This window comes from Desulfovibrio diazotrophicus (genome assembly GCF_902498985.2).
In the GTDB taxonomy this organism is placed as follows: Bacteria; Desulfobacterota; Desulfovibrionia; order Desulfovibrionales; family Desulfovibrionaceae; genus Desulfovibrio; species Desulfovibrio legallii.
On the sequence record NZ_OX346397.1, the window covers coordinates 57,672 to 115,342 of the forward strand.

Here is a 57,671-nt window from a genome sequence, read left to right on the forward strand (position 1 = left end):
CGCTGCGCTGACGCGACCGACGGAACTTGCCCGCGTCCGGCTCTGGCCGCGCTGCTGCGGGAGTGCGCCCTGCTGTTGCCGGGGCTGGAAGATCTGGACGCGGCCCTGACGCCCACGGCGCGGGCGGCGGCTTTGGCGGCCACCCCGGCCGTGTATCTGCGCGCGGCCGCGCAACCCGATTTTGCCGCGTCTGCGGCCTGGAGCGCTCTGTTCCGCGCCAATATCTGCGAGCACCACCCCTTGCCCCGCTGGGGGGAGGCCGATGTGCCGTCCCTGTTTGCGGAAGCGCGCGTACGCGCCGCTCTTGAGGCCATGGCCGCCCAGGCCGGGGAGCTGCGCCGTCAACACGCCCTGCTGGCGGCCAATTCCGGTCCGGCCTGGCAGCGGCCCCCGGCCCAGGAAACGTTTTTGCGCGCTCAGGACGCCCTGATGGAGGCCGGTCTGGTGGAAGGGCGGGAAATGCGCCACGAGGCTTCGCTGGCGCCCATTGCCCTGCTGCGCGGCTGGCGGGTGGATGTGGCCGTGCGCAACGGGGCCGTGCGGCATACCCTGCGGGGCGCGGCCACAGCTTACGGGCGCGGGCTTTCGCTGGCGGCGGCCAGGGCCTCCTGCGCCATGGAGATTGTGGAGCGGGCCAGCGCCTATGTGAGCGTGGAGGAGGGCGGCGCGGCGGCCGACGACTGCGGCGGACCGGTGGTGGGGCGCATTGCCCAGCGCAAAAACGCTTTGCCCCTGGTGCGGGCGCGGCTTTCGGAATTGCGCGCCCAGGGGCGGGAGGCTCTGGACCCCAACAGCCTGCCTTTGGAAGCGCCGTACACGGATTTTCCCCTGCACTGGCTGTCCGCGCATGACAGCGGCGGCGCGACGGTGCTGGTGCCGGCCCAGGCCGTGTTTTTGTTCTGCAATCTGGACGAACCGGCCTTGTTTGTGGCCGGCGGGTCCACGGGGCTGGCTTCGGGCAACACCCCGGAGGAGGCCAAGGTGGCCGCGCTGACGGAAATTGCCGAACGCGACGCCGAGGCCGTGACCCCCTACAGCCGCACGCGCTGCTTTTGCCTGCGCAGCCGCGACCCCCGACTGCAGGCCCTGTTGGACGATTATGCAGCCTGCGGCGTCCGGGTGCAGTTCCAGGATCTGACCACGGAACTGGGGCTGCCCGTGTACCAAAGTTTTGTGCTGGGGCCGGACGGGGCTGTGGTGCGCGCCACCGGAGCCCATTTGTGCGGTCCGCGCGCGGCCCTGGCTGCGTTGACGGAAACGCCCTGGCCCTATTCGCCGGTGCGCAGCGCGCCGCCGCGGCCTTCGGGGCCGGGCTTGGCTGGTCTGCCTGTGCGCGATCTGGAAGATCTGCCGGACCTGAGCCTGCCCTCGCCGGCGGCGGAGCTGCGGCTTTTGGAAAGCGTGCTGGAGGCCCAGGGGCGGCGGCCTCTGTACGTGGATCTGACCCGCGCGGACCTGGATTTGCCCGTGGTGCGGGCTCTGGTGCCGGGGCTGGCGCTGACTTCGGAGTGGGAGCGCTTTTCGCGCCCAGGTCTGCGCTTGTTTGCCCGCTACCTGGCTACGGCGGGCTGAGTTTTTTACGTCAGCCGTCACGCAGCGGCCCGCAGACGTCTCCGGGGGCGGAGGCGCGGGCCTGGGGGCACGGTACCCCCACGCTGCGACGACGGAGATTTTGTGGCGGCAACGGGGCGGAACAATTGCGGTCCCCCTGTATCTGGCGTAGAGTGTCGCCAGCGGTTGGCCTTACTTTGAGGCCGCCAAGAACCTCAATGACTGGAGGGAGAAGGATGAAATTGGGTAAACTGCTTGTGGCGCTGGCCGGGCTGGCGCTTTCCCTTGGCGTTGCAGGCCAGACCCTGGCCGCCGAGGCTGGTCCTGTCAAAATCGGCGTATACCTCCCCCTGACCGGGCAGAACGCTTTTGGCGGTCAGCTGGAACTGGAAGGCGTGCGCCTGGCGCACAAGGAAATGCCCACCGTGCTGGGCCGCCCCGTGGATTTGGTGGTGGTGGACAACAAGTCCGACAAGGTTGAAGCCGCCAATGCCGTGAAGCGCCTGGTGGAACGCGACAAAGTGGTGGCCCTTATCGGCACCTACGGTTCCTCCCTGGCTATGGCCGGCGCTGAAGTGGCCGAAAAGGCCAAGGTTCCCGGCGTGGGTACTTCCTGCACCAACCCTCTGGTAACCCAGGGCAAAAAATACTACTTCCGCGCTTGCTTCATTGACCCTTACCAGGGCGCGGCCGCGGCCACCTATGCCTATGAAAATCTGGGCCTCAAAAAGGCCGCTGTGCTCATGGACATGACCAACGACTATGCCGTGGGCCTTTCCAGCTTCTTTACCCGTTCCTTCAAAAAGCTGGGCGGCGAAGTGGTGGCCAACCTCAAATACAGTTCCGGTGACCAGGACTTCACTGCCCAACTTACCGAACTTATTTCTAAAAAGCCTGACATCGTGTTCATGCCCGCCTACTTTGCCGAAGGCGCCATCATCATGAAGCAGGCCCGCGAGCTGGGCGCCAAGTTCCGCCTTATGGGCGCGGACGCCATGGACAATCCCGATACCCTCAAGCTGGGCGGCAAGGCCGCGGAAGGCTTTTTGCACACCACCTTCCCCTACGACCCGCAAATGCCCAATATGAGCGCCGAAGCCAAGCGTTTTACCGAAGCCTGGAAGGCCGTCTATCCTGAAAAGGAAACCAACGTCAACGGCGCCCTGGGCTACAATACCTACTTCCTGATCCTTGACGCCATCAAGCGCGCCAACTCCGCCAAGCCCGAAGCCATAGCCAAGGCCCTGGCGGAAACCAAGAACCTGCCCACCGCTCTGGGCTCGCTGACCATCAACAAAACCCACGATGCTGAAATGCCTGTGGGCATCATTGAATACAAGGACGGCAAGCGCGTGTATGTGGGCGAAGTGACGCCCAAATAAATCGCCCCCTTTCCGGCCCCGCGGCGGCAATCGCCGCGGGGCGTTTTTTCCCTATCTGCCGCACAGTCCGGCGGCGGGGGACGCTTTGCGTCCACCCGCTTTGCGGGCCGCGCCGAGGTGGCTCATGAGCCTTGACATGTTTTTACAGCACTGTTTTAACGCCCTCACCCTGGGGTCGCTCTATGCCCTGATCGCCATCGGCTACACCATGGTCTACGGCATCCTGCGGCTCATCAACTTTGCCCACGGCGATATCCTGATGGTGGGGGCCTACTTCGTTTTCTTCGGCACTTTTGCCTTCGGCTGGCCCTGGGGCGTGGCGGCGGTGGTTTCCGTGGCGGGCGCGAGCCTTCTCGGCGTCATCATCGAGCGGGTGGCCTACCGCCCCCTGCGCGACGCTCCGCGCATTTCGGCGCTGATCAGCGCCATTGCGGTATCCTTTTTTATTGAAAGTCTGGCCGTAGTGGTCTTTACCGGACAGCCCCGCCCCGTGCTGCAACCGGAATGGCTGGTTGCGGAATGGCAGGTGGGCGGCGTGCGCATTTTGCCGCTCACGGCCTTTGTGCCGAGCATGACCATCGTGCTGGTGGCCATTCTGCTTTATGTGGTCTACCGGACCAAACCGGGCCTGGCCATGCGCGCTATCTCCAAGGATATTGAAACCACGCGCCTTCTGGGCGTGCGGGTGGACAACATCATTGCCCTGACCTTCTGCATCGGTTCGGCCCTGGCTGCGGCCTCGGGCATCATGTGGGCCCTGCGCTACCCCCAGGTGCACCCTTACATGGGCATCATGCCGGGCCTGAAGGCCTTTATTGCCGCTGTGTTCGGGGGCATCGGCTCCATTCAGGGCGCGGTCATCGGCGGCGTGGCCCTGGGCTTTGTGGAAATCATGACCGTGGCCTTTATGCCGGAACTTTCGGGCTACCGCGACGCCTTCGCCTTTGTGCTGCTGGTGCTCGTGCTGCTGTTCAAGCCCACGGGCCTCCTGGGCGAGCGGCTGGAGGAGAAGATCTGATGCGCCTCAACACCAGCACATTTCTGAGCATCGCCCTCATGCTGGCCGGGGCCTGTGTCCTCTGGCAGGCGGAGAGCTTTCTCGGCGATTACCAGATTTATATTGCCAAGCTCATCTTCATCAACGCCATCCTGGCGCTCTCGCTTAACCTCATCTACGGCTTTACCGGCCTGTTTTCTTTGGGGCACGCGGGCTTTATCGCCATCGGCGCCTATGTTTCGGCCCTCTGCATTCTGTCGCCGGAACAAAAAGAAATGATGTGGATTCTGGAGCCCATCATCTGGCCTTTTTCGGAGCTCATGACCCCCTTCTGGGTTTCGGTGCTGGCCGGCGGGCTGGTGGCGGCGATCTTTGCCTTCATCATCGCCGTGCCCGTGCTGCGCCTGGGCGACGACTATCTGGGCATCGCCACACTGGGCTTTGCCGAGATTATCCGCGTGCTTATCGTTAACGCCACGGGCATCACCAACGGCTCTCTGGGCATCAAGGGCATACCGGGCCATGCCTCGCTGCTTTCCTGCTATGTCTGGATGCTCTTTACGCTCATTGTGCTGGCGCGGCTCGTCTTCAGCAATTACGGCAACGTGATGCGCTGCATCCGGGATAACGAAATAGCCGCCAGGGTCATGGGCATCAACGTTTTTCGCTACAAGGTGCTCTCCTTCTGCGTAGGCGCGTTTTTTGCCGGCGTGGGCGGGGCCCTGCTGGGCAGCCACCTTTCCACCATCGACCCCAAGATGTTCAATTTTTTGCTGACCTTCAACGTCCTCATGTTTGTGGTGGCGGGCGGCCTGGGCTCCCTGACGGGCAGCCTGCTGGGCGCGGGGGTCATCACTATTCTGCTGGAATGGCTGCGCGCCATTGAAGAACCCATGGACCTGGGCTTTATTGAGCTGCCCGGCATCCCCGGCATGCGCATGGTGGTGTTTTCTCTGGTTCTGCTGGGCATCATCCTTTATCGGCGCGAGGGCATCATGGGCACCAGGGAGCTGACCTGGAAGGGGCTGAATGCTCTTTTGAGGAGGGGCAAGGCATGAGCGCCTACACCGCACCCACCCCCCCGGACTACAAGGGGGCGCTGCTGCTGGCCAAAAACGTGACTATGCGCTTTGGCGGCGTCACCGCCGTGAGCGACCTGACCCTGGCTCTGCCCCAGGGGGCCATTGCCGGCATCATCGGCCCCAACGGCGCGGGCAAAACCACGGCCTTCAATGTGCTCAGCGGCTTTTACACCCCGCAGGAAGGGGAGGTGCTGTTTAGTGGCCAAAGCATCAAGGGCCTGCATCCCAACGATATCTGCCGTCTGGGCCTTGCCCGCACCTTTCAGAACATCCGCCTTTCGCAGCAGATGAGCGTGCTGGAAAATATTATGGTGGGCTGCCACGTGCGGCGGCACTGCCCCTGGTGGATGGCCCCCCTGGGCCTGCCCGCCTTTTACAAGGAAGAAGCGGCCATTGCGGAAAAAAGCCGCCAACTGGCCGATCGGGTGGGCCTGAGCGAAAATCTGAACGACCAGGCCGGCAGCCTGCCCTACGGGGCACAGCGGCGGCTGGAAATTGCCCGGGCCCTGGCTACGGAACCACGTCTGCTTTTGCTGGACGAACCAGCCGCGGGCATGAACCCGCAGGAAAGCCTGGAACTTATGCATTTTATCGGGCATATCCGAGACGAGTTCGGCCTCACCATCTTGCTCATTGAGCACGATATGAAGGTGGTCATGGGCGTGTGCCAGTATATCTGGGTTATGGAATACGGCGCGTTGATCGCCGAGGGCGGCCCCGATGCCGTGCGCAGCAACCCCGTGGTCATCCGCGCCTATCTGGGCGAGGACGCGCCCGCGGGCGGCAAATAGGGGCAGCATATGGGCAACATCCTTGAAATCAAAGACCTGCAGGTGCGCTACGGCGGCATTCAGGCTGTGCAGGGCGTGAGCCTGGACATCCCGCGCGGCAGCATCGTGACCCTTATCGGGGCCAACGGCGCGGGCAAGAGCAGCATTATCCGCTCCATCGCAGGGCTGAACAAGCATATCGGCGGCGACATTCTGCTCACCCGGCACGAGGGCGAACCGCCCGTGTCCTTGCGGGGGCTCAAGCCCGAAGACATGGTCCGCAAGGGCATTTCCCTTTCGCCCGAAGGACGCCGCATCCTTCCGCATTTGAGCGTGGAGGAAAATCTTCTTCTGGGCGCGTATTCCCGTTCGGACTCTTCGGCCATTGCTGAAGATCTGGACTGGGTCTACACCCTGTTTCCCCGCCTCAAAGAACGCAACTGGCAGAAGGGCGGCACCCTTTCCGGCGGCGAACAGCAAATGCTGGCCGTGGGCCGTGCCCTCATGAGCCGCCCGGACCTGCTCATGCTGGACGAGCCCTCCCTGGGACTGGCGCCGCTTTTGGTGCGCGAAATTTTTGCCATCATCCAGCGCATCAACCAGGAGGGCAAGACCGTCCTGCTGGTGGAGCAGAACGCTTACGCGGCCCTTTCTGTGGCGCACTACGCCTACATTCTGGAAGTGGGCCGGGTGGTTTTAGCTGGTCCTGGTAAAGAAATGCTTGAAAATCCAAAGGTTAAAGAGGCTTACCTGGGCGGCTAGGCGTTGCTCCCGTCCGGTCCGCCTGCTATAGTCGGCGCGTCCCTCACAAGGGGCGCGCCTTTGCATTTTCCAAGGGCGTTTCCCTTTGCGACATGAAGAAACCTTTATTGTGGAGCGATTATGGCACGCCACGGTTTTTTATTAACACTGTTTTTTCTGTTGCTGGCGACGTCCGCGTCTGCCGCTCAGGCCGCACCGGGCAAGGACATGCTGCTTACCCGGCTGCCTAACGGGCTGACGGTCTGCATTGTCAAAGATACCCGCTTCCCCCTGGCGGCCACGCGCCTTTATGTGCGTACGGGTTCCGCCAATGAAACGGCGGCCCAGGCCGGCATCAGCCACTTGCTGGAGCATATGGTCTTCAAGGGCACGGAGCACCGGCCCAAAGGGCAGGTAGCCAAGGATGTGGAAGCCCTGGGCGGCTACCTCAACGCGGCCACAAGTTTTGACAAAACCTGGTTCATTACGGATATGCCCGCCGCCCACTGGCGCACTGGCATGGACGTGGTCAAGGAAATGGCCTTTCAGGCTTCTCTGGACCCCAAGGAGCTGGAGTCCGAAAAGAAAGTGGTCATCTCCGAGCTGGAGCGCGACCAGGACCAGCCCATGAGCCGCCTGTTTGAAAGCCTCCAGACTTCCACCCTGCACAATACCGTCTACGGACGGCCCGTCATCGGTTATAAGGATACGGTGCGCGCCGTCACGGCCGACGACCTGCGGGCCTATGTGCGCCGCTGGTATCAGCCGCGCAACATGCTGCTGCTGGTGGCCGGCGATGTGGACCCCCAGGCTGTGCTGGAGCACGCCCGTCAGCTCTTCGGCGGGCTGACCAACAGCGGCGACCAGGCGGCCCCGGCCCCGGTGGACCTGAGTGCGGCCCCCGGCGGGCCACAGGTGGAAGTCATCCGCGGCCCCTGGAGCAAGGTCTATCTGGGGCTGGCTTTTCCCGCGCCTGCCCTGAGCGACGTGCGCTCCACCGATCTGGACGTGCTGAGCTATCTGCTGGGCGGCGACGGCACCTCCCTGTTCTACCGCAAATACAAGTATGAACAACAGCTGGTGGACAGCATCGGCATGGGCAATATGAGCCTGGCCCGCGCGGGCCTGCTCTACCTCTCGGCCCAGATGGACGCGGACAAGCTCGAGCCCTTCTGGCAGGTCCTGACCAAAGACCTGGCAAGCCTCGCCGCCAAAGACTTCAGCGATGAAAGCGTGCGCCGGGCCGTGTTCAACCTGGAAGACGGCATGGACCGCTCGTCCGAAACCCTCAGCGGCCTGGCGGCCTGGACTGGAAGCGTGCAGTTTGATCTGGGCGGCGCACAGGCGGAAGCCAATATGCGCGCGGCCCTGGGCAGCGTGGACCAGAACCGCCTGCGTACAGCCCTGAGCCGCTGGCTGCAGCCTCAGGCCCTGCGTGTGCGCGTGCTGGCGCCGGAAAAAGCCCAGTTGCCCGACCTGGAAGCCATTCTGCGCGCCAACTGGCCCGCCCCGGCCGCGCCCAAAGGGCCCGCGCCGCAGGCCGCCGATGCCGCCAAGGCCGAAACCTTTGACCTGGGCGGGGGCCGTACGCTCATTTTGCTGCCCGATGCCACTGTACCCTATGCCGCAGTGCAACTCTCCTTCCCCGGCGGCAACGCGCTGCTTGCGGCTGAGAACCAGGGGCTGGCCGGTCTGACCGCCCGAACCCTGACGGACGGCTGCGCCGACCTGGACGCCCAGGGCGTGGAACGCTGGTTGGCCCAGCGCGCTGCCTCTCTGGACGCCAGCGCCGGGTTGCAGACCTTTACCGTATCCCTCACCGGCCCGGCGCGTTTTAATGCGGACTACTTTGCCCTGCTGCAAGACCTGTTGACCAAACCGCGTTTTGAGGAGCAGGAAGTGCGTCGCGAAGTCAGCGACATGCTTTCCGACCTGCGCCAACGCGCGGACAGGCCTACGGGGCTGCTGTTCTCCCGCTTGAATCCCTTCCTCTATCCCAACGGTCAGCCCTACGGCCTGGACCCGCTGGGCACGCCGGAATCTCTGGCCCGCTTCACCCCCAAGGATGTGCGCAGCTTCTGGGAACAGCAACTGCGGCAGCCCTGGGTGCTGGCCGTGGCGGGCGACTTTGATCGCGAAGCCGTGCTGACCTTTGCCCGCAGCTTGCCCGTGCCCCAGGGCAAAGCCCTCAGCGTGTCGCTGCCCGTCTGGGGTACGGATAAAAAGCTGGACCTGCATCTGCCCGGCCGTAACCAGGCTCATGTGCTGGAGGTCTTTCGCGCCGTGCCGCCGGACCACCCGGACGCCCCGGCCCTGCTCCTGCTCCAGGCTGTGCTTTCCGGCCAGAGCGGCCTGCTGTTCAGCCAGATGCGGGACGTGGAGGGCCTGGGCTATACGGTCACGGCCTTCTACCGCGCCATGCCGCTGGCCGGCATGATGGCCTTTTATATTGGCACCACGCCGGACAAGGTGGAACAGGCCCGCCAGGGCTTTGCCAGGATTATCGCCCAGGTGCAGGCCAAAGCCCTGCCCGAAGAACTGCTGCGCGCCGCGGTCAACCGCCTGCGCGGCGAATACTACCGTGACCGGCAAAGCCTGGGCGCGCGCGCCGGCGAATCCGCCACAGACGCCGTGCTGGGCCGCCCCCAGGGTTTTGATCTGACCCTTATTGACAAGGCCGCCAAGCTCAGCCCCGAACAGGTCCAGACCGCAGCCCGCATCTACCTTACCCCCCCCAACCGCTACGACCTGCTCCTGCAGCCGTAGAGGGGCGTTTGGGGAAGGGACTTTGTGGGGGGAAAGGAGACCTTTGATCAGCGCTGTCTTCATCCGTGGCTTCCTTCGGTGCAACGGCTGAAGCTGAACAAAAGTTTCCTTCCTCCCGCCCCTCCCCAGTCTTCAAAAAGTCAAATTCCCGGATTCGTCATTTTGACGAATCCGGGAATTTCCTTGATATTGCTTGGTACCCGGAGCGGGATTTGAACCCGCACGCCCTTTCGGACTAGGGATTTTAAGTCCCTTGTGTCTACCGTTCCACCATCCGGGCACTGGCGGCGTACCGTAGCCGTGTGGTCCGTCCGCGGGAGCTTTGTATATCCTGGACGGCCCGTCCTTACAAGCCTTTCTCCGCCGGACTGTGCCGGAGCTGTGCGCTTTGCGGCGTGGAATGCGTTACGCGCCGCCAATTGGTTTGCTGTTGTCTGATAACTTCAGCTTTCCCGATTTTGGGGAGAATGACGGGCCTGTCAGAACACTACATCTAGAGCAGATTGATTATTTTGAATATATATTCTCAAAGGTTACAGTCCGCTTGTTTCGGCGCGTAAGTGTGCGAATAAATAGAGCTGCTGTCTGCATCCACAGCCAGGGGCGTTGCTGTCGTTGTCCGAACTTCCTGCGTCGTCACTGCCAAGCTCTTTTGCCATAACGGGAAGCCCCTGCGTCGCAACGACTGAGGCTGCGTTGGCGCCTCCACGGCGGGCGTCTGCTCCCGCAACCGCCGGGGCATTTCAACGTTGAAATGCCCTACGTCGCTCTAACTGTGCACCAACCGCTGTGCCGCCGCGCCCTCCTGTGGAAGCGCGGCGGCGCAGCGGCGTGAAGAAGACGCCCCGCACGCAGCACGTCGCGCATTGCGGGGCGAGGGCAGGGATGGTAGGCTGCAGCCATCTGCACAGCCTGACCAAAGGAGCTTTCATGCGTTTTTCAGATGCCGCCGTGCTGTGTTTCTGCCGCTTGGGCGTGGCCGGTCTTGACCCCAAGGCCCCAGGCACCTGGGGCACGGCCCTGGCCTGCCTGCTGGCGCCCTATCTCTTTTTGCCGCTGGGGCCGGTGTGGCGCGTGCTGGTCTTGCTGGCGCTGTTTGTGCTGGGCGGGCTTGCCGCCACCAGAGCCGAACAAATTCTGGAACGCCGGGACCCCGGCGAGGTGGTCATTGACGAACTGGTAGGGGTGTGGCTGGTTTTGTTGCCCTTTGCCCGGCCGGGCTTCGGGCTGGTGCTGGCGGCCTTCGCCTTTTTTCGTCTGTTTGATATCCTCAAGCCCTGGCCCGTGCGGGCTTCGGAAACCTGGCTGCCCGCCGGCTTCGGCGTGATGATTGACGATGTGCTGGCGGGCCTGTGGGCCCTGGTTTGCGTGGCCCTGCTGCGCTGGCTGGGCCTGGTGTAAGCCTGCTGGCCCGGACGGCTTTGGGATAGGCGCGACGTTGCGGCCTGTGGACCCCGAGAACGGGGGCGGCCGCTACTTCATACGGTACGTGATGCGTCCGCGCGTGAGGTCGTAGGGCGAAAGCTCCACCTTCACACGGTCGCCGGGCAGGATGCGGATGTAAAATTTACGCATTTTGCCGGAAATATGGGCCAGCACTTCATAACCGTTTTCCAGCTGCACGCGGAACATGGCGTTGGGCAGCGCTTCCTGCACCACGCCGTCAACTTCAATAGCCCCTTCCTTAGCCATATGGCCTCCTTGATTGAAATGGATAAACGCCCGTCAGTTTCCCAAAAAAGCGGGGGGCTGTCAACCGGCGGGCACGGGTCGCCCGCCGCCGGTAAAGGCGCCACTGCGCAATAAGCCGATTGCGCACGGGTAGGGACGTTGCGCCTGCCGTTGCGCCTATGCCTGCGCAACGCAGGGGTGTTCCGGCGGCGCGGCCTTTCGGAACGTCGGCGCGCAGCGGGATTACCTTCAAGCTGCGCACCTGCCTCCCTTGCAAAGAGAACGGCCGCCCCCGCCACCGGTAAATGCAGTCTTGGGCGGCCGCCCTCATCCTGTCGGCAGGATATTCTACCGGCGCTTTTTGCTGTTCTTTTTATGGAAAGCGACAGGCGCGGGCGGCACGGGTGCGACCTTACGGCAGAGCAGCCACAGGCCCGCCAGGAACAGCGGCACGCAGAGCGCCTGCCCCATGGTCAGCCAGTCAAAGGCCAGGTAGCCCAGCTGCACGTCGGGCACGCGCACAAATTCCACACCAAAGCGGAATACGGCGTAGCCCAGGGCGAACAGGCCGGAAACCGCCCCTTCCTTGCGGGGTTTGGCCGAAAAAATCCAGAGGACCACGCCCAACACCAGGCCTTCCAGGGCAGCCTCGTACAGCTGCGAAGGATGCCGGGGCAGGGGCCCCCCGCCGGGGAAGATCATGGCCCAGGGCACGTCGCTGACTTTGCCCCAGAGTTCGCCGTTGACGAAATTGCCCAGCCTGCCGAAAAAAAGTCCTTGCGGAATGAGCGGCGCAATAAAGTCCGAGACTTCCAGAAAGCTGCGCCCGCGTGAACGCGCGTAGTACCAGAAGGCTCCCAGTACGCCCAGCAGGCCGCCGTGAAAGGACATGCCCCCGTTCCAGATGCGCAGAATTTCCAGCGGGTCGTCAAGGTATACGGGCAGATCGTAAAACAGCACATAACCCAGACGGCCGCCCAGAATAATGCCCACCATGACGCAGGTGAGCAGGTCGTCCACATCGGCGGCGGTCCAGCCGGACCCGGGCTTTGCGGCGCGGCGGCGGCCCAGAATCCAGCCCAGGGCAAAGCCCGCCAGATACATGAGGCCGTACCAGCGCACCTGCAGATGCCCCAGGTTCAGGGCCACGGGGTCCAGGATGGGGGCGATCACGGCAGCTCCGGCGCGTCATAGCGGCCGCTGCGGCCGCCGCTTTTGTGCAGCAGGCGCACCCGGCTGATGACGATGTCGCGCTGCACGGCCTTGCACATGTCGTAGATGACGGCCGCGGCCGTCTGCGCAGCCACCAGGGCTTCCATTTCCACCCCGGTGGGCCCCACGGTGCGGGTTTCGGTTTCAATGCGCACCCGCGGCGGCTCGTCCGTGATTTCAAAACGCACGTCGGCGTAAGTGAGATTGAGGGGATGGCAGAGGGGGATGAGCTCGCCCACACGTTTGGCGGCCATGATGCCGCCCACCTTGGCGCAGGTGAGCACGTCGCCCTTGGGCAGTGCCGCCTGACGCAGCAGCCGCATGGTAGCCGGAGCCAGCTCCACCACGGCCTCGGCCACGGCCACGCGCTCCGTGGGGGGTTTGTGCCCCACGTCCACCATGCTCAGGTTGCCTTGGCTGTCCAGATGCGAAAAAGATGTGTCCATAGCGGCCTCCGGAGGCAAGATGCGATGCCGTCAAAAAACGACGTTATGGGGCGGCATACCCCATGTGGGGCTGCCGCGCAAGGCGGGGGTCAGTACAGCCCCACCAGCCAGAGCGGCCAGGGCGCGGGTCCGGGGCGCCGGGGCGCGCGCCAGAGCGAATCTTGCCGACTGTCAGAAAAACGCAGGCGTTCCCGCAGCAGGTGGGGGGCCGCGCACATCTCCGCGTCCGCGCTCAGGGCCGCCTGCCGCACACAGTCCACCTCGGCCAGATATTTGAAGGGAATGTCCGCATTGGGCCGGTGGTTCATGATTTCGCGCACCCACCCCAGGCTGCTGCCAAAGCGCAGGTCGTAGATCATCAGGCGCACCGGCGCGATGCCGACGGCTTCCGGCGAGGTGGGCAGCTCCGCCGGGGGCACGGGCCGCACCACCGGCAGGATGGCAAAATCAAAAAAGGCCCTGGCCGCCACGGATTGCCGCGCCAGAGCGTCCAGCAGACGCGGCGAGGCCGCCGGACTGACGCTTTCCGCAGTCCTGAAGCGCCCCAAGGCGTCCAGCCCCCGCAGATGCACCAGCATGCCCTGCGGGCTTTCTTCTTCATAAAGTACGCGCCAGAAGAAGGGGGCAAAGGCGTCGGGCAGCACCGTAACCTGGCGCACCGTTTTGCCCTGGGCGGCCAGGAGGTCTTCTACCTGTGCCGTGTGCCAGGAGTTGAGCGAAAGCCCGGCCAGCGGATAGACAAACAGCCAGACCAGGGCCAGAAGCATGCGCCACCAGCGGTCGCGCCAGCGCCAGAGAGCCAGCAGCAGGGGCAGGGTGAGCAGCAGGTCGATGATGAACACGGCGTTGAGCCGTACCCGCAAATGGGAAAAAGGCACAAAAATCATGGTGCCGTAGGTGGTGATGCAGTCCAGCCAGATGTGCAGCAGCACCATGCAGGTCATGAACAGCCAGACCGGGGCCGGCCGCCAGTGACCGGGGGTAGCTGTTTTCCACAGGGGTCGGGCCAGCAGGGTCAGCGCCAGGCCCAGCACGGGCGCAAAAAAAAGCGAATGGGTCAGGCCCCGGTGCAGCAGCAGAAACTGCAGGGGCGTGTGCGCCAGCAGTACGTCCACATCCGGCGCAGCGGCGGCCAGGGCGGCCAGGGGCACGGCCCAGCGGGTAGCGGGACGGTGGGGCAGGGCCAGCATGGCCACGGCGCCGCTGGCTGCGTGGGTGACGGGGTCCATATTTATTGCCTGAAGGGGCTGCGTTGTTTCGGCACGGCCCTGTAGACCGGGTCTTCAGGGCTTGCGGCCTCGTCCAGCCCCTGCATACGGCGGAATTGCCGCGCACGCCAATCCTGCGTGGCGGCCATGACGTCGGGACGGTTCTGCCAATACAGCATACGCTGTGTGTTGTCGGAACCGTAAACCGGGTAGCGCAGCCCATCTTCCACGCTCACGCCCGGAGACGTGCCCGTGGCCTCCGCAGAGGTGCCCGTGCCCACATCCTTGGGGCCGCAGGCCCAGAGCAGACCCGGCAGGGTCAGGCTCAGCGCCAGGACGCGCAGGCGGCAAAGCGGCTTGTTCATGACCCGTACTATAGCCCTGGGCGCGGCGTCCGGCAAGGGGCGGCTTGCCAAAGCCCCCCGTAAAGGACTAATCTTACCCGTACGGATTTTCCCGGCGCTCCCACCACAGGAGGATTTTCATGCGTCCAGCCCGTTGCGGCATTACCCCCGAAGGTTGGCCCTGCATTGGCCTTACCGCCCTGGCGGCCCTGGTTTTCGCTTGTTTGGATTGGTGGCCGGCGGCTCTGATTTTTTTGGCCTTGTGCTGGTTCAGCGTCCATTTTTTCCGCGACCCGGAAAGGGTGACGCCCACGGGGCCCGGCCTGGCCGTGAGCCCCGCCGACGGCAGGGTCATCCGTGTGGAAACGCGGCCGGACCCCTTCAGCGGAGAAGCGCGCCAGTGCGTGAGCATTTTCATGAATGTCTTTAACGTGCACGTGAACCGCGCCCCGGTCGCCTGCACGGTGCAGGGCATTTTGTACCTGCCCGGCAAGTTTCTCAATGCCTCCTTTGACAAGGCCTCCACGGACAACGAACGCTGCGCCTACAGCCTGCGCGACGCCAACGGCGACCTCTGGAGCATGGTGCAGATCGCCGGGCTGGTAGCCCGCCGCATCGTCTGCCGGGTGGAGGAGGGCGATACTCTGGACCGGGGCGAACGCTATGGCATGATCCGCTTTGGCTCGCGTGTTGACCTTTATTTGCCCGAAGGCTATGTTGCGGCAGCGCGTGTGGGCGAAACCGTGCTGGCCGGCCAGAGCGTACTGGCCCGTCCGCGCTGAGCGCCCTCTGGCGCGTTCTTCACGTTTGATACGTTATGGATGTTTTTATGGCCGTGGAACGCAGAAAACCCCGCAAGGGAGTCTACCTCCTGCCCAACATGATCACCACCCTGAGCATGTTTCTGGGCTTTCTGTCCATGGTCTGGTCCGGCCAGGGCCGTTTTGAGGCGGCCTGCTTTGCCATCCTGCTTTCCGCCGTTATGGACGGGCTGGACGGCAAGGTGGCCCGGCTCACCAACACGGCCAGCGAATTCGGCGTGCAGTACGATTCCCTTTCCGATCTGGTGGCCTTTGGTCTGGCCCCGGCCATGCTGCTCTGGCACTGGCAGCTTGCGGCGCTGGGCCGGGTGGGCGTGGCCGCCGCCTTTATTTATGCCGCTTGCGGAGCCCTGCGCCTGGCGCGCTTCAACATCAGCACCGCCGCTGTGGGCAAACGCTTTTTCATTGGCTTGCCCATCCCTGCCGCAGGCTGCACCCTGGTGACCTTCGTCTTCTTTGCCGCCTTGTTCCCTGACGGAATCCGTCCCGCTTTGCCGTACATGGCCCTGGTGCTGGGCGTGGGCGTGGGCGTGTTGATGGTCAGCAGGACGCGCTACTTTTCTTTCAAGGAATACGACTTCCTGCGCCTGCACCCCATCCGCGCCATGCTGGGCTTTCTGCTGGTGCTGGGTACCGTCATCTCTGCGCCGCGCACCATGGGCTTTGTGCTCAGCGCCGCCTACATCGCCGGCGGCCTGGTCTACACCATGGTCATTCTGCCCCGCCGCAACCGTCAGCTACTACGCGCCCTATCGCCTCAAAGCGATTGAGGTTGCGTAACGGTTCGCCGCCCGCCGGGGCGGACGCTCCCTGGTCAGCCGCCCTTTACGGCGGCCGTTATGCACGATATATCCATCCCTTGTGCAACCAGAGGAGAACGCCATGAACAACCGCGTGTATTTTTTCGATACCACCCTGCGCGACGGGGAGCAGTCTCCCGGCGCCACCATGAATCTGCAGGAAAAATTGCGTCTTGCCCACCAGCTTGAAGTTCTGGGCGTGGACGTGATGGAAGCGGGTTTTCCCGCCTCCAGCCCCGGCGATTTTGCCTCGGTGCAGCGCATCGCGGCTCAGGCCGGGGATATTCAGGTGGCGGGGCTGGCGCGTTGCGTACCCAACGATATCGACCGTTGCTGGGAGGCCGTCAAGGTGGCCCGGCATCCACGCATCCACGTTTTTTTGTCCACCTCGCCCCTGCACATGCGCTACAAGTTGCGCAAAGAGCCTGAAGATGTGCTGCGCATGGCCGTGGAAGGCGTCAAACGCTGCGCCGTCCATACGGACAATGTGGAATTCTCCTGCGAAGATTTTTCCCGCTCGGAAGGGGACTTTGTCTGCCGGGTGGTGGAGGCGGTCATCAATGCCGGGGCCACCACCATCAATCTGCCCGACACCGTGGGCTATGCCGAGCCGGAAGAATACGCCGCCCTTCTTGACTACGTCATCAAAAATACGCCCAATAGCGATAAGGCCATCTTCAGCGTGCACTGCCACAACGACCTGGGCCTGGCCGTGGCCAACACCCTGGCCGCTTTCAAGGTCGGCGTGCGCCAGGCCGAGGTGACCCTTTGCGGCATTGGCGAACGCGCGGGCAATGCCTCGCTGGAAGAAGTGGTCATGAACCTGCACGTGCGGCATGACCACTTCGGCCTGACCCACAAGATCGTCACAGAGCAGCTCTATCCCTCCTGCCGGCTGCTTTCCATGACCATCGGCCAGCCTATCCCCAACAACAAGGCCATTGTGGGGGCCAACGCCTTTGCGCACGAATCGGGCATTCACCAGGACGGCATGCTCAAAAACCGCGAAACCTACGAGATTATGACGCCGCAGTCCGTGGGACGCACTGAAAGCAGCCTGGTCATCGGCAAGCATTCGGGCCGCAACGCCGTGCGCAGCAAGTTTGAGAGCATGGGCTACACCTTGGACGATACCCAGATTAATGTGGTTTTCGAGGCCGTGAAAAAACTGGCCGACCGCAAAAAGACCCTGCACGACGACGACCTTATGGCCCTGGTGCAGGAAGAAATCTACCGCATGCCGGACCGCTTCCGCCTGCGCCATGTGAGCGTGCAGAGTTCTGATGCGGGCGGCGTGCCGCCCACGGCCGCCGTGCTTATGGATGTGGATGGCCTTGAGCGTAGCGGCGCTGGCTTTGGCGTGGGCCCGGTGGACGCGTTGTTCAATGTCATTGCCGACCTGGTGGGGCGCGAACCTACGCTGGAGCAGTACGCCATCAACGCCATTACCGGCGGCACCGACGCCCAGGGCGAAGTGACCGTACGGCTGCGCGACGGCGAGGTAAGCGCCGTGGGGCGCGGCACGCACCCGGATATTTTTGTGGCCAGCGCCAGAGCCTATGTGAACGCCCTTAACCACCTCTTCAAAAAAGAGCAGGAAGGACCGCGGCTGCACTGCCAGCATGATTGATCCGGCTTTTGGCCGATATAATACACAACACGGCGCCGGGACGGACGCGCGTTCGTCCCGGCGCCGCGCATACCGCCATGCGTCGACATGGCCTTCTCACAGGCTGAAAGGAGTTTTCTATGCCCCAAACGCTTGCACAAAAAATTCTGCAAGCCCACACCGATACGCCGGTGGAGCAGGACGGCCAGATCGTCCAGTGCCGCGTATCCGCAGTGCTGGCCAATGACATCACCGGGCCCCTGGCCATCAAGTCCTTCCACGGCATGGGCGCGGAGCGGGTCTTCAACAGGGATCGTGTTATCCTGGTCATGGACCACTTCACCCCGCAGAAGGATATTGATTCCGCCAACCAGGTGCTCATAAGCCGCAAGTTTGCCCAAGAGCAGAACCTCACCCACTACTACGAGGGCGGCGACTGTGGCGTGGAGCACACCTTGCTGCCCGAACAGGGCCTGGTGGGCCCCGGCGACCTGGTCATCGGCGCGGACAGCCACACCTGCACCTATGGCGGCATCGGGGCTTTTGCCACGGGCATGGGCTCCACGGATATCGCCGCGGGCATGGCCCTGGGCGAAACCTGGCTCAAGGTGCCGCCCACCATCCGTGTCACCATTACGGGTTCCATGCCCAAATGGCTGCGCGGTAAAGACCTCATGCTTATGCTCATCGGCGCCATCGGCGTGGACGGCGCCCTGTATAAGGCTTTGGAATTCGCCGGGCCGGTGGTGGACAACCTTTCGGTGGAAGGCCGCCTGTGCATGGCCAACATGGCCATTGAGGCCGGGGCCAAGGTGGGGCTTTTTGCCGTGGACGTGAAAACCCGCGCCTTCTGCGCCGAGCACAAGCGCCCCGGCGTCACCGATGATTTGGCCGCCGACCCCGGCGCTCTTTATGAAAGGGAAGTGGACATCAATGTCACGGGCAAAGAACCGGTGGTAGCCTGTCCGCATTTGCCTTCCAATGTGCGGCCCGTGTCCGAAGTGCGGCGCACGCCCATCCAGCAGGTGGTCATCGGCTCCTGCACCAACGGCCGCATCGGCGATATGCGCGACGCTGCCGCTGTGCTGCGCGGGCGTAAGGTAGATAAAAGCGTGCGCTGCATCGTGCTGCCCTCCACCCCCAGCGTCTGGCGGCAGTGCCTGAAGGAAGGCCTTATCGAAACCTTTATGGACGCCGGCTGTATTGTGGGGCCCAGCACCTGCGGGCCTTGCCTGGGTGGCCACATGGGCATTCTGGGCGACGGCGAGCGCGCCGTGGCCACCACCAACCGCAACTTCAAGGGCCGTATGGGCAGCCTCAGCTCCGAGGTTTATTTGGCCAGCCCCGTGGTGGCGGCGGCTTCGGCCGTGGCCGGACACGTGGCTGGGCCGGACCAGCTGTAAGGGCCACCCGTGACTGACCAACTGCCATAAGGGTTTGACAATGCAATACAAAGGCACTGCCCACAAAGTGGGCGAACATATTGATACGGACGCCATCATTCCGGCGCGCTTTCTGGTCACCACCGACGCCCGGAAGTTGGGCGCAAACTGTATGGCCGGCCTGGAACCGGACTGGGTCAAGCGTGTGGCCCCCGGCGATATTCTGGTGGCCGGCCGCAACTTTGGCTGTGGTTCCTCGCGGGAGCACGCTCCTATTGCCATCCTGGGCGCGGGCATGCCCGTGGTGGTGGGGCACAGTTTTGCCCGCATCTTCTACCGCAACGCCTTCAATATGGGGCTGCTGCTGCTGGAAGTGGGCGACGAGGTGGACAAGATCAACGACGGCGACAGCCTGGAAATCGACGCCGCCACAGGGCGTATCCGCGACCTGACCAATGGCGCGGAAATTATCTGCCCGCCCCTGCCCAAATCCATGTCTGATATTCTTTCCAAGGGCGGCCTGGTGGGCTATGTGAAGGAACGTCTGGCCCGGCAGGCCCAGGAACAGTAAGGGAGACGCACATGAACAAAACCATCTGCCTGTTGCCGGGGGACGGCATCGGTCCGGAAATTCTGGCCCAGGGCGTCAAGGTGCTGGAGGCCGTGGCCCAAAAGTACAACCACCAATTCAGCTTTGTGACAGCTCAGATCGGCGGCGCGGCCATTGACGCCACGGGCGGGCCCTTGCCCGACGCCACGGTGCGCGCCTGCCAGGAAGCCGACGCCGTGTTTCTGGCCGCCGTGGGCGGCCCCAAGTGGGACGGGCTTGCGCCGGAAAAGCGGCCGGAAAAGGGCTTGCTGGGCATCCGTAAGGCCCTGGGGCTGTTCGCTAACCTGCGCCCGGCCCTGCTGCTGCCCGAACTGGCCGGGGCCTGCCTGCTCCGCTCGGATATCGCGGCCAAGGGGCTGGACCTGGTGGTGGTGCGCGAGCTCACCGGCGACGTCTACTTTGGCGAGCCGCGCGGTCTGGAAACGCGCGACGGCCTGCGCACGGGATTCAACACCATGATCTACACGGAAGAAGAAATCCGCCGCATTGCCTGGGTGGGCTTTGAAACGGCCCGTAAGCGTCGCCGCAAGGTCTGCTCTGTGGAGAAGAGCAATGTGCTCGAAACCTCCCGCCTGTGGCGCGAAGTGGTTATGGAAGTGCACCGCGACTACGCCGATGTGGAATTGACCCACATGTATGTGGATAATGCCGCCATGCAGCTGGTGCGCGATCCTTCCCAGTTTGACGTCATCCTTACCGGCAATATTTTTGGCGATATTCTTTCGGACGAGGCTTCGGTCATCACCGGTTCTCTGGGCATGCTGCCTTCGGCTTCCTTGGGGGCCTCCGGGCCGGGCCTGTTTGAGCCTATCCACGGTTCCGCCCCGGATATCGCCGGGCAGGACAAGGCCAACCCCCTGGCGACCATCCTTTCTGCCGCCATGCTCCTGCGCCTGGGCCTTGGCCTGGGCGACGAAGCCGACACCGTGGAGGCGGCCGTGCGCGCCGCCCTGGCCCAGGGTTTCCGCACCGGCGACATCATGGAGCCGGGCAAGACCTGCTTGGGCTGCGTTGCGATGGGCGCGAAGGTGGTGGAGAACCTGTAGGGCGTTGCTGGCCCGGCTTTGCGGCACGGCCAGGGCGTGTGGCGGAAATACCCGCGCGGGAAGGGCCTGCCGGACCCGGCGGGGGAGCGGGCGCAGCGGAGTTTGTCGTACCGCTTGAGCAAAAACAGCCTTTTTTGCGCCGACGGCGTCAGCGGAGGATTTTTGCTGCTCACGGACTTGAGTCCGCTGCGCGCAAAAATTCTCCGCTTTCTTGTCGGCATCAAAAAAATCTTATTTTTTCCAACCATTACGACATCAGCCCCGCCTCGCAAGCTCGGCGGTCCAAGGTGGCTTCGCTCAATGGATTCGGGATGATGATGTGCTTTTGGAAAGAAAAGCCCACGAAAACATATGGTGGGAAGGCTTAGGGGGCTGATGCCCAAGGGCTGGGCAATTTGTTTCTGAAAAAATCAGGAAGGCGTAAAGGCCAGGGCGTGCGGCGGAAATACCCGCGCGGGAAGGGCCTGCCGGACCCGGCGGGGGAGCGGGCGCAGTGGAGTTTGTCGTACCGCTTGAGCAAAAACAGCCTTTTTTGCGCCGACGGCGTCAGCGGAGGATTTTTGCTGCTCACGGACTTGAGTCCGCTGCGCGCAAAAATTCTCCGCTTTCTTGTCGGCATCAAAAAAATCTTATTTTTTCCAACCATTACGACATCAGCCCCGCCTCGCAAGCTCGGCGGTCCAAGGTGGCTTCGGGTGCCGCCGTTGGCGGGTTGCGCCTGGCGCGCACAGCCGTATGGCGGCTCAGTCGTCCGTCAGCACGGTAAACCCCGCAGCGGCAAGCGCAGCCATGCTGATCCGGCCGGGGCGGATCAGGCGCAAGGCACGGCCTTGGTCAGGCCCCAAGGGCGCCACCACGGTGGAAGGCAGCGTGCCTTCCGGGGACGGGCCGCCGCGCAGCAGCCGCCCCGCACGGCCATGGAGGGCCAGTCCGCCTAGGGCGGCCAGCAGGCGGGGGTCCAGGTCTTTGGCGCGTTGCGCGGGCTTGCCGCCACTGAGGTTGGCGCTGGTGGCTGTGAGCGCTCCACCGGCCTCCAGAGCCAGGGTGGCCGCCAATGTGTGCGGGGTCACCCGCACGGCCACCTGTCCGTCGGGGTTAACCAGGGACGCGGGCAGGCCGGGACGGGCGGGCAGCAGCACGGTAAGAGGGCCGGGCCAGAATTGCTCAAGCCCTATGGGCATGGCCGTGAGCAGGGCCACGCGGTCCACCTGGGTGGTGTCGGCGGCCAGCAGGGGCAAGGGTTTGTGGACGGGGCGTCCTTTGATCTGGTAGAGCATGTCCACGGCCGCGGCCTGATCGGCCATGCAGCCCAAAGCGAAAAACGTTTCTGTGGGATATATGAGAATGCCGCCGTTGCGCAGGCAGAGGGCCGACGCCGTTACGTCGGAATCTACATAACCGTGTTGGGAAGCCATGTCGGGAAAGCCTTTACGCTGTGTCTTTGTGGGCAGGGTCAAGACAAATTTCTGGAAGGACGCCGCTGCCCATTATACGGCGCGTATTGCCCGTTGGCGACGTCTGGACTGCACTGAGGTGCGCGACGGTTCCGGCGACCTGCCGCCGGAGCAGCGAAATGCTCAGGAGGGGCGCCGTCTGCTGGAGGCCCTAGAACCCCAGGACCTCCCGCTGGTGCTGGACGAGCGGGGGGAACGGCTGACCTCGCCCCAATGGGCGGAACTGTTGCGTCGTATGGATACAGAAGCGCGGGGACGCCCCTGTTTTCTGGTGGGCGGAGCTTGGGGGCTGGACCCCACGGTACGCGATCGAGCCTGCCGCATACTCCGCCTGTCGGATCTGACCCTGCCCCATGAACTGGCCAGGGTGGTTTTGCTGGAGCAACTCTACCGCGCCGAGTGCATCTTACGCAAGGTGCCGTATCACCATTAATTTGACGTGGGTCGTTTTTCGCAGATCGGCGCGTCGGGACCTTTTCCCTTGTGGAAATTTTTTGCCTTCCCTTTGCCGCAGGGCGGGGCATATTTCGGCCATACCTTCCTGCCGGGGGCGGGGGCCCGTATGGTTGCCGGGTCCAGGCCTTTTGCCGGGCGTGGGCCCAGACCTTTGTTACAGGGGGGCTTTCTCCGCTTTTTTGCTCAGTGCCACACGGGCGGCAAAACGGCGCATGGTCAGATGGCACAGGGCCACGGCCAGGGCGTCGGAGGTGTCCAGAGCCCAGGGGCTGTCGGCTTCTTTGACGTTGAGCAGCCGCCGGACCATAAAGGCCACCTGTTCTTTTTCGGCCCGGCCCGTGCCCACCAGGGATTTTTTGACCAATGTGGGTTCGTAGTCGCGGATGGGCAGCCCGTGTGCCGCGCAGGCCGCCACGGCCACGCCTCTGGCCTGGCCCAGCTTCAGGGCGCTGGCCGCGTTTTTGGCCGTAAAAACCTGCTCAATGGCGGCCTCCTGAGGGCGCAGACGGGCAAGAATGCCGTCCAGATCCCGGTAAATTTTAGCCAGCCGGTCGCAAAATTCGCTGCCCGCCGCCGCAGTGCGCACCACGCCGCAATCCACCAGTCGCAGAACGCCGGAAACTTCGTTGACCACGCCCCAGCCCGTGCGCTGAGAGCCGGGGTCTATGCCGATGACCGTTACTGGGCCGCTGAGCGTTACGGGCTGCACGCGCGCCTCAGAGCAAAAAGGAGGTGATGACGTAGTCTGCCGCCAGAATGAGTACGCAGGAAATGACTACCGCCGAGGTGGTGGCGTTGCCTACGGCTTCCGGCCCCATGCTGTCGCGCCGCCGGTTGGCATAGTAGCCCTGGCGGCAGCAGATGGTGGCCACCAGCAGGCCGAAGACCACAGACTTGACAAAACCGCCGCTGACGTCTGTAGCCGTGACGGAAAAGGCCATGCGGTAGAAGTAGGTGCCCTCGTTGATGCCCAGCATGAGCACGCCCGTGAGGTAGCCGCCCAAAATGCCGATGACGTCAAATATGGCTGTGAGCAGCGGGAAGGAGATAAGCGAGGCCAGCAGCCGCGGGCTGACCAGATACCCCATGGAATTGATGTCCATGACGTCCAGGGCGTCGATCTGGTCCGTGATGCGCATGACGCCGATTTCCGCCGCCATGGAGGAGCCTGCCCGCCCGGTGAGCATGATGGCCGTGAGCACGGGCCCCAGTTCACGGATGAGGGTCAGAGATACGGCGGAGCCCAGCATGGCCACAGAGCCGAACTGCACCAGGGTGTAGTAGCCCTGTAGCCCCAGCACCATGCCGCAGAAAATGCCGATGAGCAAAATGAGAAACAGAGATTTTGAGCCGATAACGTAGATCTGCTGCAGGGTGCGCGGCAGAATTTTGCTGCCGGAAAAGATCTGGGCAATACCTTCCAGCAGAAACAGAGCCGTGCCGCCAAGAGCCTGCAGACCGTGCAGGCTGGCGCGGCCCAGGGCGCGCAAGGGGGCGGTGGGGGAAAGTGCCGTCATGGTTTACCTCGATCAGCGGCCGGATTTGCGGCTTTTGCCCGCAACGGCCTTTTTGGACTTGAGCAGCGGCGCGCCCAGGTGCATGCGCTGGAGTTCTTCCCGCAGGTTGGCGGCGTCCAGGTCCGTGCCGCGCAGGTTGACCAGCACCAGCCGCAGTTTGCCGCGCGTTTGCAGGCCTGTACGCAGGCCCCGGCCTTCCAAACGCGAGCGCAGTTTGTCCGCATCGCCCGCATTATTGAAGGCTGCCGCCTGGAACACAAAATCGTAAAGAGGCTGCGCCGTCTGCGGGCGGGACTGGCCCTGGGCGGCAGGTGCGCTTTTGGCCGGGACAGCGCCTGTAACGGCGGGGGCCGCCGTGTCCGTCTGCGCGGGGGCCTCCTGGCCGGGCTTGATGCCCCAGGCCGCCAGACCGCCGCCGCTGGGCCTGGCAAAAGGGTAGGCGTTTTTGGCGGGGGGCTGTGGGGCTGCGGGGCCTTTGCTTTTGCCGGCATCCGCCTTGGGGGGCGTCGTCGGGCCGCTGGGGGCCGCCGGCCGAGCAGCAGCCGTATCTTGTTTCGGGCCTGCAGCGGTCGCCTGCTCCGGATCTGGGGCGGCGTCCGGCGTCGCCTTGGAGGCCGTATCCGTTTGGGCCGCATCCCTTAAAGGAGTGTCCGCCAAGGGGCGTGCCGGCGTCTTTTCCGCCGCCGGCGCGGCCGGCGCGCCGCCCAGGCCGGTAAGCTGCTCCACGCGCTGTTCGGGGTTTTGTCCGCGCCCCACCATATAGCCCATAAAGAAGGACCAGCCCACGGCCACCACCAGCACGGCGGCCAGCAGGCCCGCCACGGGCAGGGACAGGCGCAGGGCGAAGCGACGCTCCTTTTCCGGCGCGCCGCCCGCGGAGCGGACCCTGGGTTTACGTACTGGACCGGCCATGCGACTCCTGTAATCAAAGGTTGTGCTGTGGCCCCCGGTGTGGGGGCCGTTGGCAATCTCGGCGTAATAAGCCCGCCGGGCGATTTTTTTGGCGTGCGGCAGAGGCCGTGCCCTGCGGGCAAGGCTGTGTCGCTTCCGGCATTGGCCGTTCTATGTCGCGACAGCGGCAGACCGCGCGCCCAAGGGGCGTGCCCGTATGGGGGCTACATGCTTTCCGGCGCGCTTACGCCCAACACGTCCAGGCCGTTGCGCAGCACCTGGGCCACGGCGCGCAGCAGGGCCAGGCGGGCCATGCTGCGGGGGGCATCGTCGGGCAGCAGCACCTGGTGTCTGGCGTAGTAGCTGTGCAGCAGACCGGCCAGTTCCGTAAGGTAGTGGCTCACATGGTGCACGCCCAAGTTGCGGGCCGCCGCCGTGAGCATGTCTTCAAACCCGGCGGCTTTGCGCAGCAGGGCCAGATCTTCGGGCGTGTCCAGCGGGGTCAGGTCCGCAGCCGTCACGGCGTCGGGCAGGCGCACGCCCCGTTCCGCAGCGCGGCGCAGCACGGCGCTGATGCGGGCATGGGCGTACTGCACATAGTACACGGGGTTGTCCAGGCTGCGTTGTTTGACCAGCTCCAGGTCGAAATCCAGAGGGCTGTCGCTCTTGCGCGAAAGGAACATGAAGCGCGCCGCGTCCACGCCTACTTCCTTGAGCACGTCCGCCAGAGTTTCAAAGGTGCCCGCGCGCGTGGACATGCTCACGGGCTTGCCGTCGCGCAGCAGGTTGACCAGCTGGATGAGCACCACGTCAAAATCTTCCTGCGGCCGTCCCATGGCGGTGACGGCGGCGCGCATGCGCGGCACGTAGCCGTGGTGGTCCGCGCCCCAGACGTCAATGCACCACTGATAGCCGCGGGCATACTTGTCGTGATGGTAGGCGATGTCCGAGGCGAAGTAGGTGAGGCTGCCGTCGGACTTGCGCAGCACCCGGTCCTTGTCGTCCCCCAGCTTCTGGGTGGCGAACCAGAAGGCTCCGTCCTTTTCGTAGGTATAGCCCGCCTTGGTTAGGGCGTCAAAAGCCGCGGCCACGGCCCCGCCTTCCACCAGAGTCTTTTCAGAGAACCAGCGCTGGTGTTCCACCCGGAACTCCCGCAAATCGGCCTTGATGCCGTTGAGGATGTCCGTCATGGCTTTTTCATAGCACACGTCCTGACCCTGTGCGTCAGGCAGGTCCACCAGGCCGGGGTCGGCGGCGAGCATCTCACGGGCGATGTCGATGATGTAGTCGCCCTTGTAATACTCTTCCGGCCAGGTGACGGGGCGGCCCGCCAGCTCCTGTGCCCGCAGCCAGACCGAAAGGCCCAGCAGGCGCATCTGGCGGCCAGCGTCGTTGATATAATATTCCGTATCCACGTGGTAGCCCGCCCTGCGCAGGAGCCGGGCCAGGCTGTCGCCCACGGCGGCCCCGCGCCCGTGCCCCACGTGCAGCGGCCCCGTGGGATTGGCCGAAACGTACTCCAGCAGCACCTTGCGCCCGCCGCCCGCCGCGCTTTCGCCGTAGGCCGCGCCTTCGGCCTCCACGGCGCGCACCACTCCGTGCCAGTATGCCGGGCTGAAAGTCACGTTGCAGAAACCCGGTCCGGCGGCTTCGGCGGCGGCCACGTCCGGGCAGCGCGCCAGCAGTTTTTCGGCCAGATTCCGGGCCAGATCGCGCGGATTGGCCTTGGCCTCCTTGGCCAGGAGCAGGGCCAGGTTGGTGGAAAGGTCGCCGTGTCTGGCCTCGCGCGGGGGCTCAATGACGGTTTTGGTGGGCCAGGGCAGGCCTTCTTCTTCAACAATGGCCTTGAGGGCCGTGCGCAGGGTTTCTGTGGCGCGCATAAAAATGGGTGTCCTTGTGCTGTGTTTTGACAATGCGGGGCAGGGCCGCCGCGTAATGGGTCAGTTTTCCAGGGCGGCGGCGCTTTCGCCGTCGCTGACCAGGTCGATCTGCAACTGGGCTGGCTCGGCCAGGCCGCTCAGGCAGGGGGCCACCATCTTGCCCAGCAGGGCCTTGGGGCCCAGCTCCAGCCAGCGGCGCGCGCCGTCGGCGTACTGATGACGCACGACGTCGATCCAGAGCACAGGAGAGGTCATCTGCTGCAGCAGGGTTTCCCGCGCGCTTTCGCCGTCCCGCACGGCCTTGCCCGTGACGTTGCTGTACACCGGGAAGCGGGGCTTGCGCCACACGGCCTTGCGCAGCTGTATGGCCAGCTCTTTATTGGCCTCGGCCAGCAGGGGACTGTGAAAGGCCCCGCTGACCTTGAGCTCCAGGCCGCGCCCCTTGTGTTCTTTGGCCTTGCTGCAGGCCAGGGTCACGGCGGCTTTGGCCCCGCTGACCACAAACTGCGCGGGGGTATTGTAGTTGGCGATGCGCAGAGGGCCCGCGGTTTCGGCCAGGCTTTCTTCCACCAGGGCTTCCACCTGCGGCTGTTCCAGCTTGAGGATGGCGGCCATGCCGCCCAGCCCCTGAGGATCGGCCTCGGCCATGAGGCGGCCGCGCAGGGCGGTGATTTCCAGCACGCTTTGGGGGCTGAGCACATCGGCGGCGGCCAGGGCGCTGTATTCGCCCAGGCTGTGCCCCGCGGCCCCGCAGGGGTGCACGCGACCGGCCACGGCGCGCCAGAGGTTCAGCCCCACCACGGTGAGGGCGGGCTGCAGGGCGCGCGTGTCGCTCATGGCGGCTTCGTCGCCTTCCCAGTATATCTCGCGCAGGGGCAGCCCGCTGCAGCGTTCGGCCTGTTTCCAAAGGTCCATGGCCTCGGCGTCGGCGTCGGCCAAGTCGCGTCCCATACCGGGCAGTTGCGCCCCTTGGCCGGGAAAAAGCAGAATGGGCTGGTTCATGCAAAATCCTCCCTGTGTGCGCGGCTGGCGCGCAAGCCCTTTTTTTTACGTTATCGGCGCAGGGCTTGCAAGTCCCGTCCGCCAAGGATATGGGTAAAGACCGGCTGCAGCGCCGGAGCATACAATAAGGACATGCAATCATGCAGCAGGAATCGGTGGACAGGGCAGCCCTGGCCCGTCTGGCGGAGGACGCGGGCGTGGAACTGCCCAAGGCGGCGGTGGAGCCCCTGGCGGTCTATCTGGAATTGCTGACCCGCTGGAATAGGGTTATGAATCTGGTGGGGCCGCACGCCTGGAGGGATATTTTTACCCGTCTGGTGGTGGACAGCCTGCACCTGGGGCCGTTTTTGCGGCGGCTGCCGCTGCCCGCGGCCCCGCTGACCTGGGATCTGGGCGCGGGCGCGGGCCTGCCGGGCTTGCCCCTGCGGCTGGTCTGGCCTGACGGAGGGTATTATATGGTGGAAGTGCGCGAAAAGCGCGCCATATTTCTTTCCAACGCCCTGGCGCGGCTGGATATGTCCGCCACACACGTTTTTCGCGGTACGGTGGAACACTTTTTTCAGGGCCAGTGCTGCCCGGCAGACTGCATTGTCAGCCGGGCCTTTATGCCCTGGCGGGAATTGCTGGACCTGGTGCGCGACCGGCTGCGGCCGCACGGCGTGCTGGTCTGCCTGGCGCTGGAGCCCGTGCCCGACCGGCTGCCCGCGCCCTGGCGCTGCGTGGACCGGCAGTCTTACGCGGCAGCGGGCGACGGTCGCTGGTTCTGGGCGCTCAGCCCGGACAAGCCCGCCTGACCGGCACGGGAACCTGCGATATGGATTCTGCGGCGCAATCGGCACAGCCCCCCGTACCCCCGACGCCTTGCGGCGAACCCCTCGCCGCACGTCCGGATGTCCAACGCCCTGAAGTGGCGGCGGTGCCGCCGCCCACGGCTTCGCTGCCGCGCTTCTGGCTCCGGGGCCTGTTCTGGGGGCTGGTGACCTTGGCTCTGGCCTTTGGGCTGCGCATGCTGGAATGGCCCTGCTGGCAGAACCCCGAATACCGACTGGGTGAAGAGTGGCTGCTGGCCACGCACGACGCCTACCACTGGGTGGCCGGGGCCGAGGGCTTCGGCAGGGCCGTAGGCCACCCCATGGCCGTCATGCTCAAGGCCCTGGCCGACCTGCTGCACACCTATCCGGCGGCCGTGGGCTTCTGGTTCCCTCCGGTGCTGTCCAGTCTGGTGGCGGTTATCGTCTTTGCCTGGGTCTGGGCCCTGGGCAGTCTGGAAGCGGGCGTGGCGGCCGGCGTGCTCACCACCCTTGCGCCGGGCTTTCTGGCCCGCACCATGCTGGGCTACTATGATACAGATCTGGTGACCCTCTTTTTCCCCTTGCTTATGACCCTGGCCCCGGCCAGCTGGGCCATGCGCTATATGCTGCTGCCGCGCATGGTACTGCGCCGCCTGGCTCTGGGGGCCGGCCAGCTGAGCCTGCGGCGGCTGTTCCGGCGCCAGGGGCCTGTGCCGCCCTTGGCCGCCGCCCTCACGCGCGAGGAGCACTTGGGCAACCCCTTGCGCTGGCAGTGGGTGGTTTTGCTGGGCTGCTCCGGCGTGGTTTCGTGGTGGACGCAGGAGTGGCATTCGGTTTTTCCCTACCTGATCCGCTACAACGTGGGCCTGCTGGCCTTCATGAGCTTGGTCATGGCCCCGCGCGGGCGGCGCGCTCTGCTGCTGCTGGGTAGCTTGGCTTACGCCTTGCCTACTTTGGCCGGTCCCGCGGGGCTGGTCTTCAGTCTGCTGCTGCTCACCGCCGGCACGCGGCCGGGCTACCGGCTGCGGCGGCTGTTCTGCCGTCCTTGGGTGCTGGTTCTGCTCTGGTTGGGCGTGATTGGCCTGGCGCTGCAGGGGGACATCCTTACAACCATCGCCAATCAGGCCAACGCCTACCTCAAACACGCGGGCGACGCAAAGAGCACGGGCGAGGGCGCGATGCTGGTCTACCCCTCGGTGGCGCAGTCCATCATCGAGGTGCAGGATCTGAGCCTGAGCGGTCTGCTGCCCTACTTTCACCCTTGGATGGAGGCTGCCGTAGTCGGCCTGCTGGGCTTTGTTCTGGTGGTGGCCCGGCGGCCGGGAGCACTGTTCTTACTGCCCTTGGCGGCCCTGGCCCTGCTGAGCACCAAGCTGGGCGGACGCATGGTTATGTTTGGCGCGCCCGTGGTGGCTGTGGGGCTGACCCTGCCTCTGTTCTGGCTGTGGCAGCGTCTGCTGCGGGCCGGACTGCGCGGCAGCGTGGCCGGTCTTCTGACCTCCGGCGTAGTGCTGGCCCTGCTGGTGGCGCCTTTTGTGGACATGATTCCCGCTATGTCGCAAGGGCCCATGATCAATCGACGGCACGCCGACGCCCTGACCCGCGTCCGCACCATGACGCCGGAAGATTCCATGCTCTGGCTCTGGTGGGACTGGGGCTACGCGGCCCACCACTTTGCCCGGCGGCCCACCATTGCCGACGGCGCGGAGCACGCCGGGCCTTCCCTCTATCTGCCCGCGGCGGTCTTTGCCACGGACAACCCGCGCTTTGCCCGGCAGCTTATCCGCTACACGGCGCAGCACGGCAATGAGCCCGGCAAGGTTTTTGAGGATATGGACGGCCAGGAGGCGCAGGCCCTTATGGACACGCTGCGTTCGCCGGAAACGCCCCTCATTGCGGCTCAGGGTCGGGTCTTTCTGGTGGTCAGCTTTGAGATGCTGCGTCTGGGCTTCTGGATCAGCAATTTTGGCAGCTGGAATTTTGTCACCCGCAGCGGCGAGGGCGGGGCGCTTTCCATCGTGCCCCAGGCTCTGGCTTACAAGCTCGACAGCGGCGAAGTGCGCCTGGAGGGCAGCACCAGCGCCATCTACCCCGCTTCCATCAGTGTATTTGAGGAAACGGGCGTAAGCCGCCGGGACTATGTGCAGGAGTGGTTCGCCGCGCACCCCAAAGCCACGCGGGAAGAACAGGACGCCTTCCTTGCCGGCCGCCGCAACATCAACTTTCTGTTTAATCGCGTCACCGGCGAAAAATTGGCCATGGACGCGCGCCTCTACAATTCCCTCATGGTCCAGTTGCTTCTGGGCGACGCCCACAATCCGCGCTTTTCTCCCTACTTCAAGCTGGTCTACGACAACGTCTTTGCCCGCATTTACGAAGTGCTGTAAGGGCATCCCAGCCGTCGTACACGCATCCTTCCGGCGGCCCCGGGCCGGCGTGAATGTCGCAGGGTTGTCGTACTTATTCCTTTTTCTGTACTTTTAGGCTGATAGGCTGTAGCATTCTTCGCAAAGGTTCCGCGCTGCATGTGTGGCCGTAGATGGTTGCGTCTTGTGGGGAAGCCATGCACGTTATTTTTGTTTCGGAATGCGAAAAGCGCGCCCTGCGCAGAACGCGGGCCGTTCTGGACAGCTACGCCGTCAGGATAGGGCGGCGCACTTGGGTTGCGCCCATGACCATGGAAGGGCTGGCTGAGCTCCACACTGTGCTGCGTCGCGCAGCCACGCGCCAGACGGCCGTGGCCTGCTACCAAAACGAGGCCGCCCGGGGCATGCGGCTGGTTTGGATTGTGGGCGCGCGGGGCAGATTTGCGGCGGACGGCCGCGTTCCCGTGGCCGTATCCCGGCTGCGGTCGGGAGGGGCAGATACGCCGCCTTGGCTGCGCTGCGTGTGCCTGCTGGCCCAGGCCGCTGGTCTGGCGCACGACTTGGGCAAGGCCACCCGCCATTTTCAGCACAAGCTGCGCACCTCGCAGCAGCAGCGCGACTGCGCGCGCCACGAGTGGCTTTCCGTCTGTCTGCTCCACGCTCTGGATCAGGGGCTGGACTGGAACGCGGCCTGGCAGAGTCTTGCCGACGGCGGCTCATCTGTATTGCTGCAACGCCTGCAGGGCGTCAAAAGCAAACCGGGGCCGGGCAATGCCCAGGAGGCCCTGGAATATCTTGTGGCCAGTCACCACCGCCTGTTCGGGGACGCCTCCGGGCCGGGACGGTCTTTTTGCCATGTGGGCCTTCCTTCCGTCAAAGGTTCCCATGTGCGGACAGAAGGGGGGCTTCCGCCGGAGTACACGCAGCCCCATGCCGGCGCGCCGGATGCCTTGCTGGAGCGGCTTCGCGGGCTGCGGGCCAGGCTGCAGGATATGGCCGCCGCACGCGCGGGCGCGGACCCTACGCTCTTTTGGTGGGCCTGCCTGACGCTGGCCAGGCCCGCTTTGATTTTTGCGGACCACACAGTCTCCGCTCAGGTCTGCCCCACGCCGCCGGGAGCAGACGTCTGCGCCGCCAATACGTCTTTTGTTAACGGGCAACGGCGCTGCAACCAGCCCCTGCTCTGGCATCTGGAGGCTGTGGCCCGCACAGCCGCCACGGCAGCTTGGCGTATGGGACGGCTGGCCTTCGGCGGGGACAGCGCCCTGGAAGGGCTGCAGACAGCTTCCCTGGAGGCGGTGCTGGCCCCCGCCGACGCTGCTCCCCGCTTCCGCTGGCAGAACCGGGCCGCTGCAGCTCTGGAACGGTGGCGCGAGGCGCATCCTCAGGAACCTTGTTTGGTTTTTAACATGGCGGGCACGGGCAGCGGCAAAACCCGCATGAATCTGCGAGCCGCCTGCCTGTTGGCGCGCGAGGCCGCGCCGCGTTGCGCCGTAGCCCTCAACTTGCGCAGCCTGACCCTGCAGACGGGCGAGGCCCTGCGCAAGGATTGCGGCATTTTGCCGGAAGACACAGCCACCGTCATCGGCGACGACGTGACCCAAAAGCTGTTTAACTGGGAACGGAACGCGGACGGCATGCGGGACGAATATGGCGGCGACACGGAAGCGCCCCTGGTTTGTCACGGAGAAACGGGCCCCCTGCCTGCATGGATGGAGCCTTTTTGGCGCACCCCCAAGGAACGGGCCGTAGTAGGCGCACCGTTGCTGGTTTCGACCATCGATTTTCTGGCAGCAGCGGGGGATCCGGATCGGCAGGGCCACCACGTCAAGGCCCTGCTGCGTCTGCTGACCTCAGACCTTATTCTGGATGAAATAGATGGCTATGAGTCCGGCGCGCTGGTGGCGGTGCTGCGCCTGGTGCAGTTGTGCGCCTTTTTTGGGCGCAACGTGATTTGTTCTTCGGCCACGCTGGCTCAGCCCACGGCCGAGGCCGTGCATGCGGCCTGGATTTCCGGTCTGCAACTGCGCGGCGCGCTGGTCGACACGTGGGACAAGGCCGTGGGCGACGGGGGCGTCATTGTCGTGGACGACAGCCTGGGGCCGGAGGAACTGCCCGCCGGGCACGAGGATTTTGTGCGGCAGTACGCGGCGCACCTGGCGCGTCTGACCGCCGGGCTGCGGCAGGCCCCACCTCTGCGTCGGGCTTTTTTGCAGGCCGTGGAGCCGAGCTCCCAGGGCTTTCAGGCGGCGGTGCTGCAGGCCGTGCAAAGGCTGCACGCGGCCAATGCCTGGGAATTTTCTCCCGGGCGGCGGACTTCTTTCGGGCTGGTGCGCATGGCCCATATCCGCGGGGCCGTGGTCGTGGCGCGTGCGCTGGCCCAGGCCCTGCCAGGGGCCCGCATTGCCTGCTATCACGCCGGAGACTGGCGCATCAGCCGGTTTCACAAAGAACGCCGTCTGGACCAGTTGCTGCGGCGCAAAAACGGCGATGCACATATTCGTGCCGATGTGGAAATACAGGAAATCGTGGCTCGCGCCGCCGGGCCGGACGTGCCCTTTATTGTGGTGGCCACGCCTGTGGAGGAAGTGGGCCGGGACCACGATTTTGACTGGGCCGTGCTGGAGCCTTCCAGCGCGCAGTCATTGGTGCAGGCCGCCGGGCGCGTCAACCGGCACCGGTTTTTGAGGCTTGAAGGCACATATAATATTGCTATACTGCAATACAATCTGCGCCATTGCGAAAACTGCGGCAAGGGGCGCCCTGGCTCCCCGGCCTTTGTGCACCCTGGGTATGAAACAAAAAATTTGTATGCTGACTACAGGGGGCACGATCTGGCCCAGCTGCTGCCGTGGGAGAACGGCAGTCTGACAGTACATGCCGGGCTGCGTCTGGGCGGCGGGTCGGTCTTTGCCCGTGCGGACGACAAGGCCGTGCAGCGGGATGTGGGACGTTTTTTTGGTCAGGGCGAAGATGGGGCGGGCCTGTTCAACCGCACGCCCGTGGACGCCTTTCGCATGTCCGCAACGCCGTATGCGGGCACCAGGCTGCGTGAACGCCGCCTGCAGCAGCACTGGCTGTTGCGTTGGGAGGACGACGTTGCCCGGGTTTATCGCTGGGACGTGAGTGAGGACGCTGCGGGCTGGGTGGAAAACGAGCGCGAAATGCGCATGACGCCAGCCCTGCCCAATGCATGGCTGGCCCTTGCCCCGGAAGAAATGGACGCCCTGTGCCGCGCGGCTGGCATAAGCCCTGAAGTGGGCATGCAGGTGGAGCTTGCCGCCGGCATGGGCACGGAAGTTTTGGTCTATGATGGGGGATTCGGTATCTGGAGAAACCCGCAGGAGCGGTGACCGCGCGATCGGAAAGGAGCGCCATGAGCAACACCTGGAAAACGTTTACGCCGGAAAAATATCGGGAAGAAACCGGGCGTCTGGTGCATTTCAACGCCAAGACGGTCAATTCCAATGCCGCACTTGTGGGCATTCGCCTGGAGCCGGAAGCGGCTTTGGACCTGCCCTATATTTCTTTGCGCACCTTGCTGGGCGGCGGTTTTACCTTTCCCCTGGACTACGCGGAGGGCGGCGCGGCAGTAGCGGGAATCATGAAGCAGATCAATTTGATTCTGGCCGATGCCCCCGAAGCCGCAGCCGCAGGCCCCGAGGAGAAGGCGGCGGTCAAGGAGGGCATCCGCGAGGCCCGTTCTTCAGCCTACAGCACGGGCACGAAGCGAGTGGACCACCGCCTGCGTCAGGTGCTCATTCCCAAGGCGGACGCGGCGGACGGATATGTGAGCATGACGCCCATTACCTCCGGCAGCCTGTGCGCCCTGTTTTTTGCGCCGGAAACAGGGCTGGTGACCTGCCACAACGCAGCCGCCAAGGCCGACCCGGAAGGGCCGTTGCGCCGCTTGCGGCAGGCGCAGTTCGGCATCGGTGGGGCCAACCCGCAGAATGTGGGCTGCCTGGTGCGCTCCATGCAGCGTCCGCTCATGGTGGGGGCGCCCGGCTTTTGCGGCTCCGTGCGGGCGGCCTTTGCCCTCTACCACAAAGGCGTGGATCTGGACGTGCACGCGCCGGGGGGCTTCCATCAGGCCGTGCGGGACTATGCGGCCTTTCGGGAGCAGGCCTTGCTCGTGTCCGAGGGACTGGGCCGCATCACTATGGAAACGCGACAGGAGGAAGAGCGCCTTGTGGCCCGCATTGCCAGGGCCGTGCTGGACCTGGCGGCCGAGGCCAGGGAGACGCTCATCACCTTTGCCCATCTGCTGCCGCAGGAAGAACTGATCCCGCAGACCGACCCTGAGGTCTACGCCCTGGTTTCTCCCAAGGTGCGTCCTACGGTATTGCGGGGACTGTTGGATCCCAATCTGCGCCCCTTGTGCGCACAGTGGCCACGGAAAATGGCTGAGCTCACTGTGGCCCGCATGCTGGCGGCCAATGCGCGCACGGGGCTGAGCCTGCTGCGGCTTGACGGGGCAGCCCGCTCAGGGCTGGAAGGCATTATGGAGGGGGTGTTCCGATGATCAACTACCTGGTTCTTCCCCATCTGCGGGTGCAGGGGGCGAACATTTACAACGCCGCCTTTCTCATGGGGGGGCCGCCTGTGCTGCCGGCCTGGTTCCTGGCCCACGCTCTGGGCCGCGATGTGGATATGGCGGACGACGTGCTTTCCTTGGCCTTTGTCCTGCACAGTCTTTCACCGCTGGGCCAGTACTTTTATGGGAATTTCAATCCACAACTGCGGCGCGGAGCGGCCCTGACGTTCGGCCCTTCCGGCACTGATTATTCTTCTAAGAACAAGCATGCGCTGGCCCTGCAGCCCGTGGCCTGCGCTCATCTAGAGGCGTCACTGGTGGTGGGTGTTCGTGATCTGGCCGCCACAGAGGGCGTGTCGGGCATGGTCCGTCGTCGGCGGCTGGCCGGCGGCATCATCACGGGCCTGCGCGCCCCCATACTGACGGACGACCTAGAAGAGGCCCTGCGGCGGGTGGGTCCGGGCTATGTGGTGCGGGACCGGCAGGATTTGCTGGCTGGGGTAGCCGCTGACCAGCGCGCCGCAACCTTTGTGGAGGTTTTGGGCCGCAAGCCTTCCTCTGCGGCCAAGACCGGCTGGTTGGCCGCCGCCTGCCTAGGTTATGCGGCCATTACCCCCTTTGAGCAACGCGCCGGCGCGCGGGAAGGGTATGACCACGCTTTTGCGGAACCGCTGGTGGGGCTGGTGCAGTATGTGCCTTTGCGCCGCTGTTTGGAAGAGGACGCGGCTGCGCGGACGCTGTGGCGGCCGCAGTGGGTTGCGCCCGACGTGTTCAGAATCTGGCAGGACCCCGATCACTCTTAGCAAAAAAGGAAATTATCATGGCCAAGATGTTCAAAAAGCTGCCTGGTGTGCTTTCTTTCCAACGTTGCCTTCTGGTCACGGACGCCCTGTTCCTCAATGTGTTTGAAGGCGGCTCCACCACACCGCTGCCCGTGATCCGTCATGGCATACGCGGAACGCAAAACATTAACAAATTTGGCAAGAAAGAGGACTCCAGCGCCAAAAGCGCGACCCGTCCGGAAGTTTCCAATATCCAGACCACGGATTCCGCCAAGCTGGACCCTCAGGCCGTCAGGCTGCGGGTGTGGTTTGAGACGCGCTTTCTGGATATGGCAGGGGCGCTCTTTGCCTGCGCGCCGAGCAAGGAAGACAATCTGGACGACCTGCGGGACTTTCGCGCCGCGCTGCAGGATTTTATCGCGCGTGGCAAGGCCTGCGCCGGTCTGGAGGAACTGGCCCAGCGCTATGCGCGCAATCTGGCCAACGGCCGTTTTTTGTGGCGCAACCGGGCCGTGGCGGCACAGGTGGACGTGCGCGTGCGGGACAAAACCGGCCTGGACGTGCGTTTTGACGCTCTGAACGTGCCGCTGCGCGACTTTGACAATTGCACGGATGACGAAAAGGCTGTGGCCCGGCGCATTCTTGCCGGTCTGAAGGGTGAAGGCGACGCCGTGCTGCGGGTGGAGGCGGACGTGGACTTTGGCCTGCGCGGCGCTTTGGAGGTTTTTCCCTCGCAAAATTATCTGGAAAACAAGGCCACCGGCTTTGCGCGGCCCCTGTACTGCGTGGGCGAACCCCCAAAAAATCAGGACAGACACAGCGTGCAGGAGCTGGGGCAGGCGGCCCTGCGCGACCAGAAGGTGGGCAATGCCCTGCGCACCATAGACACCTGGTACCCCGCCTTTGCGGAACGAGGACTGCCCCTCCCCGTGGAGCCCAACGGCGCCAGCCTGGACGCCCAGGAGTTTTTCCGGAACGAAAAAAAACATTCAGGCTTCGGGTATATGCTCCGGGTGGATGAGATGGACCCGGATACGCCCGAAGGCATGTTTTTGCTGGCCTGCATTATTCGCGGCGGCGTTTTTTCTGAGAGCGCCTAGCTATGAAGCCACTGGTCTATTTCGATCTGGAGGCCGTAGGCGCGGGCGAAACCACGGGTCTGAGCGCCCCCCTGTTGCGGGGGCGCATGCTGGCCGCCCTGCATCCCCTGTTTGCCGCGCAACCACATACCTATGCCCTGTCCATCCCCGCCGGGCAGGAAGCCGTACGCAAATCCGGTGGGGGCACGTTGCGCGTTTTTGCCAGCGGGAGGGCAGACCTGGACCGCCTGGCAGAGGCGTTGTCCCGTTCGGCCTGGCTGCGCGATTATGCCCATTTGCGTTATCCCTTGGCCGTGCCCGCCGATTATGCCGGGCCGTGGGCGGCCTTTCGGCGCTATCGGGTGCCCAGCCTGCGCAGCGACCGCAAAGCCGGCGCGGAGCATGGGCAGTTGCGGCAACGTCGCATGGCCGCCATGGCGGAGGAGCGTATGGACTACTTTATCCTTACCAGCACAACCACGGCGCAGCGTTTTAGCCTAGCCGTTTGGCGCGAGTCGGGAGGGCCGCCGCAGGGCGAATGCCTGCCCAACAGTTATGGCCTGTGCAGCGCACACAACCTCTTTTGCGTGCCGGACATGCCCTGATGGCCCTGCCGCGCGGCGCAACTAGGCAATGTCTTTGCCTTGCGGAAAAGCCTTTTTGCCGGGAGGTCCTTTGAGGGGACGGACAGGTCCTGCTCGGCGTTAGGTCTGCTCGCCGGGCTGTCCCCAGCTGCGGCATGGGAGTGGCCCGGCGGCCGCAGAGGAGAAAAAATGCCATGAAGGAAAAATCGCGCCGGAATCCAAGGCCGGTCATGCTCTCCAAACGCGCCAATGTCTTTTATCTGGAGCACGTGCGTGTGCTGCAGATGGATGACCGGCTTGTTTTTGCGACGCAGGACGAGGGGGAACTGGAGCGTTTCTTTAATCTTCCTGAACGGAATACGGCCTTTATTCTTCTGGGAAAGGGCTCGTCCATTACGGACGCCGCAGCGCGGCGGTTGGCTGGGGCTAATGTTATGGTGGGCTTTTGCGGCTCCGGCGGTTCGCCCCTGTTCAGTGCCCTGGATATGGCCTTTCTGGCGCCGCAAAGCGAGTACCGCCCCACGGAATATATGCAGCAATGGATGCGCCTTTGGCTGGACGACGCGGCGCGGCTGCGGCTGGGCCGCCTGCTGCTGTACGAGCGTGCACGGTATGCGGAACGCCAATGGCAAAGGGAGGCCGGACTGCAGGCCGCTGGCGTGGCCTTTCCCCTGGCCTTGCGAGATACCCTGCTGGCGGCGGTGGATAAGGCCGCGTCCACCCAGGAACTGCTGCTGGCCGAGGCCCGTTGGGCCAAGGGCCTTTATGCCCTGCTGTCCAAAGCATTCAAATTTTCTTTTAGTCGAGAGGAGGGTAAAAACAGCCGCGCCACCCAGGCCGACGTGTGCAATGGCTTTCTGGACCATGGCAACTATATTGCTTACGGCTATGCTTCTGTGGCTCTGTGTGGGCTCGGCATAAGTTTTTCTCTGCCCCTGCTGCACGGCAAAACCCGTCGGGGGGCGTTGGTTTTTGATCTTGCGGATGTCATCAAAGATGCCCTTGTCATGCCGACGGCTTTTGTCAGCGTTGCTGCCAAAAAGTCGCAGAAGGAGTTTCGCGAAGCGCTTATTGAACGCTGCCAGCAAGCTGAGGTGCTGGACTACCTTTTTGGCTTCCTCCAAAAGCTGTGTGAGAAAGATGATTGATGCAAGGTAGTTGTGCGTAGTGCAGGAATTTGAAGTTCCGGAGGCGAAAGAGCCTGCATCTATGCCAATTGCGGGGATTTTTCCTTGCCGCGATCTAGTTATCCGCCGCGCAGGCGGCTTAGAAGAGCAGGAACGGGACGCGGCGACAGTGCTTGCCGTTATCCGCCGCGCAGGCGGCTTAGAAGCGTACACATCGTCCGCCGTGGGGCCGTATCGCGTTATCCGCCGCGCAGGCGGCTTAGAAGTCCAGTTACCCCACAGGTTTTTCCACGCGAGTGTTATCCGCCGCGCAGGCGGCTTAGAAGGAAGAAGTCCGGCGAGGTGAAAAGCTGGTCAAGTTATCCGCCGCGCAGGCGGCTTAGAAGTATCACCCCCGCGGCCATCGGTGCAGTTTCCGGTTATCCGCCGCGCAGGCGGCTTAGAAGGCTGGCTGGCAGCTTGCCAAATACAAAGAGATGTTATCCGCCGCGCAGGCGGCTTAGAAGACTTTTGCACTTCATCGTTGAAGGCATCGAAAGTTATCCGCCGCGCAGGCGGCTTAGAAGACTTTTGCACTTCATCGTTGAAGGCATCGAAAGTTATCCGCCGCGCAGGCGGCTTAGAAGTAGTTAGCTCGGCTCAAGCCCCCTAGTTAGCTGTTATCCGCCGCGCAGGCGGCTTAGAAGCCTGACACATGAAGAAAAGTTACGTTTTCTTTGTTATCCGCCGCGCAGGCGGCTTAGAAGATGACAAAAGGCAGGGCCAGTACTGCAAGGGAGTTATCCGCCGCGCAGGCGGCTTAGAAGATGATATACTCCTTTGCCCTTCCGAGCTTTGTGTTATCCGCCGCGCAGGCGGCTTAGAAGAGCTCGGAACGCAAGGGACAAGCAAGCCCTGAGTTATCCGCCGCGCAGGCGGCTTAGAAGGTTTAATGTAAGATTTAATTCTGACCTTATTGGTTATCCGCCGCGCAGGCGGCTTAGAAGATCACCCCGTACACCGCGTCCGCCGTGGAGCCGTTATCCGCCGCGCAGGCGGCTTAGAAGATAATGGGCTGCTTATCAAAAGGCTTGTTTCCGTTATCCGCCGCGCAGGCGGCTTAGAAGATGTCGTCAGGGCCGCTGGCTTGCGCCTGAAAGTTATCCGCCGCGCAGGCGGCTTAGAAGAACCTGCCATGACCACAAAGCGCCCGTTGGCCGTTATCCGCCGCGCAGGCGGCTTAGAAGCAATCCTCGCCGCGTGCCGACGGGTTGAATGCGTTATCCGCCGCGCAGGCGGCTTAGAAGTGATAATGACGTGGGTTTCTTCTTCCCAATCCGTTATCCGCCGCGCAGGCGGCTTAGAAGATCACCCCGTACACCGCGTCCGCCGTGGAGCCGTTATCCGCCGCGCAGGCGGCTTAGAAGCGCTTGCGGGGGTGGGGGGTGTCTTTTGTCTTGTTATCCGCCGCGCAGGCGGCTTAGAAGTGACGAGGCCGTGAACTACATTGTCGAAAACCGTTATCCGCCGCGCAGGCGGCTTAGAAGTGCGAACTTTTCCAGATCACGAATAGTCAAATGTTATCCGCCGCGCAGGCGGCTTAGAAGAGATGCCGCAGAAAATCACCATATCCGACGACGTTATCCGCCGCGCAGGCGGCTTAGAAGTGTATCCCTAGTTAGGGCTTTAGCTTGAGTGTGTTATCCGCCGCGCAGGCGGCTTAGAAGTGTAAAGCTAAAACTCAAAAGGAGCAAATACCGTTATCCGCCGCGCAGGCGGCTTAGAAGAGCGTCAGAAAGAGCGACGGATGCCCCGAGGAGTTATCCGCCGCGCAGGCGGCTTAGAAGTAGCCTTGCCTACCTGATCCACCTAGCCTTGCGTTATCCGCCGCGCAGGCGGCTTAGAAGGGAAACGTGCTGCACTTTGACGCTCGAAAAACGTTATCCGCCGCGCAGGCGGCTTAGAAGTGTGTGAACGGTCAGCAGCGTTAATGCTCACCGTTATCCGCCGCGCAGGCGGCTTAGAAGGCGAAGACACGCAGGAGTTTGACGCGCTCAGCGTTATCCGCCGCGCAGGCGGCTTAGAAGCCGAGGGGCTGCCGCTGGGGAAAATAACAAGGGTTATCCGCCGCGCAGGCGGCTTAGAAGAATATACCGTTTTAGGCATTATCGACGGCGAAGTTATCCGCCGCGCAGGCGGCTTAGAAGAGCAAGGCTGGACAGATCAGGCAGGCAGGCCAGTTATCCGCCGCGCAGGCGGCTTAGAAGTCGTTAAGCAGGCCAAAGGGAACCCCACCGCGGTTATCCGCCGCGCAGGCGGCTTAGAAGATTAAAACCGCTAGAGAAAAGCACCCTAAGTTGTTATCCGCCGCGCAGGCGGCTTAGAAGGCTGGGTGATCTGGTCCGAGCACTACGCCAAAGTTATCCGCCGCGCAGGCGGCTTAGAAGTGACTGCGTTGTCTGAGGTCGGCGGGAAAGATGTTATCCGCCGCGCAGGCGGCTTAGAAGTAACTGGGGGTACTGAAGCAAGCTAAACTTGAGTTATCCGCCGCGCAGGCGGCTTAGAAGTTGCCAAAAAATATCTTGAAGCTGAAGGCTTTGTTATCCGCCGCGCAGGCGGCTTAGAAGGTTGCGGCGCACAACGACATTGTGTGCTCAGGGTTATCCGCCGCGCAGGCGGCTTAGAAGTTTCGGGGCTTTGCCCCGTTTTGTTAAGATGGGTTATCCGCCGCGCAGGCGGCTTAGAAGAAAAAGGAGAAAAAAAATGCCTAACTTTACAAGTTATCCGCCGCGCAGGCGGCTTAGAAGCGTTGGCGCAAGGAACGCGAGAACTTTTAGGCAGTTATCCGCCGCGCAGGCGGCTTAGAAGAATTTATTTTCTGCGGCCAGCACCATCTCGGCGTTATCCGCCGCGCAGGCGGCTTAGAAGCACGACCCCGCCATAAGTTTGGGGTGTTCCACGTTATCCGCCGCGCAGGCGGCTTAGAAGGCACCGCGCTTGGCGGCGCGGAAGCTCCTCGTGTTATCCGCCGCGCAGGCGGCTTAGAAGTTAACGATTATGGGGTGCTTGCATTGGCAAGTGTTATCCGCCGCGCAGGCGGCTTAGAAGTTGCTGGCCTACCTGATCCACCTAGCCTACCTGTTATCCGCCGCGCAGGCGGCTTAGAAGAGCGAGATCCAGCGGTTGCACCAGAGGTTGCGGTTATCCGCCGCGCAGGCGGCTTAGAAGATGATAAAGGGCAAAGCAAGTACCATAAGGGAGTTATCCGCCGCGCAGGCGGCTTAGAAGCGTCTGATATGCAAGCCCGGTCATCCTTGCAAGTTATCCGCCGCGCAGGCGGCTTAGAAGCTAAAGGGCTTGACAAGGTGACGGAGAAGCACGTTATCCGCCGCGCAGGCGGCTTAGAAGGCTCGCGTGAAGTTTTGAAATTCGTGCTCAAAGTTATCCGCCGCGCAGGCGGCTTAGAAGTACCTGATCCGCCCGGCCTTGCTGGCCTACCTGTTATCCGCCGCGCAGGCGGCTTAGAAGCTGTTGGAAATCAAAGGCAAGGAAGCCGCTATGTTATCCGCCGCGCAGGCGGCTTAGAAGCATCGCGGGGGAAAGGAGCAGAAAATGAAAATGTTATCCGCCGCGCAGGCGGCTTAGAAGCCGTCCAAAGAAACGAAGATGGCGACCAAATCGTTATCCGCCGCGCAGGCGGCTTAGAAGAGTTGATGCGCCCGTCGATACGCATCGCACATGTTATCCGCCGCGCAGGCGGCTTAGAAGCCGTCGAGCAGTATGAAGGGTACGTGCCGGAAGTTATCCGCCGCGCAGGCGGCTTAGAAGTGTTTGAGAAGACGCATAGCACATACAGATGCGTTATCCGCCGCGCAGGCGGCTTAGAAGATCGCACACCCTCTTTTGCGCTTAGCATAACGGTTATCCGCCGCGCAGGCGGCTTAGAAGGCTATCGAAAACCTCGCAGGCTGTATCACCGCGTTATCCGCCGCGCAGGCGGCTTAGAAGTTACTTACTGGCCGGATGCTAAGCTGCCGCCCGTTATCCGCCGCGCAGGCGGCTTAGAAGTACCACGAGGGTCAGCGCAGCATGGGCGCGCAGTTATCCGCCGCGCAGGCGGCTTAGAAGCGCTCAAATTGCCCCACGCCAAGGGCCTCGCCCGTTATCCGCCGCGCAGGCGGCTTAGAAGTTTCCCCTCTTTTGAGAGCCCGGCGGCGCTCGGTTATCCGCCGCGCAGGCGGCTTAGAAGAGTGCGCCCGGCGGATGTGCGGTCGGGGTGACGTTATCCGCCGCGCAGGCGGCTTAGAAGGTCTGCCCCCAGCGGGGTTTGTCCAAGGTTTTGTTATCCGCCGCGCAGGCGGCTTAGAAGTGACGGCGTGCCTCGATGGCCTGGTACTCGATGTTATCCGCCGCGCAGGCGGCTTAGAAGAGGCGGGGGTTGCTGGAGAACAGGGGCCGTGGGTTATCCGCCGCGCAGGCGGCTTAGAAGGGCAAGACATCCATAGCCGGAGAGCGGCCGTAGTTATCCGCCGCGCAGGCGGCTTAGAAGCACGTCACTCCAGGTGCCAAGTATAGCGAGGCGTTATCCGCCGCGCAGGCGGCTTAGAAGCAACCGGGTCCCGATATGCCTCCGGTACATATGTTATCCGCCGCGCAGGCGGCTTAGAAGCCCACACGCGGCAACTGTGGGGCACGCTACGCGTTATCCGCCGCGCAGGCGGCTTAGAAGAAATGCGGGGGAATATTGTCAAAAACCGAGGGGTTATCCGCCGCGCAGGCGGCTTAGAAGGACAACTGCTCCGCGTCTGTCTATCTTGTACGGTTATCCGCCGCGCAGGCGGCTTAGAAGGAGAAGCGCCAGGCCCAGCCGGGGCCCTTGGTGTTATCCGCCGCGCAGGCGGCTTAGAAGAGCTTATGAATGTCAAGTCTTTTCTTTTGGCAGTTATCCGCCGCGCAGGCGGCTTAGAAGAGCTTATGAATGTCAAGTCTTTTCTTTTGGCAGTTATCCGCCGCGCAGGCGGCTTAGAAGGCCTACGCGCAAGACAAGACGCTACTCTTGCCGTTATCCGCCGCGCAGGCGGCTTAGAAGGGGAAAATTCCCGGCTTGGCTTGTACGGACAAGTTATCCGCCGCGCAGGCGGCTTAGAAGCGTTTTGGGGGCTGACGGCTTGCGCCCTGCACGTTATCCGCCGCGCAGGCGGCTTAGAAGCGCACCCCCTCGCTCTCTGTACTCCGCGCTCTGTTATCCGCCGCGCAGGCGGCTTAGAAGGCTACACGCCGCCAGGGGGCGGAAACATCTTGGTTATCCGCCGCGCAGGCGGCTTAGAAGGTGCGCGCCGCATACATCCACCAGATGTTGCCGTTATCCGCCGCGCAGGCGGCTTAGAAGAGATTGGGAGCCCCTCTTGGGCACCATGACAGGTTATCCGCCGCGCAGGCGGCTTAGAAGTCTGACATAAATATCTCCTGCGGTGATACAGCGTTATCCGCCGCGCAGGCGGCTTAGAAGGTGTGCGAGGCTACCTTGTCGCCGCACCCCTCGTTATCCGCCGCGCAGGCGGCTTAGAAGACCTTGCTCCACGCAGATATGCCCGCCTTGTCGTTATCCGCCGCGCAGGCGGCTTAGAAGTCCTTGCGGCCAAGAGGGCCGCGGCTTTGTACGTTATCCGCCGCGCAGGCGGCTTAGAAGTTGCCCGCAAGGCCGGGGTTTTGCCGGAAATTGTTATCCGCCGCGCAGGCGGCTTAGAAGGCCAGAGACCGTTTCTGGTGCGTCCCTGCGTGGTTATCCGCCGCGCAGGCGGCTTAGAAGTATTGACTGGCTGGTGTGCAACGGTGACGCCAGTTATCCGCCGCGCAGGCGGCTTAGAAGCTACTGGACACGCCGCACGACGGGGATATCCCGTTATCCGCCGCGCAGGCGGCTTAGAAGTTGAAAATGCCGCTCATGTCGATGCACCAGCGGTTATCCGCCGCGCAGGCGGCTTAGAAGTACCACGAGGGTCAGCGCAGCATGGGCGCGCAGTTATCCGCCGCGCAGGCGGCTTAGAAGCACACCTGCTAGCCACCCTGCGACCCATACCCGTTATCCGCCGCGCAGGCGGCTTAGAAGTCGATAAGCCCGAAAGACAAGTCTGCCCCCCAGTTATCCGCCGCGCAGGCGGCTTAGAAGTGAGTCTCAGTCAAGTTGATGATGACATTGCGGTTATCCGCCGCGCAGGCGGCTTAGAAGTACCCAAAAAGGGCGCACGATATACTGAAATGGTTATCCGCCGCGCAGGCGGCTTAGAAGCAACCAAAAAGAGGGCGTCGGAAATTTCAAGCCGTTATCCGCCGCGCAGGCGGCTTAGAAGCCAATACCCAGTATTGCTTCGAGCCAGCCAAAGTTATCCGCCGCGCAGGCGGCTTAGAAGTGATCCGCCAGGCTCTGCGCTCTCCTCGCGACGTTATCCGCCGCGCAGGCGGCTTAGAAGATGCCGTCGCGGATAGACGTAGCTATCTTGTGGTTATCCGCCGCGCAGGCGGCTTAGAAGAGCATGCGAACTAGCCTCGCCAGGCGGGGGTTGTTATCCGCCGCGCAGGCGGCTTAGAAGTTTGCTCGTGGTCGTTACAGCCCGCGATTTATGTTATCCGCCGCGCAGGCGGCTTAGAAGGGCCGGGGTAGCGGATAAGCGGCCACCTCTTTGTTATCCGCCGCGCAGGCGGCTTAGAAGTTGAAAATGCCGCTCATGTCGATGCACCAGCGGTTATCCGCCGCGCAGGCGGCTTAGAAGTGCGGCGGGGTCTCCTCCAGCACCATGTTTTTGTTATCCGCCGCGCAGGCGGCTTAGAAGAAACAGGCTGGCTCGTAGCGATGTCATACCAAGTTATCCGCCGCGCAGGCGGCTTAGAAGATTCTAGAGCCTTCTTGTTAAACTTCTTTTGCGTTATCCGCCGCGCAGGCGGCTTAGAAGCCTATGTGTCAACAAAAATATGTATTTTTTTAGTTATCCGCCGCGCAGGCGGCTTAGAAGCCATGAGAATGTGCGAAGAATAGAGCCAAGCTGTTATCCGCCGCGCAGGCGGCTTAGAAGTTGCGCGGCAGCGCAAAAATAGTATTGTCGCCGTTATCCGCCGCGCAGGCGGCTTAGAAGCCGAAAACTCAAACCCCCAACGCGGGGGACACTGTTATCCGCCGCGCAGGCGGCTTAGAAGGTCACCGGCTTCAGAGACAGCACAAGTCCAGCGTTATCCGCCGCGCAGGCGGCTTAGAAGACAGGGAGTCAAAAATCTGATGGGGAGTACCTCTCCTCTCTGATCTCCTTCAGCGTGAGGTCTGGCTTATCTTTGACCAGGGCGGCAAGCCGTTCCCTTTTCTCAGGGGAAAAAGTTTTAAGAATGTGGCCTCGAATTTGTGGCTCAAGCCTTCCATCTTTTTTGTATTCGCGAACCCATCGGACAATAGCAGTCTTATGGAATCCCAATATATCAGCAAGTTGTTGCTGGGTTGCTTTGCCAGACAGGTATGCCTCAACCGCTATTTTACGAATCGCAGGGTTTGCTATGCGCATAAACAACTTATAGAAAATTATATGATATTTCAAGAGGTAAACGCCCTAGGCGCTGGGCCAGCGCACGGGGCGGATGTCCGGTTCCGGCTCGGGAGAGGCGGGCGCGCCCGGGGCCGGAGTGGCCGCGGAAGGCGAGCCCTGGGGCAGGGGGGCATTGAGCACTTCGCTGGTGCGGGCAAAGAGGTTGGTGAGGATGGCGTTGGAAACGACCATGCCCTTGCGGGTCAGGCGCAGGTAGCCGTCGCGCAGGCGGATGAGGCCGTTTTCGTGCAGGGCCCGGACAAGTTTCTGGTGGTCGCGGGTGAAGTCGCGGCCCGTGAGGTCGCGGTAGTCCTTGGTGCGCAGGCCGCGGGCCGTGCGCAGGCGGAGCATGAGCAGCTCCAGCACGCGGGTTTGCGGGCTGAGGATTTCGGCTTCCGCGTCCAGGCTGCCCTGGCGCACGCGGGTGTTCCAGGCGTTTTGCCCCGCGGGGTTGGTCCAGCGGCGGTTCTGGATGGTGGAGGTGGCTGAGGGGCCCATGCCCAGGTAGTCGGCCCCTTCCCAATAGCCCAGATTGTGGCGGCACTGGAAGCCCATGCGGGCGAAATTGGAAATTTCATAGTGCAGGTAGCCGTGCTGTTCCAGCAGGGCCGCGCCTTCCATGAACATGATGTTCTGGTCCCGTTCGGGGGGCAGGTTCAGGCGGCCTTCTTCCACGTCAGCTTCCAGGGCTGTGCCCGGCTCCAGGGTCAGGCCGTAGGCCGAAATATGGTCCGGCGTCATGCGGAAGACGTCTTTAAGGGTCTGCAGCCATTGGCGCACGCTCTGGTCCGGCAGCCCCCACATGAGGTCCACGTTGATATTGGTGCAGCCCGCTTCGCGCGCCAGAAACACGGCGTGCAGGCTGTCGGCGGCCTTGTGCGCCCGGCCCAGCATGCGCAGTTGGGCTTCGTCCATGCTCTGCAGGCCGATGGACAGGCGATTGACCCCGGCATCCAGAAACTGGGCCGCCACGTGTCCGCCGCGCAGGGATTCGGGGTTGGCTTCCAGGGTCACTTCGGCCTTGGGGGCCAGTTTGAAATATTTGGACAGACGGTCGAGTACGATGCCGATAATGCGCGGCGGCAGCAGGCTGGGGGTGCCCCCGCCGAAAAAAACGGTTTCTACCGGGCTGCCGCCCAGGCGGTCCCCCCAGAGGGCCAGCTCCATAAGCAGGGTGTCCACATAGTCCCGCACGGCCGGGGAGGCGGTGGCGGCCACGCCGCGCCCCAGAGGGTTGGAGTGAAAGGCGCAGTAACGGCAGCGGGTACGGCAAAAGGGCACATGGATATAGACGAGCATGGCAAGTTCCTGATCATGGGGCGGCAAAAGGCCTTTGCTGAAAATATGCAAGAAGCGTGCTCAGACAAGGGCCTTGTGGCCTGCCCAAAGGTCCGGCGGCGTCGCCCTTGGCAAAAAGGCCGACGCACAGTATATTCGCAGTCCGGCACAGGGCGCAAGCGGGCGTCGGGCCGCGCCGCACGCGAGGCGGCGTCAAAGAGTTGCCAAGGAGAGAACCTCATGGAGATACGTTTTCAGAATCTGGGACCCGATCAGTGGAAGGCGGAAGTCCTGCTGGCGCCCGTGTGCGAGGGGGAAGCCGTGCTGGAGCAGTGCCCCCAGATCGACCGGGCAGCGCCCTGGCTGGTCATTGCCCCGGCCCTGCGGGATGTTAAGGGCAAAAAGGGCGAACTGGCCCTGCTGCACGGCCACAAGGATCTGCCCGTGCCCCGCGCGTTGGCCGTGGGCCTGGGCCCGCGCGAAAAACTGGATCTTGGCGGCGTGCGCAAGGCCCTGGCGGCCGCTGTGCAGTTTTGTCGGCGGCAGGGCTATGCCTCGCTGCTGCTGCCGGAATCGGCCCTGGCCGGTTTGCCTGGCGGCCGGGAGCGCCTGGTGGAAGAATGCGTGTGCGCGGCCCAACTGGCCCTGTACCGCTTTACGGCTCTGAAAAAGCCCGACGCGGAAGAACCCGCCGATCCCCAATGGCTGGCCCTGGGCTTTGACGGCGAGGAAGTGCCGGACGGCTTTCAGGCGGCGGCCCGCCGGGGTGAGAATGCGGCTGCGGCCGTGCGTCTGGCCAGGGATTTGGCCACTACGCCTTCCAATCTGCTCTACCCCCAGGCCCTGGCCGAAAAGGCTCAGGAACTGTCGCGGGACGCGGGCTTTGTCTGCAGCGTGCTGGACGAGGAGGCTCTGGAGCGCGAAGGCATGGGCTGCCTGCTGGCCGTGGGCCAGGGGTCGCGCCGTCCGCCGCGTCTGGTGGTGGTGGAGCATGCGCCCAAGGGGCACGAGCAGGACAAGCCCCTTATTCTGGTGGGCAAGGGCATCACTTTTGATTCCGGCGGCATCAGCCTTAAGCCTGCCGCTCACATGTACCAGATGAAGAGCGACATGACCGGTGCGGCCACAGTGCTGGCCACGGTCACGGCCCTGGCGCGGGAAGGCGCGCCCCGTCGCGTGATCGGCCTGCTGACCTGCGCGGAGAATATGCCCGACGGCGGAGCCGTGCGCCCCGGCGACGTGGTGCGCGCCGCCAATGGCGATACAGTGGAAATCCAGAACACCGACGCCGAAGGCCGTCTGGCCCTCTGCGACGCTCTGGCCTACGCCCAGAAAACCTGGACCCCGGCGGCCGTGGTGGATATTGCCACCCTCACCGGGGCCTGCGCCGTGGCCCTGGGCACGGGCCTGGCCGGGCTGTTCTGCGACGACGCGGATCTTGCCGAGCGCATCCGCGCGGCGGGCGGGGCGTGTGGCGAAGACTTCTGGCCCCTGCCCCTCTGGCAGCCTTATGCCGAGCAGCTGAAAAGCCAGGTGGCGGACATCTGCCACATCGGCCCGCGCGAGGGCGGGGCTATCAACGCTGCGCTGTTCCTGCGGCATTTTGTGCAGGAGGGCGTACGCTGGGCGCACCTGGACATTGCCGGCGTGGACTGGGCCGCCAAAACTACGCCCCTCTGCCCCGAAGGCCCCACGGCCTTTGGCGCGCGCACCTTGCTGGAACTGGCCAGGGGGGGCGTGCAATGAAGGTCTATCTTATCGGGGCCGGCCCCGGCGACGCGGGCCTGCTGACCCTCAAAGGGCGCGACGCCCTGGCCGGGGCCGACGTGGTGGTCTACGACGCCCTGGCCAACGAGGCTCTGCTGGACCACGTCCGGCCAGACGCGGAAAAAATTTATGTGGGCAAGGTGGCGGGCAACCACGCCCTGCCCCAGGATCAGATCAACGCCCTGCTGGTGGCCAAGGCCCGCGAGGGCAAGGTGGTGGCCCGGCTCAAGGGCGGTGACCCCTATATTTTCGGGCGCGGCGGCGAAGAGGCCGAAGAGCTTGTGGCCGCAGGCGTGCCGTTTGAGGAAGTGCCCGGCATTAGCAGCACGGTGGCGGCTCCGGCCTACGCGGGCATTCCCCTGACGCACCGTGACTTCGCTTCCTCTGTAACCATCATCACAGGGCACGAAAATCCGGACAAGCCCGGATCGGTGCACAACTGGGCCGCCTTGGCGGCCAGCGCCGCCACGCTGGTTTTTGTCATGGGCATGAAGAATTTGCCGGATATTGTGCGCAACCTGCTGGCGGCGGGCATGGACCCAGCCACCCCGGCGGCCTTGGTCTACCGCGGCACCACGCCCGCCCAGCGCAGCCTTGCGGCGCCGCTGGCCGAGCTTCCCCAGGCGGCTGCTGCGGCGGCCTTCACCAACCCTTCGGTCATTGTGGTGGGCAAGGTGGCGGGCCTGCGCGGCACGCTCAACTGGTTTGAAAACCGCCCCCTGTTCGGCCGCCGCATTGTGGTGACCCGTGCGCGGGAACAGGCCAGCGGTCTGGCCCAAAGCCTCACAAGCCTGGGGGCCGAGGTCATCCAGTGCCCCACCATAGAAATCCGCCCGCTGGAGGACTACGCCGCCCTGGACGCAGCGCTGGCCAACCTTGCGGAATATCACTGGATTATCTTCACTTCGGTGAATGGGGTGCGTCACTTCTGGCAACGCTTGGCAGTGGTCGGCAAAGACAGCCGCGCCCTGGGCGGCTGCCGGGTGGCGGCCATTGGCCCGGCTACGGCCGAGGCTCTGCGCGGCCGGGGCATTGCACCGGATTTTGTGCCGCAACGCTATGTGGCCGAAGGCGTGCTGGAGGGGCTGTTGGCCCGCGAAGGCGGCGCAGTGGCGGGCAAGCGCTTTTTGCTGCCCCGTGCGGCCAAGGCCCGCGAGGTGCTGCCCGAAGAGCTGCGTAAGGCCGGGGCCGTGGTGGACGTGCTGCCCGCCTATGTGACCGTGCCCGCCGACCATAACCGGGAGGCCGTGCTGCGTTGCCTGGAAGAAGGCCATCTGGACTGCGTTACCTTTGGTTCTTCCTCCACGGTGGAAAATTTCCTGGCGCTCATTCCGGCGGCCACGCTTAAGGCCCATCCTGAAGTGCAGCTGGCGGCCATCGGCCCGGTCACGGCCCGGACCCTGGCCGCGCACGGTCTCGCCTGCCGCATCCAGCCGGAAGAGTATACCATTCCGGCTCTGGTGGCGGCCCTGCAAACCCATTTTGCGCGGTCCGCCCGCGCCTGAGGACAGCATGCCCCTGAATATCGCTATCCTGGCCTCCGGCAGCGGCACTAACGCCCAGGCCATGTTCGACAAGGCCGCCGCCGGGGTTCTGGACGTGAACATCCGGCGCGTCGTCTGCAACCGGCCCGGCGCAAAAGTCATTGAGCGCGCGGCCAGGGTCGGCGTGCCCTGCCTGACCCTGGACCACACCAGCTTCCCCGACCGCGAGAGCTTTGATCGCAGCATGGCGGCGACCCTGCAGGACGACGGCGTAGAGCTGGTGGTGCTGGCGGGCTATATGCGTCTGCTCACCCCTTACTTTCTGGAAGCCTTTGCCGGGCGGGTGCTCAATATTCACCCAGCCCTGCTGCCCAGCTTTCCCGGCGTGCACGGCGGAGCCGACGCCGTGGCTTACGGCGTCAAACTCTCCGGCTGCACGGTCCATTTTGTGGAAGAAAAGGTGGACAGCGGCCCGGTGCTCATCCAGGCCGCCGTGCCCGTGGAGGCCGGTGAAGACGTCGCAACGCTCATGCAGCGCATCCATGTCATGGAGCACCGCATTTACCCCCAAGCCGTGCAATGGCTGGCCCAAGGCCGGGTGCGCGTGCAGGACCGGCGGGTCTTTATCGCCCCCGCTGCCGTCCCCCGCGCCCCCCGCGACGGCGATTGGCTGGTTTGGCCGCCCCTGGAAACGGGCTTCTAGAGCATTTAACACTTGAAATGCTCGCTTACGGCAGGCAAAAGCCTGCCTTCTCGCATTTTGTGGCAAGGATTTTCAAGAAAATCCTTGCAGAGCAGTTAGCTCATTTCATTCGCTAACTGCTCTAAGGGGGAACGCGCCCGGCGGCCATGCCTCTGGACCCCTGGCCCTGGACCTATGCACGCGCGGGTCGCCCACAGCACACCAATTCCACCGGGCCGTGAACCGCAGAACAGCGGCGCGTCCTTTTGAGTAAAAGTACAGTTGCTCAAGAGGACGCGCCGCTTTGCGCTTGGTCTGCTTTCGGTCAGGGGGCGCCCGGCGGAATCTGGCACGGGAGAAAAGTTTTTTGAAGGATGGGGATGTGGGGAAGGGAACTTTTGTTCACAACAGTTCCCCTCCCTACAAAAAAATTCGCGGTCCTGCTGCCTCAGGGCATTGCAATTTTGAAATGCCCTGGCGGTTGCGTAAGCAGCCGCTCGCTGTGGAGGCGCAAGCGCAATTTAGTTGCGCGATGGAGCGCCGGAGCGAGCGTGCCGTAACCTTTGAAAATGCATACTCTCAAAGGTTATCTGATCTAGAGCAGTTTTTGCTGGCGCAGAACTTCGAGGAGGCGGTGTTTGGCGTTGTCGCCCATGGGGCAGAGGGGCAGGCGCAGTTCGGCTTCCATCCGTCCCATCAGGGCCAGAGCGGTTTTAGCCGGGATGGGGTTGCTTTCCAGGAACATGGCCTCGTGCAAGGGGAAGAGTTCGTGGTGCAGGCGGGCCGCACCGGCCAGGTCGCCCTGGTTGAAGGCGTTGCACATGGCGGCCATGCGGTCGGGCGCCACGTTGGAAGTGACGGAGATGACGCCCTTGCCGCCCAGGGCCATAAGGGGCAGGGCGGTGAAGTCGTCGCCGGAGAGCACGCAGAAGCCTTCGGGGCAGCTTTCAAGGATGCGGCTGGCCTGGGACATGTCGCCGGTGGCTTCCTTGACGCCCACGATGTTGGAAAAGTCGTGGGCCAGACGGGCCAGGGTGGGGGGCAGCAGATTGCAGCCGGTGCGTCCGGGCACGTTGTAGGGCACCAGAGGCAGATCCACGGCTTTGGCAATGGCCTTGTAGTGCTGGTAAAGGCCTTCCTGGGTGGGCTTGTTATAGTAGGGGGTGATAAGCAGCGCCCCGTCGGCCCCGGCTTTTTTGGCGAAGCGGGCCAGGCGGATGGCTTCGGTGGTGTTGTTGGAGCCGGCCCCGGCCAGCACGGGCACGCGGCCCTTGGCCTGATCAATGCAGATTTCGATGACCCGTTCGTGTTCCTCATGGCTGAGGGTGGCGGATTCGCCGGTAGTGCCGCAGGGCACCAAGCCATGGATGCCCGCATTAATCTGGTGTTCTATGAAGGCCCGGTAGGTGGCTTCGTCCAGGCTGTTGTTGCGGAATGGGGTGACCAGAGCGGTCAAGGCACCGGAAAATAACATGGCTGACTCCTGTCCGCGCTCGCGCCATAGCGGCGTCGCCGACTGTCGACCAACGCGGGGCCGACAGTCGGCGGCAAGGCCGGAACCGTGAGCTTTTTGGCGCAATAGGCGTTATTGGTTGATGAATTCCTTCAATTCCTTCCCGGCGCGGAAGAACGGCAGGCGTTTGGAGGCCACCGTCACGCTTTCGCCCGTTTTGGGATTGCGGCCTGCGTAGCCTTGGTACTCCTTGATTTTAAAGCTGCCGAAGCCGCGGATTTCGATCCTTTCTCCGGCCAGCAGGGATTTTTTCATGGTGTTGAAAAAGGTGTTGACCACCAGCGACGCATCATCGGAAGGGAGGTTGGTTTCATCGGCCAAGGCTTTGATCAGTTCGCTTTTGTTCATCGTGCCTCCGTGGCTTTGCCGGTTAGCCCGCCAGGGCGACAAGGCCGGGCATTTACTGGTAATTTCTTCCTACCGTTTTTATGCCGCAAGGTAAACCTTCTGCGAAAAATTTTTCGCCGGTTTTGCTAAAAGAAACGACTGCGCCGCCGGAGTTACGGCGTGTCGTGAATAGTGCGGCAATCGCGGTATTGCGGTGCGCCGAGCGCGGGGCGGGGCGGGTCAGTCTTGAAGCGTGGCGGCCGGCAAAGGCTGCAGCACCTGCCGGGGGGCGAGCCAGTCCAGCATGCTCAGGCGCAGGCGTTGCAGGCGGGCGGCCAGGGCCTGGATATCCTGGGCTGCGGGGCAGCCCGGGGCCATGCGCATAAGGGGCTGTTGGCGGCAGACGGCCTCTGGCACGTTTTTGTCCGCGCGTACATGGCCAAGGAGCACGGGCTCCAGGTGCAGAAAGTGGCGGCAGGCGCCGTGCAGCTTGGAAAAGGCGTTTTTGGCTTCAGTGGCGGAAGTTGCCTGATTGACGATGACGAGAAAGTCGCGCACGCCGTAGTGGAGGTTGAGCACCTTGATCAGGGCGTAGCTGTCGGTGAGAGAGGTTGGTTCCGGCGTGATGACGACCAGACGTACGGCGGCCAGGGCCGCAAAGGTCTGCACGGTCTGGGAGATGCCCGCGCCTTGGTCCATGAGCACATAGTCGTAGTTGTGCAGCACGGGTTCCAGGCGGGAAAAGAGCAGGTCGCGGGCGTCGGGCTGCAGGTCGGTGAGTTCCGGCACGCCTGAGGCGGCGGGCAGCACGTCGAAACCCTGGGGCGCGACGGGGCAGAGCACATCGGCGATTTTGCTTTCGCCCAGCAGCGCGGTCTGCAGGTTGCCTTCAGGGGTAATGCCCAGCAGCACATCCAGGTTGGCCAGGCCCAGATCGCAATCTATAAGCAGAATTTTGAAGCCCTGCTCATGCAGGGCGCAGGCCAGATTGAGCGCCACGTTGGTTTTGCCCACGCCGCCTTTGCCGCTGAGAAGGGACACGCTCAGTGTTGTTGTTGCCATATCAGCTCCCAAAAAAGAGAAAGCGTTTTTCATGGGCCTGCACCAGCGAGTCCCGTTCGAGCGGGTCATCCGCCAAGGTGATGCCCTCCGGGGAGGTTTGGGCCGCGTGCAGCGCGGCATCGGCCTGCTGGATCAGGGTTCGGGCGCTCAGTCGGCGACCCTGGGCCGCATAGGTGACGCCCACGGCGCAGTGGCGCGGGGGGCCGTCTTCGGCGCGGCGCAGTAATGTTGCGGCCCGCCGGGCAAAGTGCTGACGCACTTGTTCCGCCAGCAGGCGGGCGCGCAGACGCCCCACGCCGGGCAAAAGCAGGGCAAAACGCCCCGGCCCGGTGCAGCCCAGGCTGTCGCAGCTTTCCTGGCAGGCGCGCAGGCTTTCGGCCAGGGCCTCGGCCAGAGTTGCGCCCATAAGGCTGCCGTCGCTTGCGGCGTCGGAGCCGCAAACGGCGGCGCAGAGCAGGGAGAGTTCCCCGCCCGTGCGGGCCAGGAGCAGGATTTCGCGGCTGATCTGATGCGCAAAATGTTCTGCAGTGAGCATGAGGGCCAGGGGGCCTTCCGGCTGCTCCGTTATGGGCGGCAGGGCCGCAGCCGTTTCGGCAAGAGGCGCGGATAAAAGCGGGCGGATGCTTTCCGGGTGACGGCGGCAGAATTCTTGCCACAGGTCCGGGTCCACCTCCCGCAGCAGGGCGGCCGTCAATGCGGCCCGCTGGTCGGCGTTGGCCATGTGCGGGGCACTGGGGTCGGCCGAGGGCAGAAGGGGGGGTCAGCGTTCTTGCTCATGTCGGTACAACAGGTAGTCGTGTTGAAAACGGTCGATCTGGCCGTCAAGAACAGCCTCCACATCGCCCATTTCCGTGCCGGTGCGGTGGTCCTTGACCAGACGGTAGGGCTGAAGTGTGTACGTGCGGATCTGGCTGCCGAAGGCGATGGCGTCCTTGCCGGCGTACTGGGCCTGGCGCTGGGCCTCGCGTTTTTGCAGCTCCAGGTTGTAGAGACGGGCGCGCAGCACGCGCATGGCCGTTTCGCGGTTATGGTGCTGGGATTTTTCGTTCTGGCACTGGGCCGAGATGCCCGTGGGCAGGTGGGTGACCCGCACGGCAGAGCTGGTGGTGTTGACGCTCTGGCCGCCGGGGCCGCTGGAGCGAAAAATGTCCACGCGGATGTCCGCTTCTTTGATATCCAGCTGGATGTCGTCGCCCGCGTCGGGGATTACGTCCACCGAAGCAAAGGATGTATGCCGTCGGCCCGAGGAATCAAAGGGCGAAATGCGAATCAGGCGGTGGATGCCCCGTTCGCTTTTGAGAAAGCCGAAAGCGTGCGGCCCGGCGACGCGCAGAGTAACGCTTTTGATGCCCGCCTCGTCGCCGGGCAAAAAGTCCAGCTCCTCCACCGTATAGTGGCGGCGTGCAGCCCAGCGGGTGTACATGCGCAGGAGCATTTCGGCCCAGTCCTGCGATTCCGTACCGCCCGCTCCGGGATGTATTTCCAGAATGGCGTCCTGGCTGTCTTCCTCGCCGGAAAGCAGCATGACCAGTTCGGTTTCGTCCAGCAGGCGGGCCAGCTCGGCGCGTTGCTGGTCCAAGGATTCCAGGGCTTCCGGGTCTTCGCCTTCCGCTGCCAGGGCCAGCCATTCAATCATGTCGTCGTGGCAGGTTTTGAGCTTGCCAAGGCGTTCCACCTCATCCTCCAGGCGGCGTTTTTCCTGCAGCAGGGGCGTCAGGGCTTCGGGTTTGTCCCACGCGCCGGGCCTGGAAAGGCTTTGTTCGATTTCCTGCAGGCGTTGTTCACTGCCGGCCAGGTCAAAGACGCCCCCAGAGGGCGGTAAAGCGTTGGCTGAGGGGCTGACAGGCGGCGCGAAGATCACTGAGTTGGAGCATGGCGGTGTGGGGGTTGAGGGTGGGGCGCAGAAACGCGCCTGAAAAACGTCCGTGCCCTGTGGCCTGGCAAGGCCTGATCGGGTCAGCGCACGGGGCTGAATATATTGCTATAAAGAAATATTATCAATAATTTTTAGCGTAATTTCATTTTGAAATTGTTCTGGCGACGGCACGAGCAGACGTATGCCGCGCAGGTGTGGGCGCAACGCATTTGGCTGTCAGGCGCCGGCGTGAGCGTAGCAAAATTTTTGAGAATATTTATTCTCAAAAATGCTATGCTGCAGCGCCGGGCGTACGCCGCCTCGCTGTCCGGGCGTCTCTGCCGGGCCCCCAGAGCCACAGACCCGCCAGCAGCAGCAGACCGCCGGGCAAAAGCCAGGGGGCCAGGCGATGGTAGGGGCTGGGCGCGGTTTGCAGCCCGGCGCGGGCCCAGAGGGCCTGGGCGCGGAACTGCCCGCCGCGCAGGGTCAGGCGGCCGCGCGGATCCACCACGGCGGAAATGCCCGTGTTGGTGCCGCGCAACAGCCAGCGGTTCTGCTCCAGGGCGCGCAGCGCCGTAAGGTAGAGGTGCTGCCGTGCGGCCGGAGTAGCGCCGAACCAGCCGTCATTGCTGATGTCCACCAGAATGTTGGCGCCTTGTGCCGCGCGGTCTTGCGCCAGCCAGGGGAATATGCCTTCATAACAGATGAGCATGCCCAGGGCAAGGTTGCGGTAGTGCAGGGGCGCGGTGGTCGTGCCTTCGGTGTAAACGCCCACGCCCTGCAGCAGGGCTTCCAGAAACTTCCAGTTGAGCCAGGAAGGCAGGTATTCGCCGAAGGGGACCAGGTGTTCCTTGTCGTAGTGGGCGAGGGTTCTTCCGTCGGGCCCCAGGAGAAAGGCGCGGTTGTAAATATCCGGTTCTCTGACGCCGGGTCGGCGTTCCATGCCCGGCGCGCCCAGCAGCAGGGGAGTTTGGCTGCGCGCGGCCAGCTCTCGCACCTTGGGGGCCAGGAGGGGATTGTTCTCAAAAAAGAAGGGCAGGGCCGTTTCTGGCCAGACCACCAGGGGCCGGGCCTCTGGCCGGAGGGCCAGGGCCCCGTAAGTGAGGCCCAGGTAGAGTTCTACAGTCTGGCGCTGCATGGCCGGCAGCCATTTTTGGTTTTGATCTACATTGCCTTCCACAAAGAGCACGTCCAGGCTGTCCGGCCCGCTGGGATCGGCGGTCAGGGGCGTGGCCGTCAGGCGCAGGGCTCC

General features: G+C 63.6%; 45 protein-coding genes, 1 tRNA gene and 1 CRISPR repeat array (2 of these 47 cut by a window edge). Of the genes, 26 read left to right on the top strand and 20 right to left on the bottom strand.

Annotated features, from left to right (window positions below; translation table 11 throughout):
* The 7 genes from J7I12_RS00270 to J7I12_RS00300 form a co-directional block, all read left to right on the top strand.
* A protein-coding gene (locus J7I12_RS00270; protein ID WP_302413296.1) for a YcaO-like family protein crosses the window boundary here: on the top strand, positions 1-1,572 show its 3' portion. 234 nt of this gene lie to the left of the window's left edge; 1,572 of the gene's 1,806 nt are visible here — the last part of the coding sequence; its start codon lies off the left edge, out of view; the stop codon is at positions 1,570-1,572.
* A gap of 215 nt (positions 1,573-1,787) precedes the next feature.
* Positions 1,788-2,933 (top strand): ABC transporter substrate-binding protein, encoded by a 1,146-nt coding sequence (locus J7I12_RS00275; protein ID WP_118229516.1) that lies wholly within the window; start codon positions 1,788-1,790, stop codon positions 2,931-2,933.
* A 124-nt stretch (positions 2,934-3,057) separates the two neighbouring features.
* Complete coding sequence (locus J7I12_RS00280) at positions 3,058-3,951, top strand: branched-chain amino acid ABC transporter permease (RefSeq protein ID WP_118229517.1); 894 nt, start codon at positions 3,058-3,060, stop codon at positions 3,949-3,951.
* The gene (locus J7I12_RS00285) at positions 3,951-4,988 is read left to right on the top strand and encodes a branched-chain amino acid ABC transporter permease (protein ID WP_118229518.1); all 1,038 of its coding nucleotides are present in this window, start codon (positions 3,951-3,953) and stop codon (positions 4,986-4,988) included. The genes J7I12_RS00280 and J7I12_RS00285 overlap by 1 nt, the downstream gene beginning before the upstream one ends.
* Positions 4,985-5,803 (top strand): ABC transporter ATP-binding protein, encoded by an 819-nt coding sequence (locus J7I12_RS00290; RefSeq protein ID WP_118229519.1) that lies wholly within the window; start codon positions 4,985-4,987, stop codon positions 5,801-5,803. Before J7I12_RS00285 ends, J7I12_RS00290 begins: the two co-directional genes overlap by 4 nt.
* Positions 5,804-5,821: 18 nt before the next feature.
* Positions 5,822-6,544, top strand: coding sequence for an ABC transporter ATP-binding protein (locus J7I12_RS00295; RefSeq protein ID WP_118229578.1), 723 nt, complete (start codon positions 5,822-5,824; stop codon positions 6,542-6,544).
* A gap of 120 nt (positions 6,545-6,664) precedes the next feature.
* Positions 6,665-9,289, top strand: coding sequence for a M16 family metallopeptidase (locus J7I12_RS00300; RefSeq protein ID WP_303192977.1), 2,625 nt, complete (start codon positions 6,665-6,667; stop codon positions 9,287-9,289).
* Between the two features lie 194 nt (positions 9,290-9,483).
* Here J7I12_RS00300 and J7I12_RS00305 read toward each other — a convergent pair.
* A tRNA-Leu gene (locus J7I12_RS00305) sits at positions 9,484-9,569 on the bottom strand.
* Positions 9,570-10,219: 650 nt separating this feature from the next.
* Between J7I12_RS00305 and J7I12_RS00310 the strand changes: the two genes are divergently transcribed.
* The gene (locus J7I12_RS00310) at positions 10,220-10,690 is read left to right on the top strand and encodes a phosphatidylglycerophosphatase A family protein (protein WP_118229521.1); all 471 of its coding nucleotides are present in this window, start codon (positions 10,220-10,222) and stop codon (positions 10,688-10,690) included.
* Positions 10,691-10,762: 72 nt separating this feature from the next.
* On the opposite strand, the gene infA is transcribed toward J7I12_RS00310, so the two are convergent.
* From infA to J7I12_RS00335, 5 genes are all read right to left on the bottom strand, one after another.
* Positions 10,763-10,981, bottom strand: a complete 219-nt coding sequence (gene infA / locus J7I12_RS00315; protein WP_118229522.1) for a translation initiation factor IF-1 — start codon at positions 10,979-10,981, stop codon at positions 10,763-10,765.
* Positions 10,982-11,308: 327 nt separating this feature from the next.
* Positions 11,309-12,130 (bottom strand): prolipoprotein diacylglyceryl transferase, encoded by an 822-nt coding sequence (gene lgt, locus J7I12_RS00320; RefSeq protein WP_498794176.1) that lies wholly within the window; start codon positions 12,128-12,130, stop codon positions 11,309-11,311.
* Positions 12,130-12,618 (bottom strand): cyclic pyranopterin monophosphate synthase MoaC, encoded by a 489-nt coding sequence (moaC, locus tag J7I12_RS00325; protein WP_118229524.1) that lies wholly within the window; start codon positions 12,616-12,618, stop codon positions 12,130-12,132. Before moaC ends, lgt begins: the two co-directional genes overlap by 1 nt.
* 89 nt (positions 12,619-12,707) lie before the next feature.
* Positions 12,708-13,847 (bottom strand): metal-dependent hydrolase, encoded by a 1,140-nt coding sequence (locus tag J7I12_RS00330; protein ID WP_302548805.1) that lies wholly within the window; start codon positions 13,845-13,847, stop codon positions 12,708-12,710.
* 2 nt (positions 13,848-13,849) lie between these two features.
* Positions 13,850-14,191: a chemotaxis protein gene (locus J7I12_RS00335; RefSeq protein WP_302548804.1), complete on the bottom strand. Its 342-nt coding sequence runs from the start codon at positions 14,189-14,191 to the stop codon at positions 13,850-13,852.
* Between the two features lie 119 nt (positions 14,192-14,310).
* Between J7I12_RS00335 and J7I12_RS00340 the strand changes: the two genes are divergently transcribed.
* From J7I12_RS00340 to leuB, 6 genes are all read left to right on the top strand, one after another.
* A complete protein-coding gene (locus J7I12_RS00340) occupies positions 14,311-14,952 on the top strand; it encodes a phosphatidylserine decarboxylase family protein (protein ID WP_130958244.1) in 642 nt (213 codons plus the stop codon).
* A 47-nt stretch (positions 14,953-14,999) separates the two neighbouring features.
* Positions 15,000-15,761 carry a CDP-diacylglycerol--serine O-phosphatidyltransferase gene (gene pssA / locus J7I12_RS00345; protein ID WP_242621272.1) on the top strand — a complete coding sequence of 254 codons (762 nt, stop codon included), beginning with the start codon at positions 15,000-15,002 and terminating at the stop codon, positions 15,759-15,761.
* 112 nt (positions 15,762-15,873) lie between these two features.
* Complete coding sequence (locus J7I12_RS00350; protein WP_288907563.1) at positions 15,874-17,421, top strand: 2-isopropylmalate synthase; 1,548 nt, start codon at positions 15,874-15,876, stop codon at positions 17,419-17,421.
* A gap of 119 nt (positions 17,422-17,540) precedes the next feature.
* Positions 17,541-18,803, top strand: a complete 1,263-nt coding sequence (locus J7I12_RS00355; RefSeq protein WP_118229530.1) for a 3-isopropylmalate dehydratase large subunit — start codon at positions 17,541-17,543, stop codon at positions 18,801-18,803.
* A 40-nt stretch (positions 18,804-18,843) separates the two neighbouring features.
* Positions 18,844-19,353, top strand: coding sequence for a 3-isopropylmalate dehydratase small subunit (locus J7I12_RS00360; RefSeq protein WP_118229531.1), 510 nt, complete (start codon positions 18,844-18,846; stop codon positions 19,351-19,353).
* Between the two features lie 11 nt (positions 19,354-19,364).
* Positions 19,365-20,438 carry a 3-isopropylmalate dehydrogenase gene (leuB, locus tag J7I12_RS00365; RefSeq protein WP_118229532.1) on the top strand — a complete coding sequence of 358 codons (1,074 nt, stop codon included), beginning with the start codon at positions 19,365-19,367 and terminating at the stop codon, positions 20,436-20,438.
* Positions 20,439-21,181: 743 nt separating this feature from the next.
* Here leuB and J7I12_RS00370 read toward each other — a convergent pair.
* Positions 21,182-21,853 (bottom strand): L-threonylcarbamoyladenylate synthase, encoded by a 672-nt coding sequence (locus J7I12_RS00370; protein WP_118229533.1) that lies wholly within the window; start codon positions 21,851-21,853, stop codon positions 21,182-21,184.
* Between J7I12_RS00370 and J7I12_RS00375 the strand changes: the two genes are divergently transcribed.
* Positions 21,852-22,325 (top strand): 23S rRNA (pseudouridine(1915)-N(3))-methyltransferase RlmH, encoded by a 474-nt coding sequence (locus tag J7I12_RS00375; RefSeq protein ID WP_118229534.1) that lies wholly within the window; start codon positions 21,852-21,854, stop codon positions 22,323-22,325. The genes J7I12_RS00370 and J7I12_RS00375 overlap by 2 nt on opposite strands.
* Before the next feature lie 177 nt (positions 22,326-22,502).
* Here J7I12_RS00375 and ruvC read toward each other — a convergent pair whose 3' ends face one another.
* The 5 genes from ruvC to J7I12_RS00400 form a co-directional block, all read right to left on the bottom strand.
* The gene (gene ruvC / locus J7I12_RS00380; protein ID WP_302413294.1) at positions 22,503-23,057 is read right to left on the bottom strand and encodes a crossover junction endodeoxyribonuclease RuvC; all 555 of its coding nucleotides are present in this window, start codon (positions 23,055-23,057) and stop codon (positions 22,503-22,505) included.
* Positions 23,058-23,064: 7 nt separating this feature from the next.
* Positions 23,065-23,865 (bottom strand): MlaE family ABC transporter permease, encoded by an 801-nt coding sequence (locus J7I12_RS00385; protein WP_118229536.1) that lies wholly within the window; start codon positions 23,863-23,865, stop codon positions 23,065-23,067.
* A gap of 12 nt (positions 23,866-23,877) precedes the next feature.
* The gene (locus tag J7I12_RS00390; RefSeq protein WP_288908039.1) at positions 23,878-24,777 is read right to left on the bottom strand and encodes an SPOR domain-containing protein; all 900 of its coding nucleotides are present in this window, start codon (positions 24,775-24,777) and stop codon (positions 23,878-23,880) included.
* A 203-nt stretch (positions 24,778-24,980) separates the two neighbouring features.
* A complete protein-coding gene (gene argS, locus J7I12_RS00395; protein ID WP_288908038.1) occupies positions 24,981-26,636 on the bottom strand; it encodes an arginine--tRNA ligase in 1,656 nt (551 codons plus the stop codon).
* A gap of 60 nt (positions 26,637-26,696) precedes the next feature.
* Positions 26,697-27,638, bottom strand: a complete 942-nt coding sequence (locus J7I12_RS00400; RefSeq protein ID WP_118229539.1) for an ACP S-malonyltransferase — start codon at positions 27,636-27,638, stop codon at positions 26,697-26,699.
* A gap of 137 nt (positions 27,639-27,775) precedes the next feature.
* On the opposite strand from J7I12_RS00400, the gene J7I12_RS00405 reads away from it, so the two are divergent.
* From J7I12_RS00405 to cas1f, 8 genes are all read left to right on the top strand, one after another.
* Positions 27,776-28,432 (top strand): 16S rRNA (guanine(527)-N(7))-methyltransferase RsmG, encoded by a 657-nt coding sequence (locus J7I12_RS00405; protein ID WP_380059440.1) that lies wholly within the window; start codon positions 27,776-27,778, stop codon positions 28,430-28,432.
* Between the two features lie 20 nt (positions 28,433-28,452).
* Entirely contained in the window at positions 28,453-30,816 is a 2,364-nt protein-coding gene (locus tag J7I12_RS00410; RefSeq protein ID WP_118229541.1) for an STT3 domain-containing protein, read from the top strand.
* 176 nt (positions 30,817-30,992) lie between these two features.
* Complete coding sequence (locus J7I12_RS00415; protein WP_288908037.1) at positions 30,993-34,148, top strand: P-loop NTPase family protein; 3,156 nt, start codon at positions 30,993-30,995, stop codon at positions 34,146-34,148.
* Positions 34,149-34,171: 23 nt separating this feature from the next.
* Positions 34,172-35,320 (top strand): hypothetical protein, encoded by a 1,149-nt coding sequence (locus J7I12_RS00420; protein WP_288908036.1) that lies wholly within the window; start codon positions 34,172-34,174, stop codon positions 35,318-35,320.
* Complete coding sequence (locus tag J7I12_RS00425; protein ID WP_302148709.1) at positions 35,317-36,135, top strand: type I-F CRISPR-associated protein Csy2; 819 nt, start codon at positions 35,317-35,319, stop codon at positions 36,133-36,135. The genes J7I12_RS00420 and J7I12_RS00425 overlap by 4 nt, the downstream gene beginning before the upstream one ends.
* A 17-nt stretch (positions 36,136-36,152) precedes the next feature.
* Positions 36,153-37,214: a type I-F CRISPR-associated protein Csy3 gene (csy3, locus tag J7I12_RS00430; protein WP_288908033.1), complete on the top strand. Its 1,062-nt coding sequence runs from the start codon at positions 36,153-36,155 to the stop codon at positions 37,212-37,214.
* A gap of 2 nt (positions 37,215-37,216) precedes the next feature.
* Entirely contained in the window at positions 37,217-37,798 is a 582-nt protein-coding gene (locus tag J7I12_RS00435) for a type I-F CRISPR-associated endoribonuclease Cas6/Csy4 (RefSeq protein ID WP_288908032.1), read from the top strand.
* Positions 37,799-37,971: 173 nt separating this feature from the next.
* Positions 37,972-38,925 carry a type I-F CRISPR-associated endonuclease Cas1f gene (cas1f, locus tag J7I12_RS00440; protein WP_288908031.1) on the top strand — a complete coding sequence of 318 codons (954 nt, stop codon included), beginning with the start codon at positions 37,972-37,974 and terminating at the stop codon, positions 38,923-38,925.
* A gap of 97 nt (positions 38,926-39,022) precedes the next feature.
* Positions 39,023-46,134: direct repeats of the CRISPR family, unit length 28 nt; unit sequence GTTATCCGCCGCGCAGGCGGCTTAGAAG.
* An 8-nt stretch (positions 46,135-46,142) separates the two neighbouring features.
* Here the strand turns inward: cas1f and J7I12_RS00445 are convergent.
* Together J7I12_RS00445 and hemW are read right to left on the bottom strand one after the other, a co-directional pair.
* Positions 46,143-46,430: a helix-turn-helix domain-containing protein gene (locus J7I12_RS00445; protein ID WP_487125882.1), complete on the bottom strand. Its 288-nt coding sequence runs from the start codon at positions 46,428-46,430 to the stop codon at positions 46,143-46,145.
* A 45-nt stretch (positions 46,431-46,475) separates the two neighbouring features.
* Positions 46,476-47,750 (bottom strand): radical SAM family heme chaperone HemW, encoded by a 1,275-nt coding sequence (hemW, locus tag J7I12_RS00450; RefSeq protein WP_302548660.1) that lies wholly within the window; start codon positions 47,748-47,750, stop codon positions 46,476-46,478.
* A gap of 219 nt (positions 47,751-47,969) precedes the next feature.
* On the opposite strand from hemW, the gene J7I12_RS00455 reads away from it, so the two are divergent.
* From J7I12_RS00455 to purN, 3 genes are read left to right on the top strand one after another with little or no spacing between them, the layout of a single operon-like run.
* Positions 47,970-49,475 carry a leucyl aminopeptidase gene (locus J7I12_RS00455; RefSeq protein WP_302548659.1) on the top strand — a complete coding sequence of 502 codons (1,506 nt, stop codon included), beginning with the start codon at positions 47,970-47,972 and terminating at the stop codon, positions 49,473-49,475.
* Positions 49,472-51,001 carry a uroporphyrinogen-III C-methyltransferase gene (cobA, locus tag J7I12_RS00460; RefSeq protein WP_118229544.1) on the top strand — a complete coding sequence of 510 codons (1,530 nt, stop codon included), beginning with the start codon at positions 49,472-49,474 and terminating at the stop codon, positions 50,999-51,001. The genes J7I12_RS00455 and cobA overlap by 4 nt, the downstream gene beginning before the upstream one ends.
* A 7-nt stretch (positions 51,002-51,008) precedes the next feature.
* Positions 51,009-51,683: a phosphoribosylglycinamide formyltransferase gene (gene purN, locus J7I12_RS00465; protein WP_302149198.1), complete on the top strand. Its 675-nt coding sequence runs from the start codon at positions 51,009-51,011 to the stop codon at positions 51,681-51,683.
* Between the two features lie 574 nt (positions 51,684-52,257).
* Here the strand turns inward: purN and dapA are convergent.
* The 6 genes from dapA to lnt all read right to left on the bottom strand — a co-directional run.
* The gene (dapA, locus tag J7I12_RS00470; protein ID WP_118229546.1) at positions 52,258-53,136 is read right to left on the bottom strand and encodes a 4-hydroxy-tetrahydrodipicolinate synthase; all 879 of its coding nucleotides are present in this window, start codon (positions 53,134-53,136) and stop codon (positions 52,258-52,260) included.
* A 111-nt stretch (positions 53,137-53,247) separates the two neighbouring features.
* Positions 53,248-53,523, bottom strand: a complete 276-nt coding sequence (locus tag J7I12_RS00475; RefSeq protein ID WP_118229547.1) for an HU family DNA-binding protein — start codon at positions 53,521-53,523, stop codon at positions 53,248-53,250.
* A gap of 219 nt (positions 53,524-53,742) precedes the next feature.
* Positions 53,743-54,564, bottom strand: coding sequence for a MinD/ParA family protein (locus J7I12_RS00480; protein ID WP_302413559.1), 822 nt, complete (start codon positions 54,562-54,564; stop codon positions 53,743-53,745).
* Between the two features lies 1 nt (position 54,565).
* A complete protein-coding gene (locus J7I12_RS00485) occupies positions 54,566-55,285 on the bottom strand; it encodes a GGDEF domain-containing protein (protein ID WP_302548658.1) in 720 nt (239 codons plus the stop codon).
* A gap of 39 nt (positions 55,286-55,324) precedes the next feature.
* A protein-coding gene (prfB, locus tag J7I12_RS00490; protein ID WP_118229551.1) for a peptide chain release factor 2 occupies positions 55,325-56,438 on the bottom strand; the annotation gives its coding sequence in 2 pieces (ribosomal slippage) (positions 55,325-56,362 and positions 56,364-56,438; 1,113 coding nt in all).
* Positions 56,439-56,711: 273 nt separating this feature from the next.
* Positions 56,712-57,671, bottom strand: partial view of an apolipoprotein N-acyltransferase gene (gene lnt / locus J7I12_RS00495; protein WP_118229552.1) — the 3' portion only. The gene runs 648 nt beyond the window's last position; 960 of the gene's 1,608 nt are visible here — the last part of the coding sequence; the start codon falls outside the window, past its right edge — the gene reads right to left on this strand; it ends in the stop codon at positions 56,712-56,714.

Excerpts from the sequence above, each read along its gene's own strand:
- J7I12_RS00475 (WP_118229547.1), bottom strand. The coding sequence starts at position 53,523 with ATGAACAAAAGCGAACTGATCAAAGCCTTGGCCGATGAAACCAACCTC.
- J7I12_RS00335 (WP_302548804.1), bottom strand. The coding sequence starts at position 14,191 with ATGAACAAGCCGCTTTGCCGCCTGCGCGTCCTGGCGCTGAGCCTGACC.
- J7I12_RS00330 (WP_302548805.1), bottom strand. The coding sequence starts at position 13,847 with ATGGACCCCGTCACCCACGCAGCCAGCGGCGCCGTGGCCATGCTGGCC.
- J7I12_RS00385 (WP_118229536.1), bottom strand. The coding sequence starts at position 23,865 with ATGACGGCACTTTCCCCCACCGCCCCCTTGCGCGCCCTGGGCCGCGCC.
- purN (WP_302149198.1), top strand. The coding sequence starts at position 51,009 with ATGCCCCTGAATATCGCTATCCTGGCCTCCGGCAGCGGCACTAACGCC.
- J7I12_RS00480 (WP_302413559.1), bottom strand. The coding sequence starts at position 54,564 with ATGGCAACAACAACACTGAGCGTGTCCCTTCTCAGCGGCAAAGGCGGC.
- J7I12_RS00415 (WP_288908037.1), top strand. The coding sequence starts at position 30,993 with ATGCACGTTATTTTTGTTTCGGAATGCGAAAAGCGCGCCCTGCGCAGA.
- J7I12_RS00435 (WP_288908032.1), top strand. The coding sequence starts at position 37,217 with ATGAAGCCACTGGTCTATTTCGATCTGGAGGCCGTAGGCGCGGGCGAA.
- J7I12_RS00310 (WP_118229521.1), top strand. The coding sequence starts at position 10,220 with ATGCGTTTTTCAGATGCCGCCGTGCTGTGTTTCTGCCGCTTGGGCGTG.
- J7I12_RS00420 (WP_288908036.1), top strand. The coding sequence starts at position 34,172 with ATGAGCAACACCTGGAAAACGTTTACGCCGGAAAAATATCGGGAAGAA.
- J7I12_RS00400 (WP_118229539.1), bottom strand. The coding sequence starts at position 27,638 with ATGAACCAGCCCATTCTGCTTTTTCCCGGCCAAGGGGCGCAACTGCCC.
- J7I12_RS00410 (WP_118229541.1), top strand. The coding sequence starts at position 28,453 with ATGGATTCTGCGGCGCAATCGGCACAGCCCCCCGTACCCCCGACGCCT.
- leuB (WP_118229532.1), top strand. The coding sequence starts at position 19,365 with ATGAACAAAACCATCTGCCTGTTGCCGGGGGACGGCATCGGTCCGGAA.
- J7I12_RS00390 (WP_288908039.1), bottom strand. The coding sequence starts at position 24,777 with ATGGCCGGTCCAGTACGTAAACCCAGGGTCCGCTCCGCGGGCGGCGCG.
- infA (WP_118229522.1), bottom strand. The coding sequence starts at position 10,981 with ATGGCTAAGGAAGGGGCTATTGAAGTTGACGGCGTGGTGCAGGAAGCG.
- J7I12_RS00355 (WP_118229530.1), top strand. The coding sequence starts at position 17,541 with ATGCCCCAAACGCTTGCACAAAAAATTCTGCAAGCCCACACCGATACG.
- hemW (WP_302548660.1), bottom strand. The coding sequence starts at position 47,750 with ATGCTCGTCTATATCCATGTGCCCTTTTGCCGTACCCGCTGCCGTTAC.
- J7I12_RS00445 (WP_487125882.1), bottom strand. The coding sequence starts at position 46,430 with ATGCGCATAGCAAACCCTGCGATTCGTAAAATAGCGGTTGAGGCATAC.
- cobA (WP_118229544.1), top strand. The coding sequence starts at position 49,472 with ATGAAGGTCTATCTTATCGGGGCCGGCCCCGGCGACGCGGGCCTGCTG.
- csy3 (WP_288908033.1), top strand. The coding sequence starts at position 36,153 with ATGGCCAAGATGTTCAAAAAGCTGCCTGGTGTGCTTTCTTTCCAACGT.
- J7I12_RS00300 (WP_303192977.1), top strand. The coding sequence starts at position 6,665 with ATGGCACGCCACGGTTTTTTATTAACACTGTTTTTTCTGTTGCTGGCG.
- J7I12_RS00485 (WP_302548658.1), bottom strand. The coding sequence starts at position 55,285 with ATGGCCAACGCCGACCAGCGGGCCGCATTGACGGCCGCCCTGCTGCGG.
- cas1f (WP_288908031.1), top strand. The coding sequence starts at position 37,972 with ATGAAGGAAAAATCGCGCCGGAATCCAAGGCCGGTCATGCTCTCCAAA.
- J7I12_RS00290 (WP_118229519.1), top strand. The coding sequence starts at position 4,985 with ATGAGCGCCTACACCGCACCCACCCCCCCGGACTACAAGGGGGCGCTG.
- J7I12_RS00425 (WP_302148709.1), top strand. The coding sequence starts at position 35,317 with ATGATCAACTACCTGGTTCTTCCCCATCTGCGGGTGCAGGGGGCGAAC.
- J7I12_RS00375 (WP_118229534.1), top strand. The coding sequence starts at position 21,852 with ATGTCGGGAAAGCCTTTACGCTGTGTCTTTGTGGGCAGGGTCAAGACA.
- J7I12_RS00350 (WP_288907563.1), top strand. The coding sequence starts at position 15,874 with ATGAACAACCGCGTGTATTTTTTCGATACCACCCTGCGCGACGGGGAG.
- dapA (WP_118229546.1), bottom strand. The coding sequence starts at position 53,136 with ATGTTATTTTCCGGTGCCTTGACCGCTCTGGTCACCCCATTCCGCAAC.
- moaC (WP_118229524.1), bottom strand. The coding sequence starts at position 12,618 with ATGGACACATCTTTTTCGCATCTGGACAGCCAAGGCAACCTGAGCATG.
- J7I12_RS00285 (WP_118229518.1), top strand. The coding sequence starts at position 3,951 with ATGCGCCTCAACACCAGCACATTTCTGAGCATCGCCCTCATGCTGGCC.
- J7I12_RS00275 (WP_118229516.1), top strand. The coding sequence starts at position 1,788 with ATGAAATTGGGTAAACTGCTTGTGGCGCTGGCCGGGCTGGCGCTTTCC.
- J7I12_RS00360 (WP_118229531.1), top strand. The coding sequence starts at position 18,844 with ATGCAATACAAAGGCACTGCCCACAAAGTGGGCGAACATATTGATACG.
- J7I12_RS00370 (WP_118229533.1), bottom strand. The coding sequence starts at position 21,853 with ATGGCTTCCCAACACGGTTATGTAGATTCCGACGTAACGGCGTCGGCC.
- J7I12_RS00280 (WP_118229517.1), top strand. The coding sequence starts at position 3,058 with ATGAGCCTTGACATGTTTTTACAGCACTGTTTTAACGCCCTCACCCTG.
- J7I12_RS00340 (WP_130958244.1), top strand. The coding sequence starts at position 14,311 with ATGCGTCCAGCCCGTTGCGGCATTACCCCCGAAGGTTGGCCCTGCATT.
- J7I12_RS00455 (WP_302548659.1), top strand. The coding sequence starts at position 47,970 with ATGGAGATACGTTTTCAGAATCTGGGACCCGATCAGTGGAAGGCGGAA.
- pssA (WP_242621272.1), top strand. The coding sequence starts at position 15,000 with ATGGCCGTGGAACGCAGAAAACCCCGCAAGGGAGTCTACCTCCTGCCC.
- argS (WP_288908038.1), bottom strand. The coding sequence starts at position 26,636 with ATGCGCGCCACAGAAACCCTGCGCACGGCCCTCAAGGCCATTGTTGAA.